The sequence below is a fragment of the Sphingomonas swuensis genome (assembly GCF_039538045.1).
GTDB classification, from domain to species: Bacteria; Pseudomonadota; Alphaproteobacteria; order Sphingomonadales; family Sphingomonadaceae; genus Sphingomicrobium; species Sphingomicrobium swuense.
The window spans coordinates 771,005-824,711 of record NZ_BAABBQ010000001.1 but is presented as its reverse complement, the minus strand read 5'-3'; the positions used below and the strand labels follow the sequence as shown (position 1 = coordinate 824,711).

Annotated in this window: 63 protein-coding genes, 1 tRNA gene and 1 pseudogene (2 of these 65 cut by a window edge); 28 read left to right on the top strand and 37 right to left on the bottom strand. The window is 66.0% G+C overall.

The window, feature by feature from the left end:
- Positions 1–202 carry the final stretch of a TonB-dependent receptor gene (locus ABD727_RS04160; RefSeq protein ID WP_344706119.1) on the top strand. It extends 2,222 nt beyond the left edge of the window, so 202 of the gene's 2,424 nt are visible here — the last part of the coding sequence; its start codon lies beyond the left edge, outside the window; the stop codon is at positions 200–202.
- Between the two features lie 60 nt (positions 203–262).
- Here ABD727_RS04160 and grpE read toward each other — a convergent pair whose 3' ends face one another.
- The gene (grpE, locus tag ABD727_RS04155; protein WP_344706118.1) at positions 263–799 is read right to left on the bottom strand and encodes a nucleotide exchange factor GrpE; all 537 of its coding nucleotides are present in this window, start codon (positions 797–799) and stop codon (positions 263–265) included.
- 2 nt (positions 800–801) lie between these two features.
- The gene (gene hrcA / locus ABD727_RS04150; RefSeq protein ID WP_344706117.1) at positions 802–1,833 is read right to left on the bottom strand and encodes a heat-inducible transcriptional repressor HrcA; all 1,032 of its coding nucleotides are present in this window, start codon (positions 1,831–1,833) and stop codon (positions 802–804) included.
- Positions 1,834–1,911: 78 nt separating this feature from the next.
- Here hrcA and rph point away from each other — a divergent pair, with 78 nt between their 5' ends.
- The 3 genes from rph to hemW are packed head-to-tail and all read left to right on the top strand — an operon-like array spanning position 1,912 to position 4,375.
- Positions 1,912–2,622 carry a ribonuclease PH gene (gene rph / locus ABD727_RS04145; RefSeq protein ID WP_344706116.1) on the top strand — a complete coding sequence of 237 codons (711 nt, stop codon included), beginning with the start codon at positions 1,912–1,914 and terminating at the stop codon, positions 2,620–2,622.
- Positions 2,619–3,227, top strand: coding sequence for an RdgB/HAM1 family non-canonical purine NTP pyrophosphatase (gene rdgB / locus ABD727_RS04140; RefSeq protein WP_344706115.1), 609 nt, complete (start codon positions 2,619–2,621; stop codon positions 3,225–3,227). Before rph ends, rdgB begins: the two co-directional genes overlap by 4 nt.
- Positions 3,212–4,375 (top strand): radical SAM family heme chaperone HemW, encoded by a 1,164-nt coding sequence (hemW, locus tag ABD727_RS04135; protein ID WP_344706114.1) that lies wholly within the window; start codon positions 3,212–3,214, stop codon positions 4,373–4,375. The genes rdgB and hemW overlap by 16 nt, the downstream gene beginning before the upstream one ends.
- On the opposite strand, the gene ABD727_RS04130 is transcribed toward hemW, so the two are convergent.
- Both ABD727_RS04130 and ABD727_RS04125 read right to left on the bottom strand, forming a co-directional pair.
- The gene (locus ABD727_RS04130) at positions 4,345–4,653 is read right to left on the bottom strand and encodes a hypothetical protein (protein WP_344706113.1); all 309 of its coding nucleotides are present in this window, start codon (positions 4,651–4,653) and stop codon (positions 4,345–4,347) included. The two genes, hemW and ABD727_RS04130, sit on opposite strands and share 31 nt — an antisense overlap.
- 65 nt (positions 4,654–4,718) lie before the next feature.
- Positions 4,719–5,831: a penicillin-binding protein activator gene (locus ABD727_RS04125; protein ID WP_344706112.1), complete on the bottom strand. Its 1,113-nt coding sequence runs from the start codon at positions 5,829–5,831 to the stop codon at positions 4,719–4,721.
- A gap of 13 nt (positions 5,832–5,844) precedes the next feature.
- Between ABD727_RS04125 and rsmI the strand changes: the two genes are divergently transcribed.
- The 5 genes and pseudogenes from rsmI (at position 5,845) to ABD727_RS04100 (ending at position 9,065) form a co-directional block, all read left to right on the top strand.
- Complete coding sequence (gene rsmI / locus ABD727_RS04120; RefSeq protein WP_344706111.1) at positions 5,845–6,678, top strand: 16S rRNA (cytidine(1402)-2'-O)-methyltransferase; 834 nt, start codon at positions 5,845–5,847, stop codon at positions 6,676–6,678.
- Positions 6,679–6,806: 128 nt separating this feature from the next.
- Positions 6,807–7,109: a hypothetical protein gene (locus ABD727_RS04115; protein WP_344706110.1), complete on the top strand. Its 303-nt coding sequence runs from the start codon at positions 6,807–6,809 to the stop codon at positions 7,107–7,109.
- A gap of 1 nt (position 7,110) precedes the next feature.
- Positions 7,111–7,455: pseudogene (locus ABD727_RS04110) on the top strand (YraN family protein); the annotation flags it as partial.
- Between the two features lie 52 nt (positions 7,456–7,507).
- Positions 7,508–8,473, top strand: coding sequence for a glutathione synthase (gshB, locus tag ABD727_RS04105; RefSeq protein ID WP_344706109.1), 966 nt, complete (start codon positions 7,508–7,510; stop codon positions 8,471–8,473).
- Complete coding sequence (locus ABD727_RS04100; protein WP_344706108.1) at positions 8,466–9,065, top strand: DedA family protein; 600 nt, start codon at positions 8,466–8,468, stop codon at positions 9,063–9,065. The genes gshB and ABD727_RS04100 overlap by 8 nt, the downstream gene beginning before the upstream one ends.
- 153 nt (positions 9,066–9,218) lie before the next feature.
- Here ABD727_RS04100 and ABD727_RS04095 read toward each other — a convergent pair whose 3' ends face one another.
- From ABD727_RS04095 to fsa, 3 genes are read right to left on the bottom strand one after another with little or no spacing between them, the layout of a single operon-like run.
- Positions 9,219–10,139, bottom strand: a complete 921-nt coding sequence (locus ABD727_RS04095; protein ID WP_344706107.1) for a tyrosine-type recombinase/integrase — start codon at positions 10,137–10,139, stop codon at positions 9,219–9,221.
- Positions 10,121–10,678, bottom strand: a complete 558-nt coding sequence (locus ABD727_RS04090; RefSeq protein ID WP_344706106.1) for a DUF484 family protein — start codon at positions 10,676–10,678, stop codon at positions 10,121–10,123. Before ABD727_RS04090 ends, ABD727_RS04095 begins: the two co-directional genes overlap by 19 nt.
- A gap of 44 nt (positions 10,679–10,722) precedes the next feature.
- Positions 10,723–11,376: a fructose-6-phosphate aldolase gene (gene fsa, locus ABD727_RS04085; protein WP_344706105.1), complete on the bottom strand. Its 654-nt coding sequence runs from the start codon at positions 11,374–11,376 to the stop codon at positions 10,723–10,725.
- Between the two features lie 60 nt (positions 11,377–11,436).
- On the opposite strand from fsa, the gene ABD727_RS04080 reads away from it, so the two are divergent.
- Entirely contained in the window at positions 11,437–12,198 is a 762-nt protein-coding gene (locus ABD727_RS04080) for an enoyl-CoA hydratase-related protein (RefSeq protein WP_344706104.1), read from the top strand.
- On the opposite strand, the gene ABD727_RS04075 is transcribed toward ABD727_RS04080, so the two are convergent.
- Genes ABD727_RS04075 through ABD727_RS04065 form a run of 3 tightly spaced genes read right to left on the bottom strand, consistent with a single transcriptional unit; the run spans position 12,195 to position 14,751 of the window.
- Positions 12,195–12,926: a TadE/TadG family type IV pilus assembly protein gene (locus ABD727_RS04075; protein ID WP_344706103.1), complete on the bottom strand. Its 732-nt coding sequence runs from the start codon at positions 12,924–12,926 to the stop codon at positions 12,195–12,197. The genes ABD727_RS04080 and ABD727_RS04075 overlap by 4 nt on opposite strands.
- Positions 12,923–13,405, bottom strand: a complete 483-nt coding sequence (locus tag ABD727_RS04070; RefSeq protein WP_344706102.1) for a TadE/TadG family type IV pilus assembly protein — start codon at positions 13,403–13,405, stop codon at positions 12,923–12,925. Before ABD727_RS04070 ends, ABD727_RS04075 begins: the two co-directional genes overlap by 4 nt.
- Positions 13,405–14,751: a pilus assembly protein TadG-related protein gene (locus ABD727_RS04065; RefSeq protein ID WP_344706101.1), complete on the bottom strand. Its 1,347-nt coding sequence runs from the start codon at positions 14,749–14,751 to the stop codon at positions 13,405–13,407. Before ABD727_RS04065 ends, ABD727_RS04070 begins: the two co-directional genes overlap by 1 nt.
- Before the next feature lie 197 nt (positions 14,752–14,948).
- Here ABD727_RS04065 and ABD727_RS04060 point away from each other — a divergent pair, with 197 nt between their 5' ends.
- The gene (locus tag ABD727_RS04060; protein WP_344706100.1) at positions 14,949–16,148 is read left to right on the top strand and encodes a toxic anion resistance protein; all 1,200 of its coding nucleotides are present in this window, start codon (positions 14,949–14,951) and stop codon (positions 16,146–16,148) included.
- Positions 16,145–16,876: a hypothetical protein gene (locus ABD727_RS04055; protein WP_344706099.1), complete on the top strand. Its 732-nt coding sequence runs from the start codon at positions 16,145–16,147 to the stop codon at positions 16,874–16,876. The genes ABD727_RS04060 and ABD727_RS04055 overlap by 4 nt, the downstream gene beginning before the upstream one ends.
- 223 nt (positions 16,877–17,099) lie before the next feature.
- Here ABD727_RS04055 and ABD727_RS04050 read toward each other — a convergent pair whose 3' ends face one another.
- From ABD727_RS04050 to ABD727_RS04040, 3 genes are all read right to left on the bottom strand, one after another.
- A complete protein-coding gene (locus tag ABD727_RS04050; RefSeq protein ID WP_344706098.1) occupies positions 17,100–17,414 on the bottom strand; it encodes a hypothetical protein in 315 nt (104 codons plus the stop codon).
- An 82-nt stretch (positions 17,415–17,496) separates the two neighbouring features.
- Entirely contained in the window at positions 17,497–17,661 is a 165-nt protein-coding gene (locus tag ABD727_RS04045) for a hypothetical protein (protein ID WP_344706097.1), read from the bottom strand.
- A gap of 68 nt (positions 17,662–17,729) precedes the next feature.
- The gene (locus ABD727_RS04040; RefSeq protein ID WP_344706096.1) at positions 17,730–18,026 is read right to left on the bottom strand and encodes a hypothetical protein; all 297 of its coding nucleotides are present in this window, start codon (positions 18,024–18,026) and stop codon (positions 17,730–17,732) included.
- 270 nt (positions 18,027–18,296) lie between these two features.
- Here ABD727_RS04040 and ABD727_RS04035 point away from each other — a divergent pair, with 270 nt between their 5' ends.
- Entirely contained in the window at positions 18,297–19,370 is a 1,074-nt protein-coding gene (locus ABD727_RS04035; protein ID WP_344706095.1) for an outer membrane protein, read from the top strand.
- 200 nt (positions 19,371–19,570) lie between these two features.
- On the opposite strand, the gene ABD727_RS04030 is transcribed toward ABD727_RS04035, so the two are convergent.
- From ABD727_RS04030 to pgi, 4 genes are read right to left on the bottom strand one after another with little or no spacing between them, the layout of a single operon-like run.
- Positions 19,571–20,725 (bottom strand): CaiB/BaiF CoA transferase family protein, encoded by a 1,155-nt coding sequence (locus ABD727_RS04030; RefSeq protein ID WP_344706094.1) that lies wholly within the window; start codon positions 20,723–20,725, stop codon positions 19,571–19,573.
- On the bottom strand, positions 20,722–22,347 hold the full coding sequence (locus tag ABD727_RS04025) for a phytoene desaturase family protein (RefSeq protein ID WP_344708023.1): 1,626 nt from the start codon (positions 22,345–22,347) through the stop codon (positions 20,722–20,724). The genes ABD727_RS04030 and ABD727_RS04025 overlap by 4 nt, the downstream gene beginning before the upstream one ends.
- Positions 22,348–22,383: 36 nt before the next feature.
- Positions 22,384–23,733 carry a glutathione-disulfide reductase gene (gene gorA, locus ABD727_RS04020; protein ID WP_344706093.1) on the bottom strand — a complete coding sequence of 450 codons (1,350 nt, stop codon included), beginning with the start codon at positions 23,731–23,733 and terminating at the stop codon, positions 22,384–22,386.
- The gene (gene pgi / locus ABD727_RS04015) at positions 23,730–25,211 is read right to left on the bottom strand and encodes a glucose-6-phosphate isomerase (RefSeq protein WP_344706092.1); all 1,482 of its coding nucleotides are present in this window, start codon (positions 25,209–25,211) and stop codon (positions 23,730–23,732) included. Before pgi ends, gorA begins: the two co-directional genes overlap by 4 nt.
- Positions 25,212–25,294: 83 nt before the next feature.
- Between pgi and lepB the strand changes: the two genes are divergently transcribed.
- The 3 genes from lepB to era are packed head-to-tail and all read left to right on the top strand — an operon-like array spanning position 25,295 to position 27,632.
- Positions 25,295–26,074, top strand: coding sequence for a signal peptidase I (gene lepB / locus ABD727_RS04010; RefSeq protein WP_344708022.1), 780 nt, complete (start codon positions 25,295–25,297; stop codon positions 26,072–26,074).
- A complete protein-coding gene (gene rnc, locus ABD727_RS04005) occupies positions 26,071–26,742 on the top strand; it encodes a ribonuclease III (protein ID WP_344706091.1) in 672 nt (223 codons plus the stop codon). The genes lepB and rnc overlap by 4 nt, the downstream gene beginning before the upstream one ends.
- The gene (era, locus tag ABD727_RS04000; RefSeq protein ID WP_344706090.1) at positions 26,739–27,632 is read left to right on the top strand and encodes a GTPase Era; all 894 of its coding nucleotides are present in this window, start codon (positions 26,739–26,741) and stop codon (positions 27,630–27,632) included. The genes rnc and era overlap by 4 nt, the downstream gene beginning before the upstream one ends.
- On the opposite strand, the gene ABD727_RS03995 is transcribed toward era, so the two are convergent.
- A complete protein-coding gene (locus ABD727_RS03995; RefSeq protein WP_344706089.1) occupies positions 27,629–28,348 on the bottom strand; it encodes an NAD-dependent deacylase in 720 nt (239 codons plus the stop codon). The two genes, era and ABD727_RS03995, sit on opposite strands and share 4 nt — an antisense overlap.
- 58 nt (positions 28,349–28,406) lie before the next feature.
- Here ABD727_RS03995 and ABD727_RS03990 point away from each other — a divergent pair, with 58 nt between their 5' ends.
- The 3 genes from ABD727_RS03990 to nth are packed head-to-tail and all read left to right on the top strand — an operon-like array spanning position 28,407 to position 30,223.
- The gene (locus tag ABD727_RS03990; protein WP_344706088.1) at positions 28,407–28,799 is read left to right on the top strand and encodes an acyl-CoA thioesterase; all 393 of its coding nucleotides are present in this window, start codon (positions 28,407–28,409) and stop codon (positions 28,797–28,799) included.
- A 39-nt stretch (positions 28,800–28,838) separates the two neighbouring features.
- Entirely contained in the window at positions 28,839–29,549 is a 711-nt protein-coding gene (gene dapB, locus ABD727_RS03985) for a 4-hydroxy-tetrahydrodipicolinate reductase (RefSeq protein WP_344706087.1), read from the top strand.
- Complete coding sequence (gene nth / locus ABD727_RS03980; RefSeq protein ID WP_344706086.1) at positions 29,546–30,223, top strand: endonuclease III; 678 nt, start codon at positions 29,546–29,548, stop codon at positions 30,221–30,223. Before dapB ends, nth begins: the two co-directional genes overlap by 4 nt.
- On the opposite strand, the gene alr is transcribed toward nth, so the two are convergent.
- From alr to ABD727_RS03965, 3 genes are all read right to left on the bottom strand, one after another.
- Complete coding sequence (alr, locus tag ABD727_RS03975; RefSeq protein ID WP_344706085.1) at positions 30,183–31,202, bottom strand: alanine racemase; 1,020 nt, start codon at positions 31,200–31,202, stop codon at positions 30,183–30,185. The two genes, nth and alr, sit on opposite strands and share 41 nt — an antisense overlap.
- 84 nt (positions 31,203–31,286) lie before the next feature.
- Positions 31,287–32,147 carry an outer membrane protein gene (locus ABD727_RS03970; RefSeq protein ID WP_344706084.1) on the bottom strand — a complete coding sequence of 287 codons (861 nt, stop codon included), beginning with the start codon at positions 32,145–32,147 and terminating at the stop codon, positions 31,287–31,289.
- Between the two features lie 111 nt (positions 32,148–32,258).
- On the bottom strand, positions 32,259–32,741 hold the full coding sequence (locus ABD727_RS03965; protein ID WP_344706083.1) for a DUF2793 domain-containing protein: 483 nt from the start codon (positions 32,739–32,741) through the stop codon (positions 32,259–32,261).
- A gap of 217 nt (positions 32,742–32,958) precedes the next feature.
- Here ABD727_RS03965 and rpsF point away from each other — a divergent pair, with 217 nt between their 5' ends.
- From rpsF to ABD727_RS03945, 4 genes are all read left to right on the top strand, one after another.
- A complete protein-coding gene (gene rpsF, locus ABD727_RS03960; RefSeq protein ID WP_344708021.1) occupies positions 32,959–33,345 on the top strand; it encodes a 30S ribosomal protein S6 in 387 nt (128 codons plus the stop codon).
- A gap of 3 nt (positions 33,346–33,348) precedes the next feature.
- Positions 33,349–33,573, top strand: coding sequence for a 30S ribosomal protein S18 (gene rpsR / locus ABD727_RS03955; protein WP_344706082.1), 225 nt, complete (start codon positions 33,349–33,351; stop codon positions 33,571–33,573).
- Positions 33,574–33,584: 11 nt separating this feature from the next.
- Positions 33,585–34,181 (top strand): 50S ribosomal protein L9, encoded by a 597-nt coding sequence (gene rplI / locus ABD727_RS03950; RefSeq protein ID WP_344706081.1) that lies wholly within the window; start codon positions 33,585–33,587, stop codon positions 34,179–34,181.
- A 157-nt stretch (positions 34,182–34,338) separates the two neighbouring features.
- Positions 34,339–34,800 (top strand): hypothetical protein, encoded by a 462-nt coding sequence (locus ABD727_RS03945; protein WP_344706080.1) that lies wholly within the window; start codon positions 34,339–34,341, stop codon positions 34,798–34,800.
- Between the two features lie 111 nt (positions 34,801–34,911).
- Here ABD727_RS03945 and ABD727_RS03940 read toward each other — a convergent pair whose 3' ends face one another.
- Positions 34,912–35,385: a DUF6456 domain-containing protein gene (locus ABD727_RS03940; protein ID WP_344708020.1), complete on the bottom strand. Its 474-nt coding sequence runs from the start codon at positions 35,383–35,385 to the stop codon at positions 34,912–34,914.
- A 112-nt stretch (positions 35,386–35,497) separates the two neighbouring features.
- Between ABD727_RS03940 and ABD727_RS03935 the strand changes: the two genes are divergently transcribed.
- Positions 35,498–36,064, top strand: coding sequence for a helix-turn-helix domain-containing protein (locus tag ABD727_RS03935; RefSeq protein ID WP_344706079.1), 567 nt, complete (start codon positions 35,498–35,500; stop codon positions 36,062–36,064).
- 72 nt (positions 36,065–36,136) lie between these two features.
- Here the strand turns inward: ABD727_RS03935 and ABD727_RS03930 are convergent.
- The 8 genes from ABD727_RS03930 to ABD727_RS03895 form a co-directional block, all read right to left on the bottom strand.
- Positions 36,137–36,212: transfer RNA gene (locus tag ABD727_RS03930), tRNA-Val, on the bottom strand.
- A 44-nt stretch (positions 36,213–36,256) separates the two neighbouring features.
- Complete coding sequence (locus ABD727_RS03925) at positions 36,257–37,180, bottom strand: MarR family winged helix-turn-helix transcriptional regulator (protein WP_344706078.1); 924 nt, start codon at positions 37,178–37,180, stop codon at positions 36,257–36,259.
- 399 nt (positions 37,181–37,579) lie between these two features.
- Positions 37,580–38,371, bottom strand: a complete 792-nt coding sequence (gene cysQ, locus ABD727_RS03920) for a 3'(2'),5'-bisphosphate nucleotidase CysQ (RefSeq protein WP_344706077.1) — start codon at positions 38,369–38,371, stop codon at positions 37,580–37,582.
- 1 nt (position 38,372) lies between these two features.
- On the bottom strand, positions 38,373–39,152 hold the full coding sequence (locus ABD727_RS03915; protein ID WP_344706076.1) for an SDR family oxidoreductase: 780 nt from the start codon (positions 39,150–39,152) through the stop codon (positions 38,373–38,375).
- A gap of 101 nt (positions 39,153–39,253) precedes the next feature.
- Positions 39,254–41,113 (bottom strand): acetyl/propionyl/methylcrotonyl-CoA carboxylase subunit alpha, encoded by a 1,860-nt coding sequence (locus ABD727_RS03910; RefSeq protein ID WP_344708019.1) that lies wholly within the window; start codon positions 41,111–41,113, stop codon positions 39,254–39,256.
- 40 nt (positions 41,114–41,153) lie between these two features.
- Entirely contained in the window at positions 41,154–42,152 is a 999-nt protein-coding gene (gene bioB, locus ABD727_RS03905) for a biotin synthase BioB (protein WP_344706075.1), read from the bottom strand.
- Between the two features lie 24 nt (positions 42,153–42,176).
- On the bottom strand, positions 42,177–42,731 hold the full coding sequence (locus ABD727_RS03900; RefSeq protein ID WP_344706074.1) for a hypothetical protein: 555 nt from the start codon (positions 42,729–42,731) through the stop codon (positions 42,177–42,179).
- A gap of 44 nt (positions 42,732–42,775) precedes the next feature.
- Positions 42,776–44,374 (bottom strand): carboxyl transferase domain-containing protein, encoded by a 1,599-nt coding sequence (locus ABD727_RS03895; protein ID WP_344706073.1) that lies wholly within the window; start codon positions 44,372–44,374, stop codon positions 42,776–42,778.
- Positions 44,375–44,499: 125 nt separating this feature from the next.
- On the opposite strand from ABD727_RS03895, the gene ABD727_RS03890 reads away from it, so the two are divergent.
- The 3 genes from ABD727_RS03890 (at position 44,500) to ABD727_RS03880 (ending at position 47,340) form a co-directional block, all read left to right on the top strand.
- Positions 44,500–46,587 carry a M13 family metallopeptidase gene (locus ABD727_RS03890; RefSeq protein ID WP_344706072.1) on the top strand — a complete coding sequence of 696 codons (2,088 nt, stop codon included), beginning with the start codon at positions 44,500–44,502 and terminating at the stop codon, positions 46,585–46,587.
- 40 nt (positions 46,588–46,627) lie between these two features.
- Positions 46,628–46,963 carry a DMT family protein gene (locus ABD727_RS03885; RefSeq protein WP_344706071.1) on the top strand — a complete coding sequence of 112 codons (336 nt, stop codon included), beginning with the start codon at positions 46,628–46,630 and terminating at the stop codon, positions 46,961–46,963.
- Between the two features lie 62 nt (positions 46,964–47,025).
- On the top strand, positions 47,026–47,340 hold the full coding sequence (locus ABD727_RS03880; protein WP_344706070.1) for a hypothetical protein: 315 nt from the start codon (positions 47,026–47,028) through the stop codon (positions 47,338–47,340).
- A 104-nt stretch (positions 47,341–47,444) separates the two neighbouring features.
- Here ABD727_RS03880 and ABD727_RS03875 read toward each other — a convergent pair whose 3' ends face one another.
- On the bottom strand, positions 47,445–48,602 hold the full coding sequence (locus ABD727_RS03875) for an acyl-CoA dehydrogenase family protein (RefSeq protein ID WP_344706069.1): 1,158 nt from the start codon (positions 48,600–48,602) through the stop codon (positions 47,445–47,447).
- An 88-nt stretch (positions 48,603–48,690) separates the two neighbouring features.
- On the opposite strand from ABD727_RS03875, the gene ABD727_RS03870 reads away from it, so the two are divergent.
- Complete coding sequence (locus ABD727_RS03870) at positions 48,691–49,878, top strand: thiolase family protein (protein ID WP_344706068.1); 1,188 nt, start codon at positions 48,691–48,693, stop codon at positions 49,876–49,878.
- Here ABD727_RS03870 and ABD727_RS03865 read toward each other — a convergent pair.
- The 6 genes from ABD727_RS03865 to nadC all read right to left on the bottom strand — a co-directional run.
- Positions 49,875–50,540 (bottom strand): hypothetical protein, encoded by a 666-nt coding sequence (locus tag ABD727_RS03865; RefSeq protein ID WP_344706067.1) that lies wholly within the window; start codon positions 50,538–50,540, stop codon positions 49,875–49,877. The genes ABD727_RS03870 and ABD727_RS03865 overlap by 4 nt on opposite strands.
- The gene (locus tag ABD727_RS03860; RefSeq protein WP_344706066.1) at positions 50,537–50,743 is read right to left on the bottom strand and encodes a helix-turn-helix transcriptional regulator; all 207 of its coding nucleotides are present in this window, start codon (positions 50,741–50,743) and stop codon (positions 50,537–50,539) included. The genes ABD727_RS03865 and ABD727_RS03860 overlap by 4 nt, the downstream gene beginning before the upstream one ends.
- Before the next feature lie 50 nt (positions 50,744–50,793).
- Entirely contained in the window at positions 50,794–51,267 is a 474-nt protein-coding gene (locus tag ABD727_RS03855) for an SH3 domain-containing protein (RefSeq protein WP_344706065.1), read from the bottom strand.
- Positions 51,267–52,673: an NAD(P)H-dependent flavin oxidoreductase gene (locus ABD727_RS03850; protein ID WP_344706064.1), complete on the bottom strand. Its 1,407-nt coding sequence runs from the start codon at positions 52,671–52,673 to the stop codon at positions 51,267–51,269. The genes ABD727_RS03855 and ABD727_RS03850 overlap by 1 nt, the downstream gene beginning before the upstream one ends.
- A 114-nt stretch (positions 52,674–52,787) precedes the next feature.
- Positions 52,788–53,162: a glycine zipper 2TM domain-containing protein gene (locus tag ABD727_RS03845; protein ID WP_344706063.1), complete on the bottom strand. Its 375-nt coding sequence runs from the start codon at positions 53,160–53,162 to the stop codon at positions 52,788–52,790.
- Between the two features lie 83 nt (positions 53,163–53,245).
- A protein-coding gene (nadC, locus tag ABD727_RS03840; RefSeq protein WP_344706062.1) for a carboxylating nicotinate-nucleotide diphosphorylase crosses the window boundary here: on the bottom strand, positions 53,246–53,707 show its 3' portion. It continues 378 nt past the right edge of the window; the window shows 462 of its 840 coding nt (coding positions 379–840); the start codon falls outside the window, past its right edge; its stop codon occupies positions 53,246–53,248.

The following is a 53,707-nucleotide window of genomic DNA, read 5'->3' as shown; positions in this document are numbered from 1 at the left end:
GCCGGCCTACGATCTGGTGAACCTCTCGGCCGGCATCGACTTCGACAGCGGGCTTGGCGTGCAGGTCTACGCCAACAACCTGTTCGATGAGAATGCGCTGCTGTCCTTCGATCGTGAACGTGGCGGGCGGGCTCGCCTCGGCTACAACATCGGGCGACCGCGGGAAGTCGGCATTACCCTGCGGCAGAAGTTCGGCCGCTAACGAGAAGGGCGGCGTGCTCGGGTGAGTGCGCCGCCCCTCTGAAGGTCTGCCTGGAGGGGATCAGCCCGCCTTGGCGACACCGACAAGGGCCGGCCGGAGCAGGCGATCCTTGAGCATGTAGCCGGCCTGCATCTCCTCGATGATCGTGCCGGCTTCCGCATCGGACGGAATCTCGATCATCGCCTGATGCTTGTTGGGATCCAGCGCCTGCCCCTTGGCCTCGATCCGGGTCACGCCGTTGCGCGCGAACACCGAGTCGAGCTCGCGCGAGGTCGCCTCGATGCCCTCGATGAAGGCCTTGAACCGCTCGTCCTCGCGCGCACCCTCGGGCACATGCGACAAGGCGCGATCGAGATTGTCCTTCACGCTCAGGATGTCGCGGGCAAAGCCGGTGTTGGCGTAGGCGACCGCCTGCAGTCGCTCCTGGTCAGAGCGGCGGCGCACGTTCTGGATCTCCGCCGCGGCATAAAGTGCCTTGGCCTGAGCCTCCTCCAGCTCCTTCTGAAGCTGGGCGAGCTGGTCATGCTCCTGCAATTCGGGAGCATCCTCCGCGGTCTCCGCACGGATTTCCTCGGCCTCTTCGTGAAGCTTGTTCATTCCTATCCCATCAATCTGGTGAGTGCCTGCGCTGTATAGTCCACCATGGGAACGATCCGCGCATAGTTCAACCGAGTCGGCCCGATGACTCCCACCACTCCGACCACCCGGCCCTCCGCTCCCCGATAGGGTGCGGCGATGACGCTTGAACCCGACAAGGCGAACATCCGGTTTTCCGATCCGATGAAGATACGGCAGCCCTCCCCCTCCCGGGCGCTTTCGAGCAGGCGGACAATTTCCTGCCGGTCTTCCAGTTCGTCAAGCAGCTTGCGCACCCGCTCGAGGTCGAGTGCGGCGACCTCGTCGAGGAGATTTGCCTGCCCGCGCACGATCAAAACGGGCCTCGCCGGACCATCGTCACGCCACTCGGCAAGGCCGGTCGCAACCAGTTCTGCAGCAGCGGCATCGAGCGCCTCGCGCCGCTCCTTGATCTCCAGCCGGAGCCGACCCTCGGCTTCGCCGAGGGTCATGCCGGTCAGGCGAGCGGAAACGAATTGGCCGACCTCGGCCAGCGCGGGCGCCGACATTCCGGGAGGAAGATCGACCACCCGGTTCTCGACACTGCCATCCTCGGCGACCAGCACCGCGAGCGCCTGTCCCGGGCCGAGCGGCACGAAGGCAAGCTGGCGAAGGCGCCGCTCGAACTTTGGGGCGACCACCACGCCTGCGCAAGCCGACAGGCCCGACAGCGCTGCGGTGGCGTTAGCGAGCGCTTCCTCGATCGGCCGATCGCGCATCTGATGCTCGATCGCGGCGCGTTCCTCCGCGCTCGGCAGATGCGCCTGCATGATCCCGTCGACGAACAGTCGAAGCCCGCTTTCCGTCGGGATGCGACCGGCGGACGTGTGCGGATGGGTGAGCAGCCCGCGATCCTCGAGCTCGGCCAGGACCGAGCGGATCGAGGCGGGCGAAAGGTTCACCGAGCCGGTAAGCGCCTTCGACCCGATCGGTAGTCCGCGATCGAGATAGGCCTCGACCACCAGCCCGAAGATGTCGCGCATGCGGGTCGTCAGTTCGGGCAGCGGCGGCGTCATGGGCAGCATGTAGGAGGTGTGACACGGCCCCTCAATCCGGTAAGGGCGCTCGCGAACCATCATCAGGAGAATGACCCCATGCGCCCATCCGGCCGCGCCCCCGACCAGATGCGGACCCTGAGCTTCGAGCCCGGCTTCACCAAGCATGCCGAGGGGAGCTGTCTCGTAAGCTTCGGCGAGACCCGGGTGCTGGTCACCGCCAGCCTCGAGGAGAAGGTGCCGCCGTTCCTTCGCGGCAAGGGCCAGGGCTGGGTCACCGCCGAATATGGGATGCTGCCGAGGGCCACCCACACCCGCGGCGCGCGCGAGGCTGCCAAGGGCAAGCAGTCGGGCCGCACGCAGGAGATCCAGCGGCTGATCGGTCGCAGCTTGCGCGCGGTCACCGACCTGTCGCTGCTCGGCGAGCGCCAGATCGTGCTCGACTGCGACGTCATCCAGGCGGACGGCGGGACCCGGACGGCGGCCATCTCGGGTGCCTGGGTCGCGCTTCGCCTTGCAGTCGACGGGATCATGGGCAAGCTCAGCGCCGACCCGATCCGCACCCAGGTCGCAGCGGTGAGCTGCGGCTTCCACAATGACACGGCGGTGCTCGACCTCGACTATATCGAGGATTCGAACGCCGGCAGCGACGGCAATTTCGTGCTCACCGCCGACGGCGCGATCGTCGAGGCGCAGCTGACGGCTGAAGGCGCGACCTTCGACGAGGAGGGGCTCCTTCGCCTTCTCCGCCTGGCTCGCATCGGCTGCGGCGAGATCTTCGAGGCGCAGCGCAGGGCCTGCGGCCGGTGACCCCCGTCGGCCCGAAGCTGGTCATCGCGACCCACAATGAGGGCAAGCTGCGCGAGATCCGCGCGCTGGTGGCGCCGTTCGGGATCGAGTGTGTCGGCGCGGCCGAACTGGACCTCCCCGAGCCCGAGGAGACCGGGACGAGCTTCGTCGCCAATGCCGAGCTCAAGGCGCGGGCCGCGGCCGATCTCAGCGGCCTTCCCGCTTTGTCCGACGACAGCGGGCTGAGCGTCGACGCGCTGAACGGCCAGCCGGGGATCCACTCGGCGCGCTGGGCCGAGGACGAGAGCGGACGACGCGACTTCGGTCACGCGATGGAAAAGGTCGAAGCGGCGCTTCGGGCGGCCGGCGAGGAAGCGGGACGCGACGCGCACTTCACCTGCGCCCTCTCGCTCGCCTGGCCCGACGGGCGGATCGAGAGCTTCGAGGGCAAGGTCTTCGGTCACCTCGTCTGGCCGCCGCGCGGCGACAACGGGTTCGGCTACGATCCGGTCTTCGTTCCTCACGGCCACGAACTGACCTTCGGCGAGATGGCGCCCGAGGCCAAGCATGCGATGAGCCATCGCGCCCAGGCGTTCGAGCAACTGGTGGCATGGCTTCGGACCTAGCGCTCTACATCCACTGGCCGTTCTGCGTCAGCAAATGCCCCTATTGCGACTTCAACAGCCACGTTCGCGACAGCATCGACCAGAATGCGTGGCGCGATGCGCTGCTCGCCGACCTTGCTCATGAGGCGGCTCTGCTGCCCGGACGGCGGCTGACCAGCATCTTCTTTGGCGGCGGCACGCCCTCGCTGATGCACCCGGTCACCGCCGAAGCACTGATCGCTTCGGCGAAGAAGCACTGGGAGGTGGACGACGAGCTCGAAGTCACGCTCGAAGCCAACCCGTCCTCCGTCGAGGCCGAGCGATTTGCCGACCTCGCTGCTGCGGGAGTCAACCGGGTGAGCCTCGGCCTCCAGTCGCTCGACGACAATGCACTGCGCTTCCTCGGCCGTGCCCATTCTGCCCGCGAAGGATTGGCAGCACTCGACGTCGCGCAGCGGCACTTCGCCCGCGTCAGCTTCGACCTCATCTATGCCTTGCCGGGGCAAAGCGCCGAGGAATGGCGCTCGATGCTCGGCCGGGCGCTTTCGCTCGGGACCGGCCATCTCTCGCTTTATCAGCTGACGATCGAACCGGGCACGCGCTTCGCCGCGCTTCATGCCGCGGGCAAGCTCGCTCCGCTCGACAGCGACGCTGCCGCGGACCTGTTCGAGCTGACCGCCGCGCTGACTCAAGCCCAGGGTCTGCCTGCCTACGAGATCAGCAATCACGCGCGGCCGGGTGAGGAGAGCCGCCACAACCTCACCTACTGGCGCTACGGCGACTATGTCGGCGTGGGTCCAGGCGCGCACGGCCGACGCCTCGGCGAGCGAACCGTTCGCCATCGCAAGCCCGAGAACTTTCTTTCGGGCATGGCGCGCAATGGCCACGGCATGGTCGAGGAAGCGCCCCTGTCGCCGATCGAGGCCGCCGACGAGGCACTGGTCATGGGCCTGCGGCTCGCCGAAGGCATCGATCCGGAAGCGATCGCCGACCGCTTCGGCCTGTCACAACTGCTCGATCGTGCGGCAGTCGAACGGCTGGTCGCGAGCGGTCACCTGGAGTGGGCCGGCGCACGGCTCCGCACGACGCCGGCTGGCCGACTGCTGCTCGACACCATCCTCGGGCTGGTCGCGGATCCTCAGCTCGGCGGCGTGACGCGTTCCGAATAGCTGCTGATATAGTCGCCGATCTGGCTGTCGGCGTCAGTCTCCGCGGGCTTGCGCGGACGACCGTTGCGAATATCGAAGCTGACCAGCGCCCCCCGGAAGGCGCTGAGCTGGGCACCGCACTCGGCGCGGGCCATGCCTTCGAAGTCGGCGGCGGTCTTCTTCTCGTCCTGTGCCTTGGTCACCGCTGTCCGCAGGCAGGCGATGAACGCCTTGCGCTGCACCGATCCATCCGCCTGAGCCGCGGCGGCGGCCATCACCATCAACGCTCCCGTGAACATCTTTCGGCCCCCCGTAAGTTGTTGCCGGGGAAGAATGACTCACGTTTTTGCGCTTGGCTAGTCCCTCAAGGGAAGGAGGTGGGCGCCGGAGAGACGAGGGTTGATCCGGTCGCGGTCACGCTGCGCACCTCGAAGGCGCGCTGGGCGACATTGTCGGACCGGAAGCGGAAGATCCCGTCGACTCCGGCAAAACCCTCGCGGTCGGCGATGGCACCCACCGGAAAGCGGCGCCCGACCGGCCAGTTGCGCGAGGCGCGGACCGCGAGGAGCACCGAATCATAGCCGAGGCTTGCGATCCGTGGCGGCGCCGCGCTCGAGTAGCGCGCCCGGTAGCGCTGCACGAACTGGCTCCAGCGGCCCTGAGTCGGAGCGGCATACCAGGAGCCGCGCAGGCGAGCGGTGCTGCCGGGGTTGCCCGAGGCCCACAATTCGGTGCCGAGGATGCGCGCACCCGAGCGAATGGCGGGAGCGGCAAGCGCCGCCGAACGAGGCGAGTCGGCAACGAGAACCGCGTCATAGGGTCGCGAGCCGAGACGACGGGCCGCGCCGCGGGCGTCCTCGGACCTCGCGTAGGTCTCGATACCGACGACCTGTCCTCCCGCCCGCTGGACCGCCACCGCGAAGGCCTGCGCCGAGCGCTGGCCGTAGGTGCTGGTCGGAACAAGCGCGGCGAAGCGCCGTGCGCCGGACGAGGCAGCCTGAGCGACTACGCGCTCGATCGCCTGATTGGGGGTGAAGCCGAGGATATGGGTGCCAGGCGCCGCGGCGCTCGCATCGTTGCTGAAGGCGATCACCGGGACTCGGGCACGCTGGGCAATCGGCGTGACCTGGCGCACGTCCTCCGACAGCAACGGGCCGAGAATGAGGTCGTTGCCGCCGGCGATGGCCCGCGACGCCGCGACGGCCGCTCCCGCCTCCGCAGTATCGAACAAGCTCAGCTCGAATGCCGTGCTCTTGCTGTCGAACAAGGCCAGTCTGGCGGCATTGCCGAGCGCCTGGCCGACGACCGCGTCACCCCCGCTCATCGGAACCAGCACCGCGACCCGGTTGACCTTGGGAGCGCCGGGCGCGACGGGTCGTCCACCAGGACGGGTCGCGCAGCCGGCAAGCAGGCTGGCGGCGAGCGTCGCGACAAGAAGGTGGCGCCTGCCCAGCGCCGCTGAGAAAGAGATTGCCATGACGCCTCCACGCATGTCCGAGCCCCTGCGCCCTGGCCTCTACATCGTTGCCACCCCGATCGGCAACTTGGGCGATCTGTCGCCACGTGCAGCCGACACGCTTGCGCGCGCCAGCCTGATCCTGGCGGAGGACAAAAGGGTCTCGGCGCGGCTGGTCGCGGGGGTTGAGCCGCGACCGCCGATGCGGACCTACAACGATCACAGCGACGAGGCCGACCGGGCGGCGATCGTCGCGCGCCTCGGCGAGGAAGCAATCGCTCTCGTCAGCGACGCAGGCACGCCCCTCATCAGCGATCCGGGCTACAAGCTCGTGCGCGATGCCCGGGCAGCCGGACACGAGGTCGTCACCATTCCCGGTCCCTGCGCCGCCGTCGCCGCTCTGACGCTCGCGGGTCTTCCGACCGATCGCTTCCTCTTCCTGGGCTTTCTCCCACCCAAGGAGAAGGCACGGGCCGACGCGATCGCAGAGGTGGCGGCGGTCAGGGCCACCCTCGTGCTCTACGAGAGCGGCCCACGCCTCGCGGCTTCGCTCAAGGCGCTTGCCGACGGTCTCGGCGACCGCGACGCGGCGGTCGCCCGCGAGCTGACCAAGATGCACGAGGAATGCCGCACCGGCAGTTTAGGCCAATTGGCGGCGCGCTATGGGGAGGCCCCGCCCCGGGGAGAGATCGTGATCGTGATCGCTCCGCCGGCGCCGCCCGAGGCAGCGAGTGCCGACCAGCTCGACGAAGCCCTCAGGCAGGCGATGCTCACGGAGAGCCCCAGCCGCGCCGCTGCAACAGTGGCGCAGCAGCTTGGGATCAAACGGAAACTCGTTTACGAGCGTGCGTTACAGCTTGCGAAATGATCCTCACCGCACTCCTCCTTGCCGCCGCGCCGCCTGCAACCCGTCCGCGGACCGCATCCTCACCCCGTCGAGCCGCAGCAAGCGCTACGGTCAAAGCCCCGTCGGCAGACTGGCTCAAGGGCCTGTGGGTGGCCGACACCGACAAGGGCGAGCAGATGGAAGGCTGCGCGAGCTGGCAGGCGCTCTTCTACCAGGCCGACGGCCAGTATCTGCAGGGCGAGGTGACCGGCCGCTGGTCGCTCGACGGAACGACCCTCGAACGGCACCAGATCGCCTACGCCGAGGGTGGCGGCGACGAGGAGCAGGTGACCGGAGAGGAAGTGCGCCGGGTGGAGCGAGTCTCGGCGGACCGGATGCGCGAAGTCGGACCCGACAAGAAGTCGACCCTCTACCTGCGCTGCCCTCTTCCGGAGACGCCCGTCGCGCCCTGACCGCGCCCAGGCCGAACAACGTGGACGGCGGGCGGAGACGCTCGCCGCATGGTATCTGCGGCTCAAGGGTTGGACGATCCTCGGGCGACGGGTGAAGACCAGGCTTGGCGAAGTGGACCTGATCGCCCGGCGCGGCTCGGTCCTTGCCTTCGTCGAGGTCAAGGCCCGCAGCAGCATGGCGCAGGCCGAGATCGCGCTCGATCGGCAGCGGCTCCGCCGCGTTGCCGATGCCGCCAATCTCCTGTTGCCGCGATTCCTCGGCAAGGCGGACAGCGTCCGGATCGACGTCGTCCTGATGGTCCCGCGCCGCTGGCCGCGGCATCTGGTCGACGTGTGGAACGGATGACAGGAGCCGAGCATCCCACTAAGGGGCGGGCCAGCCATCCCTGGGAGCAATCATGACCCTGCGCGTCGCGGTCCAGATGGATCCGCTCGAATCCATCAACATTGCCGGCGACTCAACCTTCGCGCTGATGCTTGCCGCGCAGGCACGGGGAGCAAGCCTGTTCCATTACTCCGCCGACGCCCTCACCTACGAGGATGGGCGGGTGCGGGTGCTTGCGACTCCGATCCGGGTGCAGCGGGTGGACGGTGGCCACTTCACCGCCGAGCCGCCGGTCGTCATCGATTTGGTCGAAGACATCGACGTCGTTCTCATGCGCCAGGATCCTCCGTTCGACATCGCTTATATTACCGCGGCGCATTTGCTCGAGCGGCTGGAGGGCAGGACGCTGGTGGTGAACGATCCCGCCAACGTCCGGAGCGCGCCCGAAAAGCTGTTCGTGCTCGACTTCGCGCGCTTCATGCCGTCGACGCTGATCACACGCAGCCTCGACGAACTGACCGCTTTCCATGCGCGCCACGGCGAGATCGTCCTCAAGCCCCTGCATGGCAATGCCGGCGCGGCGGTGTTCCGGATCGGCCGCGACGGCAGCAATCTCAAGGCGCTCGCCGAACTCTTCTCGGATGTATGGAAAGAGCCCTTCATCGCGCAGGCCTTCCTTCCGGCAGTCAGCGAGGGCGACAAGCGGATCATCCTCGTCGACGGCGAGCCGATCGGCGCCATCAACCGGGTGCCCGGCGACGGCGAGATCCGATCGAACCTCGCGGCGGGCGGGACCGCTCACCGCACCGAGCTCAGCGCCCGCGAGCGCGAGATCTGCGCCGCGCTCGGCCCCGAGCTCAAGGCGCGCGGCCTGCTATTCGTCGGGATCGACGTGATCGGCGGCATGCTGACCGAGATCAACGTGACCTCGCCGACCGGGCTGGTGGCGCTCGACCGCTTCGACGGGATCGACAGCGCCTCGCTCATCTGGGACGCGATCGAGGCCAAGCTCGCCAGGGAAGCTAACACCCGTGGGTGACTGGGTCATCCGCATGATCGAGCAGTCCGGCTACCTTGCGGTCGGGTTCCTGATGTTCCTCGAAACGGTCTTCCCGCCGATCCCCTCGGAGGTGATCATGCCGGTTGCGGGCGTTGCCGCGGCCAAGGGCAGCATGAGCCTTGGCGGCGTGATCGCCAGCGGGACTGCCGGCGCGATGCTCGGCAACATCGTCTGGTACCTTGCCGCCCGCGCCCTCGGGATCATTCGCCTGAAGCCGCTGATCGACCGCTACGGTCGCTGGGTCACCATGAACTGGGAGGAGGTCGAGCGAGCCGAGCGCTGGTTCAAGGCGAACGGCACCTTCTTCGTCTTTCTCGGGCGCATGCTCCCGACGGTTCGGAGCCTCGTCTCGGTTCCGGCCGGGCTGCTCAAGATGCGGTTCAAGACCTTCTGCATCGCCTCGACCATCGGCACGGCCGGCTGGACCGCCGCCCTCGCCTTTGCGGGCTACGAACTGCGCGGTCAGTTCACCGAGGTCGACGAGTGGCTCGGGCCCGTCAGCAACGCCATCCTGGTCGTGCTGCTGGTCGGCTATGTCTGGCGGGTGATCCGCTTCCAGCCGGATGAGTGATCCGAAATGGATGAGCTTTCGGCCGTTTGGCTGAGGGCCATTCGGACCAATTCGGCTGTTTAGCGCCCCGTTAAGCCCCTCCCCTTCAGTCCGGGACTGTCGAGGCGGCTGGTCCTGAATCCCCACACAGTGTCGCCGTCTCGACGACCCCGATCACGCTCGCGGATGCGCGGTCCGGTAGACGTCGAGCAGATGCGCGGCGTCCACCGCCGTGTAGATCTGGGTCGATGACAGGCTCGCATGCCCGAGCAATTCCTGAAGCGTGCGCAGGTCGGCGCCCCCGGCGAGCAGATGAGTCGCGAAGCTGTGGCGAAGCGCATGTGGCGTCAGCCGGTCGTCAAGCCCGAGCTGGCGCCGCGCCAGCGCCACCGCCCGGCGGACCACGTCGGCGCTGAGCGGTCCGCCCTTGGCGCCGCGGAACAGCGGCAGGTCGCGCTCCAGCGGCCACGGACAGAGCCGGACATAATCGGTGACGGCCGCGGCGACGAGCGGAAGGACCGGCACCACGCGCGTCTTGCCGCGCTTGCCCAGAACGCGAACGGTCCCGCCGAGCGGATGGACGCTGGCGGGCAGGGCCAAGGCTTCGGAAATCCGCAGGCCCGATCCGTAGAGTAGGAGCAGCAGCGCGGTATCGCGAGCGGCGATCCACTCTGACCGTGCCATCGCCCCGGTCTCCTCGGCGAGTGCGACCGCGTCGGCGGGCGCCGCGGGACGTGGGAGGGTTCGTGGGCGCTTGGGAGCCCGGACCTTGGGCAGGGCCGGAATCTCCCCCTGCTGCTCGGCGGCAAAGCGCAGGAAGGCACGGGCGGCGGACATCTCGCGCGCTGCGGCCGCGGGACCGAGCCCCTCGCCTCTCCGGGCTGCCAGGAAGGCCCGAAGATCGGCGGGCGGCAGGGCGAGCAGCGAAGACGGGCTCGGCGGTTCGCCATGGTAGCCGGAAAGGAAGTCGATCAGGCGATGCGCGGTGGCGACGTAGGCGCGTGCGGTGTGCGGGCTGCGCCGCCGATCGAGCCGAAGCACTTGGTCGAAGCGGACGGCAAGCGCCCGCGTCTCGGTCAGTCGATCAGCGTCCACCGGCGGAGCATAGCGCCAAGCGCCGCGCCGAGGAACAGCAGCAGTTCGGACCCGTGACGCGCGTCGAGTGGCTGCTCCTCGCGCTGGCCGAGCAGGAGCAGGGTCTCGGGCAGCGCATCGGGCAGGCGTACCAGGGCTTCCGCGCGAATGAGGTCGCAGGCCGGTCCGAACAGGGCATGACCGCGGATCACGGTGCGAAGCTCGACGGGCTCTGCAGCGGCGAGCCACTGCCGGAGCAGCGCCGCCTCGGTATGCTGCACCCCGCTGCTGTCGACCCGGAAGCCGCGCTTGCCGACGATCAGCCCGAGCGCGACCGCATCAAGCCCGAGAATCAGCGGCCATTCCTGCACCACGATGTGCAGCAGATGCTCGAAGCTGGATGCCTCCATCCCGGCCAATACCGCCTGGTGGATGGCCGCGACGGCCCCGCTCTGCCCGCGAGCAAAGGCGAGCAGGTCCTCGCGCGCTTCCTCGGCCGCCTCGGCGCGCGCGCGGAGGCGGGCGAGTGCATGATCCTCGAAGGAGAGGAGTTGTCCCATGCCGCAAGTCTAGGCGCGGGAAGGTTAACGTCCAGTGCCCTTGATCAGCCGATCTTCTGCCCGGTCGCTTCCCAGTCCTTGAGGAAGCCGGCGATGCCCTTGTCGGTCAGCGGATGGTTGAAAAGCGCCTTGATGACCGAGGGCGGCGCGGTCATCACGTCGGCGCCGAGCTTGGCGCTCTCGTGGACGTGGATCGGATTACGGACGCTGGCGACCAGGATTTCGGTGCCGAAATCGTAATTGTCGTAGATCATCCGGATGTCGGCGATGAGCTCCATGCCCGGATAGCCGACGTCGTCGTGACGACCGACGAACGGCGAAACGAAGGTCGCTCCCGCCTTGGCGGCGAGCAATGCCTGGTTGGCCGAGAAGCACAAAGTCACATTGACCATCGTCCCCTCGCCGCTCAGCGCCTTGCAGGTCTTGAGCCCGTCGAGGGTCAGCGGGACCTTGATGGTGATGTTCTCGGCGATTTTCCGAAGCACCTCGGCTTCGCGCATCATTTCGGCATGATTGAGTGCGACCACCTCGGCGGAGACCGGGCCGGGGCAGATGCGCGCGATCTCGGTCACCGTCTCGATGAAGTCGCCGCCCGACTTCATGATCAGGCTCGGGTTGGTGGTCACGCCATCGAGGAGACCGCTGTCCATCAGCTCCCGGATGTCGGCGAGATCGGCGGTATCGGCGAAGAACTTCATGGCTTCTATGATCCTCGAGTGCGGTTGCCCTGCGCTTAGCGGGGCGGCACAACAGCGTCCATGACCGAACATGTCCTCATCGAACGTCGCGGACCTCACCTGCGAATCGCGCTGAACCGGCCCGAGCGCCGCAATGCCATTACCGTGGCAATGTATGCCGCTCTCGCCGACGCCATCTCCAGCGCACAGGACGATCCGGAGTTGCGGGTCATTACCCTCGAGGGCGAAGGCGTCGACTTCACCGGCGGCAACGACCTTGCCGACTTCATGAAGGAGATGCCGCAGGACGGGCAGACCGACATTCCGGTGTGGCGTCTGCTGCGTGCACTCGCGACCAACAAGGTGCCGCTGATCGCCGCCGTTCACGGCAATGCGGTCGGGATCGGCACCACCATGCTGTTCCACTGCGACCTGGTCGTCGCGGAGGAAGGCACCCGCTTCAAGATGCCCTTCACCGAGCTTGGCCTGGTGCCCGAGGCTGCCAGCTCCTTGATCCTCCCGCGCCTTGCCGGGCGTCAGCTCGCGGCGAAGTACCTCCTGCTCGGCGAGGCCTTCGGCGTCGACGAGGCCGAACGCTTCGGCCTCGTCACCCATCGCGCGGCCGGAGGAACGTTGGGCGAGACCCTCGACCGAGTGGTCGCCATGCTTCTGTCCCGCCCGACCGAGGCGGTACGCCTTACCCAGCGGCTGCTACGCGGCCAGGCACACGACGAGATCCTCGAGCGGATGGAGTGGGAGAATGGTCACTTCTCGGAGCGCCTGACCTCCGACGAGGTCAGGCACGCCATCACCAGCTTCTTCGCGGCGCGGTCAGCCCGCTAGCACGCCTTTCCGTTCGACTTGGTGCAATTGACGTTCCCATTGTTTCCGTTGTTGCCCTGTCCGTTGCTGTTCCCGCTGTTGCCGGGCGACGGTGCCGGAGCTGGCGCTGGTGCTGGCGCAGGTGCTGGCGTCGGAGTGACAGTCGGCGTTGGAGTGGGAGTCGGCGTCGGGGTGGGTGTCGGCAATGGGGCCGGAGCCGGAGCCGGCGTGGGTGACGGAACCGGCGTCGTCGGAGTCGTCGGAGTCGTCGGCGTGGTGGGCGTCGTCGGCGAAGTCGGCGACGGCGCAGGGGTGCCTGGCGACAGTTCGCTTCCAGCCCCGCTGCCTGACGCCGTCCTCAGCCCGCCAGCAATCCACACCCGCTTCGACTTGGTGACGGTGATCGTCGGCCCCTTGAAGAGCAGGAGGTCGGTCGGCTGGGTGTAGGTAACCCGAAGGTCCTTGTAGCCGTCGGCGGGAACATCGGTGACGGTGGTGGCGAATACGCCCGGGCCAATGCCGTAAACCGCGGCGTTCATCGCCTCGTCGATCTTGGTGTCAGCAGGGGTGGGGTAAAGCGTCGCGAAGCGTGCGCCCTGCCCGAGCGCATGCTGGATGCCCGAATTCGCGCGGAACACCAGCCCGGCCTGGACCATCATCCAGACCATGACGATGAATACGGGAAAGGCGAACGCCATTTCCACGGTCGTTGCACCACTGTTATCGCGAATGACGGAGGGCTTGCTCATTTCGTCCTCATTCCTGCCGACGCGGTGACCAGATAGTTCCCGTTGGCGAGCTTGACCCCGATCGGGATGGTCGGAAACAGGGGGTCATATTCTTCGTGCACGTCGACCTGGATGTAGTGCGATGCTTTCTCGCCGGCTTCGCAGGAGCCGATGGCGAAGCCGTCGGCGTCACGGCCTTTGTCGGGCAATCTGCGACCATCGCAATATTTTGGGAAAGTGACGGTGACCTGGCTGGCATTCACGCCGGCCTGAAGCGCGACCTCGTCGGCAATGGTCGTCTGCACCGTCGCCAGCTGGGTCGTCTGCATGACCTTTTCGACCGCACGCTGCGCGCCCTGCTCGAGCGCAAGCTTGCGGCTGTAGGCAAGGCCGAGGTCGGAGGCGCCCATGACGAGTGCGGCCAGGATCGGTGCGCAGAGTGCGAGCTCGATGATCGCGGCACCTTGCTCGTCGCGGCCAAGATGACGTAGCGGGCGCATCACGCGACCAGCCTGACGAGCCAGCCGCCACCGGTCTGGCCGGTGATCCCGGCCCCGCCACAGGTGCTGCCCATCTTGAAGCCGCTGTTGCCGGTGAAGTCGACCCGGCGCGCGACGATCTGCATGCACTTCTGCTGCGCGACGCCGCCGCCGCCGTTATAGAGCAGGGAGCGATTGGGCATGTACATCACGCCCTGAATGCCGGACGTATTGTTGCCGTTGACGTGGTTCGTCCCGCGCTTGCCATCATCGGTGGCCATACGGTCCTGGTAGAGCGCGACACCTTTGTAAGGCTCGCCGTCTCCCGTCGGAGCCTTGACGTTGAGGGTTCCACCGGTGAACCGGAAGTTGCCGGTCTGGGCCCGGTTGGTGAAGTTGGTCATGATGATGGTGCAGCCGTCACAGGTGATGCTGGCACCCGTCGTGTTCATCGTCAGGTCGTCTTTGTCGCTGCTCGTGTTGATGACGTAGGTACCGGCGCCAAGCGTCAGCGCCCCTTTCACGTCGAACCCGCCATTGATGCAGATGATCTTGCCGGTGTCCTCACCGGAAGCCGCCCGGTCGATCGGGTAATCCGCCTGCTTGGACGAGATGGTGATCGGGGAGCCGTCGCAATTCGCGCTCGTCGGCGTTGGAAGATTGGCATAGGGATCCGCCGCCGGCTCGCTGTACGGATAGTAGTTCTTCACCTTCCAGTTGGCCGACTTGGAATATTCGACGCCGCCAACGGCCGCGATGCAGCCCGCCGTGACGGTCGAGCCGTCGCCGGTGTTCTTGAAGGCCTGGTTGCTGTGCGTGCTGTTGGCGATCAGGCAGCAGTTGCCCAGATCGACTGTCGTGCTGCCGCCGATGTCGGCGCCGACCACGTCGCGGCTGTCGAGCGCGATCACGCAATATTCGCCGGCCCCCGGCACGCTCGCCGCGCGGGCCCTGACGGTGATCACCGGCGCCGCGCTCATGAAGAAGGAGCTGAACGGCAGCGCCTTCTGCAACTTGAGAGTCACTTCGACCTGGTTGGTCCGCCGATCGGGTGCCGGCGTATCCTCGATCGAGGTGTCGACTTCAGGCGATCCGAGCAGGATTCCGGCATGCTGGTTGAGGGCGAGGTCGCGATTGACCGCGGCGACGACGCCCGTATCCGCGCCCATTGCTGTAGCGTTGCGCTCGTAGACTCCGGCGATGGCGGCGGAGTCGGCGGCACGCTGGAGCTGGCGCTTCCACAGCGCCCATTGGATCGTGTCGGTGGCGAGCCCGGCCCCTGCCAGCAGCAGCGGCATGGCCGCCGCAGTGATGATCAGGATGTTGCCCCGCTCGTCGCGCCGGAGCTTCTTAAGCAGTCGCAGCATTCGGTTCCTCGCGGAAAAGTGGGAACGGTTGCGTCCGCTCTACGACCAACAAGGTGAGCGAAGTCCTTGAAGATGCGGTTAACGTGCCGTTGACGCGCTGCCGTCTTGAAGCGTCACTGTGCTAGACCTACAATACAGTGAGCTTCTTGCGCCGTGGCGGGTCCACCGCCATGACGGTGCTCGAGAAGGGGAGAATGATGGCGACGACCGCAGCCGAGACCACCACCGCGACCAAGCTCAAGCTGGAGCCGCCCGAAGTGCTGCAGCCCGTGGTGGCGCAGGAGGCCGCTGGCCTCGTGCCGCTCAAGGATGGCGAGCGGACCGAACTCGAGAGCAAGGTCGACAGCTTCGTGTCGGAACTGGTCGCGCTGGATGCAAACAGCCCTGAGTTCGGCAAGAAAGTCGACCAGCTGACCGCGATGGGCCGGAAGGAGATCGCCGAGGCGGCGGGCGCCTCCAACCGTTTCCTCGACCGGCCGGTGAAGGCGATCGACAAGGACACGGGCATCGGCGCCGATCTCACCGAGCTTCGGCGGACGGTTGAGGCACTCGATCCCAAGGGCGCGAGCGTGCCCCGCAAGTTCCTCGGGATCATCCCGATGGGCAACCGGATCGACCGCTACTTCGACAAGTATCGCAGCTCGCAGACCCACATCCAGCAGATCCTCGGAAGCCTGGCCAACGGCAAGGACGAGCTGCTGATGGACAATGCGGCGATCGACACCGAGCGCGCCAACCTGTGGAAGACGATGCATCGGCTCGAGCAGATGATCCACATCTCCAAGGCGCTCGATGCCAAGCTCGAGGACAAGGCCAACGAACTCGACGCGACCGAACCGGCCAAGGCGAAGGCGATCCGCGAGACCGCGCTCTTCTACACCCGCCAGCGGACCACCGATCTCCTCACCCAGATGGCGGTCACGGTGCAGGGCTATCTCGCGCTCGACATCGTCAAGAAGAACAATGTCGAGCTGGTGAAGGGCGTCGACCGCGCCTCGACCACCACGGTGGCGGCGCTTCGCACCGCTGTGACCGTCGCGCAGGCACTGACCAACCAGAAACTGGTGCTCGAGCAGATCGGCGCGCTCAACACGACTACCGCCAACATGATCGACTCGACCGGCTCGATGCTGAAGACCCAGTCGGCGGCGATCCACGAGCAGGCGGCGAGCTCGACCATCCCGCTTGAGACGCTGCAGCGGGCGTTCCAGAACATCTACGACACGATGGATTCGATCGACACCTTCAAGCTGAAGGCGCTCGAGAACATGAAGCAGACGGTCAACACGCTCGGCAACGAGGTCGAGAAGAGCCGCGGCTACATCGCCCGGGCTGAGGGAGCGAGCCAGGGCCGGCTCGAGGCGGCACCCGCCTTCACCGCGCTCGACGCCAAGTGAGCGAGAGCGAGGACAAGGTCGGACGCGCGCTCGCCCGCTTCGAGCGGGTGATGACGGTCATCGACGAGAAGGAAGGGCCGCTCGCCCTGCAGGCCGGGCGCGAACGGCGGCTGAAGCTCGAGCGGACCGGCCGCGCGCTGAGCAAGGCGGCGATGATCGTGCTGGTGATCAGCGTGCTGACCATCATCGTCGGCCTGTTCATGCCGATCGGCATGTTCGGCTTCCTCGCCGCGGTCGGCCTCGCGGGCGCGCTGGCGATGGCGATCTTCTTCCACGATGTGCTGAAGGACGCGACCGCGCCGACCGTCCCCGCCGACCTGCCCAACGACGCGATGGTGCAGCGGTTCGGAAGCTACCTCTACCAGAACCGCCGTGCCCTCCCCGCTCCGGCGCAGAACGTTGTCGATTCGATCAGCGCCGAGCTCGGCACGCTCCGCCAGACCCTCGCCCGGACCGACGTCCACGACCCCGACGCGCAGGAAGCGCGGCGGCTGATGAGCGTGCACCTGCCTGGCCTCATCGACCGCTACGCCAACGTGCCCCCCGCCTACCGTGCCGAAGCCGATGCCGAGGGCAAGACGATCGACCAGCGGCTGGTCGAGGGACTGACGGCGAGCCGGTCGGCACTCGGCGACGTCAGCGCGCGGCTCGCCAAGCGCGACCTCGACGCCTTCCAGACCCAGGGCCGCTTCATCGAGAGCAAATACGGCTCGGGCGGGAACGCCTGATCGCGGCGAAGTTCACGAAGTTCACGAAGTTCATAGGTGGCGGGGGTGTCGCGCCGTCGCCCCGCCCTCGTTTTGCAGAACCCCAATGCAGCCGCCTGCTCCGAGGCTGGATAAACGGAAAGCAATTCAGACGAACCCCTTGGGTTAGCCAATCATGCGAAGTCCTACTTCGCAAGTAATTTGCCGGAGCGGGCGCATGTGCCCGCCCGCCCCGGCATCCGCCTCAGTCCAGCGCCACATCCCACAGCAGGACGACGAAGAGGATGAAGGCGATGGTGAGCGCGAACCACAGCAAGCGAAGCTTCCAACTGGCGCGGAAGATGGCGGGATGGTCGCTGCGAAAGCGCTCCGCCTTAGCCCAGGCGGCGGCATTCGCCGAGAGCAGCCCCGTATCGAGCGGACCGAGGCCCTTGAGCAGAATTCCGACCTCCTGCGTCGTCGAAGGCGGAAGGTCGGGGTAGGCAGTCAGCAATTCGTCGAGACGCGCGAGAGCGTCGGGGTCGTCCGCCACTCTGGCGCGCCCGGTTTCGGTGGTCATGAACATACTCGTGGCTTGGGCGCGAGCGGGTCCGTGCCCGCTCGCGCCTGATTGATTCAGCTGGTTGCGGAAGGTCCCGCGCTCAGGCGCGGCGGATCAGCCGCCTGAAGCGATCCTTGAGCAGGCCCTTGGTCCGGCGGAGCCGGAACAGCCGAAGTGCATTGGGACGCGACTTGGAGAGTTCGCGCGAGATGGCGCGCTCCACATCATAGTGGAGGGCGGTCAGCCGGATGGCTTGCGTGGACATGATAGTTTCCCTTGCTGCCGTGGGCACAGCGGCCCCGGCGTGTCTGATCGTGTTCGGGTCGGGGACGATCAGACGGCGGGAGGGGCCCGCGCACGATAGGGAAGGGAGATCCGTGCCGTTCCGCGGGCCGACGGTTCGCGGCCCTCAGTAAGGTGCGGGCGAAGATCGCAGAGGACGGTCGGCGTGGTGGTCGAGGGAGTAAGGAACGGCTCGGGCGCCGGGCGCTTGGCCTTGGCAACCTGCTTGCCGCCGCTGGTCGCAATGGCGAGCGCGGGCTGGCGGCCGAGGATCTCGAAGGCAGTCGTTCCGCGCGCCTCCGCGGCCGCCGGAATGACGCTGAACCCTGCAAGGACCCCGTAAAGCATTGCGAGAAGCGCAGCGATGGCGCGGCTTCTTGCCCGGGGTTGAGTGCCAAGTCCTTGCATCGTCTTGCTTCTCAAATGGGAAGACCATCGATGTGCGCAAGACAGGCGGCGCGTGGCGTTCCTGCCAGCAGCAGAATCTGGTCCTGAAAAGCGTTGCAGAAATGCATCACTCTCCGGCTTTCCTGAGTTTAGACCCACAGCAATCGGGAGCCATTTTCCGCCAGACCAGTTGGCCGGTCGCATCTTCGCAATAAAGAGAGAGATCAAACGATGCGCATGTACCTACTTGCGGCTGGAGCGGCGATTGTCGTCGCTTCGCCCGCCGCCGCCCAGACCGGCGGCTACTTCGGAATCGAGGGCGGCGTCCTCTTCCCGAAGAAGCAGAACGACAACGTCACCACGGTCTTCACCCAGACCGTTCAGACACCCGCTGCCGGCACCGCCGTCACGGCTCCGAACGTGGGCGTCGTTGGCACCCTGCCGACCACGCTGACCACCGTGCCGACTGCCATCAACGGCAACACCCGCACCAAGTTCAAGCGCGGCTATGACGTCGACGCCGTCGCCGGCTACGACTTCGGTGGCTTCCGCCTCGAAGGTGAGCTCGGCTACAAGCGTTCGCGCATCAAGTCGTTCGAGGCCGACTCGGCCTTCACCACCGGCGTCGCCACGGGCCTGAACCCGACCGGCACCACCGGCACCACCTTCGTCTTCCCGGTCGACAACAGCGACGCCTTCGATCTCAGCAACCGCGTGAGCGTGCTTTCGGGCATGGTCAACGCGCTGCTCGATCTCGGCGGCAACGGCGGCCCGGGCTTCTACGCTGGTGGCGGTATCGGCCGCGCTCGCGTCAAGATGTTCGGCGACCGTGACAACGCCTGGGCCTACCAGGGCATCGCCGGCGTCCGTTTCCCGGTCAGCGACAATGTCGATATCGGCCTGAAGTATCGCTACTTCCGCACCGGCCGCCTCGACTTCGATCCGGGCTCGGTTGCCTTCAGCTCGACCCGCACCGCGGTCGTGCCGAACGTCGCCGTTCCGGGCGGTCCGGCTGCCGTTGGTTCGACCAACGTCAACTTCACCCGCACGGCCACTGCGAGCGGCGATTTCGACAACCGCTTCTCGTCGCACAGCCTGCTTCTGAGCCTGGCGTTCAACTTCGGTGGCGCTCGCGAGGAAGTCCTTCCGCCGCCGCCGCCGCCGGTGGTCGAGGCTGCGCCTCCGCCCCCGCCGCCGCCGCAGACCCAGACCTGCCCGGACGGGTCGGTGGTTCTCGCGACCGACGTGTGCCCGGTTCCCCCGCCCCCGCCGCCCCCGCCGCCGCCCGCTCCGGTGCGTGGCTAAGCGAACGCGGCTCATCGGAAAGGCAGCTTCGGCAGCCTTTCCGAGGGTTGGAAGAGAGGTCGGCGATCTTCGGATCGCCGGCCTTTTCTTATGGGCGAGAGGGCTCAGTCGAACCCCGGGCATCGAAGAAGGGTATCCGCCGCTACACCACCGCCTTCGGCAGCGGTTCCGATTCCCATGGCTGCGCCACGGGGTGGTTCCTAGGCGTCGAGCTCGGCGAGGATCTCGGCGGTGTGCTGGCCCAAGCGCGGCGGCGGGCGGTCGGAGTCCAACCGCTCGCCGTCGAGGCGAAGCGGGCCGCCGAGGAGGCGCATTCCTTCCATCTCGCGGAGCATGGCGCGGTGGGTAGCCTGCGGGTCGGCGAGCGCCTCGGCGATGCCGTTGATCGGGCCGGCAGGAATCCCCGCACGCTCGCAGGCCTCGTACCAGAAGGCCGCCGGCCGGGTGCGGGTGATCGCTTCGATCGCGGCGACCAGCTCGGCGCGGTTGGCGATGCGAGCCGCGTTGGTGGCGAAACGGGGGTCGCTGCCCCACTCGGCTCGCCCGAGCAGCGCGGCGAGCGCGGCAAACTGGCGATCGTTGCCGACAGCGATGATCAGCGGCAGGTCGGCGCAAGCGAAGGGCTGGTAGGGAACGAGGTTGGGGTGCGTGTTTCCCTGACGCGAGGGTTCCTTGCCGCCGACGAGATAGTTGGAGGCCTGATTGGCGAGGAGCGCGAGACCGCAGTCGAACAGGGCGCTGTCGATGGTCGCTCCCTCACCCGTCGTCCCGCGACGGACCAGCGCGGCGAGAATGGCGTTGGCGGTGTACATTCCGGTGAACAGGTCGACGATGGCGACCCCGGCGCGGAGCGGACCGCCATTGGCGACCTCGTCGGGAAGACCGGTAATGCTCATCAGCCCGGCCTGGCCCTGGATCATGAAGTCGTAGCCGGCCTGCGCGGCGCGAGGACCATCCTGGCCGAAACCGGTGATCGAGGCATAGACGAGGCGCGGGTCCCGGGCGCGGAGGGTGGCCGCATCGAGCCCATATTTGGCAAGCGCGCCGACCTTGAAGTTCTCCACCACGACGTCGCTTCGTTCGGCCAGCGCCCGGACCTGCTCGGCACCCTGCGGGGAAGCAAGGTCGATCGCGGCACTGCGCTTGCCGCGATTGGCGGCGAGAAAGTAGGCGGCGACGCGCTCGTCCCCCTCGCCATGCCACGGCGGACCCCAGTGGCGAGTGTCGTCCCCCTGCCCCGGCCGTTCGATCTTCACGACGTCGGCGCCGAGGTCGGCGAGGAGCTGGGTGCACCAGGGACCGGCGAGGACTCGGCTGAGATCGAGGACCCGGATGCCGTCGAGCGGTCTGGTCATGCGCGGCGGCGCCACGGCTTGCGATCGGCGAGGACGGCGCGGGCGGCATTGTGGCCGGGCGCGCCGGTGACGCCGCCACCCGGATGCGCGCCCGAACCGCACAGGTAGAGGCCGGGCAAGGGCATGCGGTAGTCGGCCGCGCCGATCATCGGGCGGGCGCTGAACAGCTGGTCGAGGCCCATCTTGCCGTGGAAGATGTCGCCGCCGATCAGCCCGAAGCGGCGCTCGAGATCGAGCGGGCTGTGGATCTGGCGGCCGATGATGCTGGCGGCGAAGCCGGGAGCATGGCTGTCGACGGTGGCGATGATGTGATCGGCGACCTTGTCGCGGACCTTGTCCCAGCTCTTGTTGCCGGGCAGCTCGAAGCGGAAATGCTGGCAGAACAGGCTGGCGACATGCCTGCCCTTGGGGGCGAGACCGTCGTCGAGCGAGGTCGGGATCAGCATCTCGATGATCGGCGCGCGCGACCAGCCCTGCTGCTTCGCGTCGGTGAAGGCGCGGTCCATGTAGCCGAGGCTCGGCGCCATGATGATCCCGGCGGTGAGATGGTCGCCGGCCTCGGGCTTGACGGTGAAGCGCGGGAGTTCGGACAGGGCGACGTTCATCCGGAAGGTCGCGCTTTCGCAGCTCCAGTTGGTCATGTGGCGGTCGACGCTCTCGGGCACCGCGCCGGCGGGAAGCAGGCGCTGGAAGAGCAGGCGCGGGTTGACCCCGGCAACGACCTGGCCCGCGCGCCATGCCTTGCCCGAGGCGACCACGCCGACCGCCCTGCCCTTCTCGACGATGATCTCCTCGGCAGGAGCGTTGAGGACGATGTCGACTCCGGCCTCGCGCGCGGCGCGGGCCATCGCCTGGGTGATCGCCCCCATCCCGCCGATCGCATGGCCCCAGGCACCGGGCACGCCGGCGGCCTCGCCGAACAGGTGATGGAGGAGGACGTAGGCGGTGCCGGGCGTGTAGGGCGAGGCGAAGTTGCCGACCACGCCGTCGAAGCCGAACAGCGCCTTGGCGAGATCGCCCTTGAAGTGGCGGTCGAGGATGTCGCCAGCCGACTTGGTGGCATAGTCGTGGACGGTGCGGATCTCGTCGGTCGTAAGGCCGACGAGATCGCGGCCGAGGCTGAGCATGGTCGGAAGCCCGCCGATGCCCCCGCCCGCCTGCGGAGGGGCCTTGAGCAGCCACTTCTGGATGAGCGGGACGACGGTCTCGAGCTCGGCCATGTAGCGGTCGTAGCCGACGCCGTCCTCGGGGTGGTGCCGGACGATCTCCGAGCGGGTCAGGCCATTGCGGCCGCCGAGAAGATAGTCGCCGTCGCCCGGCAGGAAGTTGTCCTGCTTGCGAAGCACGACCTTGAGCCCGTGCCGGGCAAGGTCGAGATCCCGGATGACCTTGGGATTGAGAAGGCTGACCGTGTAGCTGGCGGCGCTGTTGCGGAAGCCGGGGAGGAACTCGTCGGTGACCGCGGCGCCGCCGACGTTGGGCTGCGCCTCGAGGATCAGGACCTTGAGGCCCTTCTTCGCGAGATAGTAGCTGCAGACGAGGCCGTTGTGGCCGGCACCGATGATGATCGCGTCGTAGGTCACGAACGCCACGTAGCCGGTCGCATCGCGCTTCGTCGAGATGCCCGCCGCCGAGGTTCGGGACGGCGGGCACTCGGCTCAGCGCATCAGGACGAGTTCCTCGGCCATGCTCGGGTGCAGCGCTAGCGTCGAATCGAAGTCGGCCTTGGTCAGTCCGGCCTTCACCGCGATGGCGGCGGCCTGGAGGATCTCGGGCGCGTCGGGGCCAATCATGTGCAGCCCGACGACCTTGTCCGAGCCCTCATCGACGATCATCTTGTAGAGCGCGCGCTCGTTGCGTCCGGCGAGCACGTTCTTCATCGGGCGGAAGTCCGAAGTGTAGGTGCGGATGACTCCGAGCTGGTTCTTTGCCTCTCCCTCGGTCAGCCCGACCGCGCCGATCGGCGGGTGCGAGAAGACCGCGCTCGGGATGGCGTGATAGTCGACGACGCAGGGCTTGCCGCCGAACTGGGTGTCGGCGAAGGCATGGCCCTCGCGGATGGCGACGGGGGTCAGCTGGATCCGGTCGGTGACATCGCCGACCGCGAAGACTGAGGGCACCGACGAGCGATACTGGTCGTCGACCTTGACCGCGCCGCGATCGCTCAGCGCGACGCCGAGTTCCTCGAGGCCAAGGCCTTCGGTGTTGGGCTGACGGCCGATCGCGAACAGCACCTCGTCGGCCTCGATGTCGTCGCATCCTTTCATCCGGCAGAGCAGGCTTCCGTCCTCCTGCTTCTCAATCGCCGAGAAGCCCGCGTTGAAGCGGAAGTCGATGCCCTTGGCGAGGCTGATCTTGACCAGCCGGTCGACGATCTGCTCGTCATAGCCGCGCAGGATCGTGTCGGAGCGATTGACGATCGTCACATGCGCACCGAACTGGTGGAAGATGCCGGCGAATTCATTGGCGATGTAGCCGCCGCCGACGATCACGATCCGTCTGGGCATCTGCTCGAGATGGAAGACCTCGTTCGAGGTGATCGCATGCTCGACGCCCGGGATCTCGGGCAGCACCGGACGCGCGCCGGGAGCGAGCAGGATCTTGCCCGCGGTGACAGTGCGGCCATCGTCCAGCCGGAGTGAATTGGGGCCCGTCAGCACCGCGCGGGTCTTGAGGATGGTCACCTTGTGGTTCGACAGCGTCTCGCCATAGGCGCCCTCGATCCGGCTGACCTCGGCCAGCACATTGTCGCGTAGCACCGGCCAGTCGAAGCGCTTCTGCGGGACGTCCCAGCCGAACATGGCGGCATCGTCGAGGTCCTCGGCGAAGTGCGAGCCGTAGACGAGCAGCTTCTTGGGGACACAGCCGCGAATGACGCAGGTCCCGCCGACGCGATGTTCCTCGGCGATCGCGACCCGGGCACCATGGCCGGCGGCGATGCGCGCGGCACGAACCCCGCCCGAACCGGCTCCGACGACGAACAGGTCAAAGTCGAACGTGTCGGTCACAAGCCGGCCCTTTCGATGAGTGCGCGGGTGGAGGGATCGAAGCGGCTCCGGGTCTCGGGATCGTCGATGGCGCGGGCCATTTCCTTGCCGAGCTCGACCCCGAACTGGTCGAAGGGATTGATCCCCAGCAAGGCCGCCTCGGCAAAGGTGCGGTGCTCGTAGAAGGCGATGAGCGCGCCCAAAGTCAGCGGATCGAGATCGTCGAGGAGGATGGTGGTCGAGGGCCGGTCGCCGGCATAGCTGCGGTGCGGATCGTCCGAGGAGCGCCCGGTCATCAGCGCCGCGCCCTGGGCGAAGCAGTTGAGCAGAAGTTCGCGGTGGTGGTCCGGATCCTGCTCATCGGATTGCGCGGAGACGGCGACGAATTCGACGGGCAAGAGGTGGGTGCCCTGGTGGAGCAGCTGGAAGACCGCGTGCTGCGCGTCGGTGCCAGTGCCGCCCCACAGGATGGCCGAGGTCGGGCCATCGACCGGCTGGCCGGCAAGGGTCGCCGACTTGCCGTTCGATTCCATCACCAGCTGCTGGAGGTAGGAGGGAAGCAGCCGAAGTCGCTCGTCATAGGCGAAGATGGCGCGGGTCTCGGCACCGAGGCCGCGCGCGTAGAGGATATCGGAGACGGCCGCGATCAGCGGCACGTTCGCTTGCGGCGCGGCCTCGGCGACATGCGCGTCGACCAGAGCGGCGCCCTCGAGCAGTTGGTCGAAGGCTTCGACGCCAAGCGCAAGGGCAGCCGGAAAGCCGATTGCCGACCACAACGAGTAGCGGCCGCCGACCGACTCGGCGAAGGGAAGGACCCGGGTTTCGTCGATCCCGAAGGCGACCGCGCGCTCGGGCGCGGCGGTGATTGCGATCAGCCGTCCGTAGGGATCCTCGACCCCGGCCTCCTCGAGCCAGCCAAGCGCGGCGTCGGCGTTGCGGAGAGTCTCCGCCGTGGTGAAGGTCTTGGAGGCGATGGCGACGAGCGTGGTCGCGGGATCGAGCCGGGCAAACGCCTCGTCGACCGCCTGCCCGTCGATGTTCGACAGGATCTCGACCTTATACTGCCGCTCGGTGCGGCCAAGCGCGTCGACCAGCAGTGCCGGGCCGAGTGCCGAGCCGCCGATGCCGATGTGGAGGATGCCGGTGATGTCGCCGAAGGCTCCCACTTCGATCGCGTCGACGAGCGCGCGCATCCGGGCATGACGCGAGCGGGCAAGCGCCACGCTGTCGGCCGAGCCCGTCCCCCGCTCGGCAAGATGCTCGGCGGCGCGGCCCTCGGTGGGGTTAACCACCTCGCCCGCGAGCAGGCGGGACAGCGCCTCGGAGTAAGGCGTGGCATCGACCCTGCCGAGCAGCTCGGGGGTCAGGTGGGTCTTGGCGAAGTCGAAGCGGATGTCGGCAAGATCGAAGGCGAGGTGCTCGGCCCGCGCGGGATCAGCTGCGAAGAGGTCGGCCAGCGGCTCGCGGCGGAAATCGGCGAGAAAGGATGGTGAGGACATGGGCGGGACATAGCGAGCGGCCACCCGATTACCACCCTGCCGGGTTGACCGATCGCACTGCCGAGCGGCAAGGCCTGACCCCGATGAGCGACGCAAGCGACAAGAAGAAGAAAGAAGGCAGCCTGTGGCGATTGCTGCTCGGGCTGCTGCTGTTCGCCTGGGTGCTTCGAAGCCTGATCATCGCGCCATTCAGCATTCCCTCGGGATCGATGCTCCCCGGCCTCTACATCGGCGACTATCTGCTCGTGGCCAAATGGCCCTACGGCTACAGCCGGGCGAGCTTCCTGTTCGGCTTTCCGCCGATCAGCGGCCGGCTGTTTGCAAGCCTGCCCGAGCGCGGCGACGTGGTGGTGTTCCGCGGCCCCGAGGGGCAGGACGTGATCAAGCGGGTCATCGGCCTTCCGGGCGACACGATCGCCACCCGTGGCGGCGCGCTGGTGCTGAACGGCACGCCCGTGCCGCGCGCCCGCTTGGCCGATCAGGCGGTCACGATCAGCCCCAACTCTCCCTGCCGCGCGGTCGTGCCGAAGGAAGTGGACGGCCGGTGCCTCTACGATGCCTGGCGTGAGACGCTTCCGGGCGGAAAGAGCTATGTGGTTCTCGACCAGACCCAAAACCCGATCGTCGACGAGTTCGGTCCGGTCACGGTGCCTGCCGGCAACCTCTTCATGATGGGCGACAATCGCGACGACAGTGCCGACAGCCGGATCGCGCCGGCGATCGGCGGAATGGGGTTCGTCCCGCTCGAGGCGGTGGTCGGTCGGGCGATGACGACCTTCTGGTCGACCGACGGGAGCGCCGGACTGTGGCCCTGGACCTGGTTCAGCGCGGCGCGCGGCGAGCGCATCGGAGACAGGCATTGAGCGGGGCCAATGTGAAGGCGTTCGTCGCCGAGCGGCTGGGGCATGCGCCCAAGGAGTTGAGCCTGTTCGAGCGGGCACTGACCCACCCGAGCCACGGCAAGCAGCATTATCAGCGGCTCGAATTCCTTGGCGACCGGGTGCTCGGCCTGGTCATCGCCGAATGGCTGGAAGAGCGTTTTCCGCGAGATCCCGAAGGACAGCTGTCGCACCGGCTGACCAGCCTCGTGTCGCGCGCGACCTGCGCCGAGGTCGGCCAAGCGATCGGGGTCCCGGCGACGATGCGCCTAGGCCGCCAGGCCCGCGAGGACGGTGCGGCGCGGAGCGAGAATGTGGTCGGCGACGTGGTCGAGGCGCTGATCGCGGCTCTCTACCTCGATGGCGGGCTGGAAAAGGCGCGTCAGTTCATCCGGGTGCATTGGGAGCCGCACCTTGCGGTGCTCGGCGGCGAAGCGCCGCGCCATCCCAAGTCGCTGCTCCACGAACTGGCCGAAGCGCGCAAGCGACGTTCGCCCGCCTATGAGGTGGTGCACACAAGCGGACCGAGCCATGCGCCGAAATTCACCGTCAAGGTGAGCCTCGGAAGTCTCGGCGAGGCGGAAGGCGTCGGATCGAGCAAGCAGGAAGCCGAAACGGCCGCCGCGGCGGCGATGCTGGAGAAGTTGAAGTGAGCGACCGTTGCGGACTGGTGGCGGTGCTCGGCGCGCCGAACGCGGGCAAGTCGACCCTCGTCAATGCGCTGGTCGGGCAGAAGGTGGCGATCGTCAGCCCCAAGGCGCAGACGACCCGCGCGCGTCTGATGGGGATCGCGATCGAGGATCGGTCGCAGATCCTGCTGGTCGACACTCCCGGCATCTTCGCGCCGCGCCGGCGGCTCGACCGGGCGATGGTCAAGGCAGCCTGGGAGGGCGCCGAGTCGGCCGACCGGGTGCTGCTGGTGGTCGATGCCGCCGCCAAGCTCGGCGCTCGGGCGGAGATGGTGCTGGAGGGTGTCGAGAATCGCCCCGAGCCGCGAATATTGGTGCTCAACAAGGTCGACATCGCCAACAAGGGCGACCTCCTGAAGCTCGCGACCGAGCTGTCGGCACGGCTCAGCCCCGAGCAGGTGTTCATGGTCGCCGCGACCAGCGGCGACGGGGTGGCGGACTTGAAGCGGCACCTTGCTGGGGTGATGCCGGACGGGCCGTGGCATTATCCCGAGGACCAGCTCAGCGACGCCACCGACCGGATGGTCGCGGCCGAGTTGACCCGCGAGCAGCTTTATCTCCAGCTCCACGCCGAACTGCCCTATTCCTCGGCGGTCGAGACGGAGAAGTGGGAAGAGCGCAAGGACGGTTCGACGGTCATCCACCAACAGATATTGATCGAGCGCGACAGCCAGAAGGCGATCGTCCTCGGCAAGGGCGGGAGCCGGCTGAAGGAGATCGGTGCCCGGGCGCGCGAGGCGATCGGCGAGCATCTCGGGCGCAAGGTGCACCTGTTCCTGCACGTGAAGGTGGCGCCGCGCTGGAGCGAGGACCGCAGCCTGTACCAGGACATCGGGCTGGAGTGGTCGAACTAGCCCGCGAGCAGTTCGTCGACGAAGGCGGGCACGATCTCGGCGGCGCGGCCTAGGCGGGTCTCGTGGAAGAAGATGCTTCCCTGGCTTGGGTCGAGATTGAGCTCGACGCAGTGGGCACCGACGTAGCGGGCGGTCTGGACGAGGCCTGCAGCGGGGTAGACCGCGCCCGACGTGCCGATCGAGACGAACAGGTCGCAGGCCCGCACCGCCTCGTCGATCCGCTCCATTTCGTAAGGCATCTCGCCGAACCAGACGATGTCGGGACGGACCTTGCCGACCGTGCCGCAGCGCGGGCAGCGGGCGCCCTCCCCCATCGCTCCGGACCAGGCGAAGCGCGCGTTGCAGGCGAGGCACCAGCCGCTGTTCAGCGCGCCGTGCATGTGGACGAGGGCCGCCGAGCCGCTCCGCTCGTGCAGGTCGTCGACATTCTGGGTGACGACGAGCACCGAACCGGCCCATTGATGCTCGAGCCGGGCGAGCGCGAAGTGGGCGGCATTGGGTGCCACCTCCAGAAGCCGTGCCCGCCGCTGGTCGTAGAAATGGTGTACGAGGACGGGGTCGCTGGCGAACGCCTCGGGAGTCGCGACATCCTCGACTCGGTGGCCTTCCCATAAGCCGTCAGGACCGCGGAAGGTCGCGACCCCGCTGTCGGCGGAGATGCCAGCCCCGGTCAGGACGACAATAGCCGCATCTTTCCGCACGTTCGTCGCAATCATCTCCAAAGCCGCTGTTTACACCATTGTCAGTTAAGCATTGCCGCACGATAAAGGATGCATGTACCGCCACAGCATCGGAATCGAGCCAGCCGACATCGACCATATGGGGCACGTGAACAACAGCGTGTACCTCAAGTGGGTGCAGGAAGCGGTCGTCCGTTACTGGGAGAAAGTGGCCCCGTCCGACGCGGTGGCGCGGCACCTGTGGGTCGCGCTCAAGCATGAGATCGAATTCCGGCGTCCGACCTTCCTCGAGGACGTGGTGGTCGCCGACGTCATCGCCGAGCGGGTGCTGGGCGCCAAGGCGCTGTTCACGACGGTAATCCGCCGGGGCGAGGATGTCCTTGCGGAGGTGAAAAGCACCTGGTGCTGCCTCGACGCGACCTCGATGCGTCCGGCCCGCCTTGCCAAGGAAGTGGTCAGCCGCTTCGTGCCGCTCGCCCAGGGCTGAGCCATTGCCTCGGACGAGCCGGAACGCCAAGACGGGGCGATGCGGACCGACCAGCAGCCCCTACGCCTCACCCTGATCGCTCCGAACGGTCGGATGGGCCGGGCGATCGCCCTCGCCGCCGAGGAGGCGGGCGACATCCAGTTCGATCCGGATCGTGGCGACGTTATCGTCGACTTCTCGGTTCCGGAGGCCCTTTCCACGTCGCTCGACCGGGCGACCCGCAGCGGAACGCCGATCCTCATCGGGACGACCGGCCTCGACGACTTCGCGGATCGGCGGATCGCCGAGGCAGGCCGGCATGTGGCGGTATTGCGCGCTGCCAACACCTCGCTCGGAGTAGCGCTCCTGTCTGAACTCGTCGAACGGGCAGCCCGGGTGCTGGGATCGGAGTGGGACATCGAAGTGCTGGAAATGCATCACCGGCTGAAGCGCGATGCGCCATCGGGGACAGCCTTGCTGCTTGGCGACGCCGCCGCGCAGGGGCGCGGACATGCACTCGAGCGCGAGGAAGCTCGGAGCGGCCGCAACCTGCAAAGGGAGGAAGGCGCGATCGGCTTTGCGGCCCTGCGCGGCGGGACCGTGGTCGGCGATCACGACGTCATCTTCGCTGGCCGGCAGGAGCGCCTCGTCCTGTCCCACCGCGCCGAGGACCGGATGCTCTTCGCACGGGGCGCACTTGCGGCGGCGCGCTTCCTGCGCGGCAGGGACGCCGGGCTCTATTCCATGCGCGACGTGGTCGAGGCGATGTGAAGAAGGCCGACGTCGCCGAGCTCTACCTGCGACTTGCCGAGCTCAATCCGGAGCCCGAGGGCGAGCTGGAGTGGGTTAATCCCTATACGCTGCTGGTGGCGGTCGCGCTGTCGGCGCAGGCCACGGACGTGAGCGTCAATCTCGCGACCAGGCGGCTATTCGCGCTTGCCGACACGCCAACGAAGATGCTGGCGCTCGGCGAGGATGCCGTTCGTGAGCAGATCAAGACGATCGGCCTGTTCAACACCAAGGCCAAGAACGTCATGCTGATGGCCCGGCAGCTTGTCGACCTGCATGGCGGCGAGGTCCCGCAGGACCGGGCGGCGCTGGAACAGCTTGCCGGGGTTGGGCGGAAAACGGCCAATGTGGTGCTCAACATCGCTTTCGGTCAGCCGACGATTGCGGTCGATACGCACGTGTTCCGCGTGTCGAACCGGACCGGCCTTGCGCCGGGCAAGACGCCGCTGGACGTCGAGCTCAAGCTGGCCAAGGTCACGCCGGCTCCGTTCCTGCTCCATGCGCACCATTGGCTGATTTTGCACGGACGCTACATCTGCAAGGCTCGAGCGCCCGAATGCTGGAGATGTCCGATCGTCGACCTCTGTCGCTATCGCGAAAAGAAGCTGGCGCCTCCTAAGACCAGATCCTCTGGTACCGCCGACCAAGCCCAGTAAGCAGCTCATATTGCGACTGGCCGGTCAGCGCCGCGCTGCGCTCGAGATCGAAGTCGAGCGTTACCCAGTCACCCTCTCCAATCTCGGACGCAACACCCGCGTCGAGAGCGACAAGGTCCATGGAGACCCGGCCAATCACGGGCAGCTCGGCGCCTCCGAAGGTGGCTTTGCCAAGCGAGGAGAAATGTCGTCGGTACCCATCCGCATAGCCGACATTGATGATTGCGACGGACATGTCGGACGGTGCGACAAAGGTGGCGTTGTAGCCGACGCTCTCGCCTGAACGAACCCGGCGAACCTGGACGACCTGCGCTTCGAGCGAAAGTACGGGCTTGATGGTGGAACGCGCCTCGCTCCGCGGAATCCCGCCGTAAAGAGCCAGGCCTGGCCGGACCAGATCAAAGGCATAGTCTCGGCCTAGAAATATGCCCGCACTGTTGGCCAGGCTGTAGCGCTGCGCGGGTATGGAGTCGCTTGCGGCGCGGAAGCGGCTCAGCTGCGCAGCGTTGAGCGGATGCTCTTCGTCAGCGCAGGCAAGATGGCTGTGAAGGGTGTGGATGGTCAGCCCGTCGAGCGCGCCAATCTCTTCGCGAGTGATGCCGAGCCGGTTCATGCCGGTGTCGATCATCACGTCGCAGGGCTGCGCGGGACCTCCCCGGCTCTTCCAGCGCGCAATCTGTTCAACGCTGATGAGGACGGGCCGGACGCCCGGGAGTGGCTCGTCGGTCGGACCAATGCCGTGAAGCACGGAAATCGATCCGGTTGGCAGAAAGGCGAGTTCTGCGGCTTCCCAATAGGTCGAGACGAAGAAGTCACGACATCCTTCGTTCCAGAGGGCTCGGGCGGCTCCCGCTGCACCAAGACCATAGGCATTCGCCTTGATCGCGGCACCGGCTTGCGCGCCAGCGCGTGTCTGCAGGGAGCGATAATTGGCGGCAAGCGCCGCTTCGTCGCAGCGAAGCCGAAGAGGCTGGTGCATGCTCGCGCCACTAAGGCGCTCGTGCGACTTGGTCGAGAAAAATGGCTCCCGAGCGGTCTGCTCGGGAGCCATTTTTGTTGATCGTTAGCCGCGGACCGGTGCGGGCGGCGGCGGAGGGGGAGGAGGCGGCGGCACCGGGCAGGCGTCGGTCGCCAGGATGACCGATCCGTCGGGACAAGTCTGGGTGGCCGGAGGAGGAGGCGGAGGAGGCGGCGGCGGCGGCGGAGGAGGCGCAACCTCGACCGGTGCGGCGCGAGCGCCCAGGTTGAGGATCAGGCTGGCAAGCAGCGAGTGCGACCGGAACTTGCCGTCGACGCTCTCGTCGGCCGCGGCTCCATTCGGATCGGTGAGGTCGAGCTTGGCGTTGAAGTAGCGGTACTTCAGGCCAAGATCGACGACATCGCTAACCGGCATGCGCATGCCGGCAAGCAGCTGCCAGGCAAAGGAGCGATCGTCGCCGTTGATCCCGGCACCGGTCGGCACTCCCGGGCCGGTGATCGCGCTCTCGACGTCGACCTTGGCTCCGCCAACACCACCGCCTGCGTACACCTGAAGGCCGTCGTTCGAGCCGAAGTCGAAGAGGAGGTTCGCCATGGCCGAAAAGACACGCGTGCGACCGGAGACCGCCGGGCGGGTGGTCGTCGCAAAGACGGCTGGCGCGACGCGGACGTCCTCAATCCCCGCGCGCTTCCAGCCAAGCTCGGCTTCAGCACGCAGGAGACCGAAATCGTGGCCAACAATCACGTCGGCATCAAAACCGCTCTCGTGTTCCAGACGGAAGCCATTGTCGACCGACAAGGTCCCGAGCTGATAATCGAGGCTAAGGTTCTTGGGCTTCATCACGCCGGCCTCGATGCCGACATAGGAAACGCCATCGCGTGCCAAGGCGTTGGACGACACCGCGGCGAGGGCCGCAGCAGCAAGTAAGTGTAGCTTCGAAGGCATTGATCCCCTCCCTCTTATGGTGGGTGTCTTAATATGGCCTAGGTCGCAATGTTCCTCAGCTTCTTTGCTTACTGCTCACGAAAGTCGCATCCTGTTGCCTCTAAGCCTCAGTCATGATGCTATAAGGCCATGGGTGCGAAGCGCGGCGATCACCGCCGTGAGTTGAGCCCTGCACTCGACGTCGATTGTCGCCCCTCCACTGGGCGCCGAGATCGCCGGCAGCTGACCACCAAGGACCTTTTTGCCGTCGACAAGGATGGCCTCTGCGCAGAGTTCTCCTCGTACCCACTGGCCGGCGGTGAAGCGCCAGGGACATCCGGTAAGCATTTCGCTGGCTTGCATACCTTCGAAGGCTTGTACGAACCTCCAGCCCCCCTCGGTCCAAATGGCAAAAGCATTTGCCTGCCCTTCCCAATCTCCCATCGGCGACAATCCGCAAATGAAGGCTTGACCTGCTTGCGGCGAAACGGGTGGTTCGTTCGCGGGACCACCGCTTGCGCAGGTGGCTTGGGCAAGCCCATCGAGGAGCAACAAGCTTTCGTTGTGGGTCAGCTCCTTCTGCCCCTGGCCGCCGATTCGTCCTAGCGTGCCCACTTGTGCCAGAACAACGTCACGATGTCAACCGTTTTGTGCGTATTTGGTTAGTTGTGTGAGCGGCTTCAGGCCTTTGGCTTGTAATCTTCATCCACCTGTGCCAGTGGCCCGCGTCCGCTGTTCGGCTCGTCTGGATGGTGGACCATCAATTGAGAAGAAAGCCGGAGGGGCGTCTGCATGGGGCGGGCGTCAGCGATCGGCCAACATGAGAGAAACCATGCCGCTTTACGAGCATGTCTTTCTCGCAAGGCAGGACTTGGCGCAGGCCCAGGTCGATGCTCTTGCTGAGAATGCGACCAACATCATCAAGGAATTTGGCGGGAACATCGTCAAGGCCGAGACCTGGGGTCTTCGCGGCCTTGCCTATCGCATCGCCAAGAATCGCAAGGCTCATTACGTGATGCTCGACATCGACGCTCCGGCTGCGGCCGTGGCCGAACTCGAGCGCCAGACGAGCATCAACGAAGACGTGATCCGCTACATGACCGTCCGCGTCGACGATCATGAGAAGGGCCCGTCGGCCATGATGCGCCGTCAGGAGCGCGATCGCAGCAGCCGCTCGGACCGCCCTGAGCGTGGTCCTCGCGAAGACATGGGAGCCTGATCAATGGCCCGTGCATTTTTCCGCCGCCGCAAGTCCTGTCCCTTTTCCGGCAAGGACGCTCCCACGATCGACTACAAGGACGTGCGCCTGCTTCAGGGCTTCGTGTCCGAGCGTGGTAAGATCGTTCCGAGCCGCATCACTGCGGTGAGCACCAAGAAGCAGCGCGAGCTGGCCAAGGCGATCAAGCGCGCCCGCCACATCGGCTTGCTGCCCTACGTCGTCAAGTAAGGAGCGCCACCATGGAAGTCATCCTGCTTGAACGCGTCGAGAAGCTCGGCGCCATCGGCGACGTCGTCACCGTCAAGAACGGTTTCGCTCGCAACTACCTGCTTCCGAACAAGAAGGCGCTTCGTGCGAACGACGCCAACCGGAAGCTGTTCGAAACCAATCGTGCCAAGATTGAGTCGGATAACGCCGAGCGTCGCTCGGTTGCGGAAGAGTCGGCCAAGGGCGTGGACGGCAAGACGGTCCAGCTTATCCGCCAGGCCTCCAACACCGGCCAGCTCTACGGCTCGGTGAGTGCCCGCGACATCGTCGATGCCCTTGAGGCCGACGGTGCGAAGGTGGCCAAGAGCCAGATCGTTCTTGATCGACCGATCAAGGCGATCGGCCTTCACGAAGTCCGCGTCGCGCTTCACCCGGAAGTGGCCGTGACCGTCAAGGTCAACGTCGCCCGCTCGCCGGAAGAGGCCGACCTGCAGGCTCAGGGCGTGGACGTCATGGCTCAGATGTTCGAACGTGATGCCACTGGCTTCACTGAGGACTATGATCCGAACGCGGAGCCGGGTGCAACTGCCGAGGTCTCTGCTGATGAGGGTCCGGCCGAAGCCGCCTGATCTTCCGTCAGATCGATACGGGATAAGGGCCGTCCGGGCAGACCGGGCGGCCCTTTTCTTTTGACGCACCTGAACCCTTTCGACCGCAGAACCCGGAACGCTCTGACTTCCCCAGGCTTTTTGGTCGCAAGAGCACGGGACAACGGAGGATTAGATCATGAATGCCGATGAACGCACGCCAGACCATTCGCAAGATCGTGAGCCCGCCGGAGAACGTGACCAGCGGCCAACCGGACAGCAGCAGCAGAACAGCACTGAAGCCCAGGATGGCAGCATGGTGACCGGCCAGGCTTCCTACGGCAACAGCGGCGATTTCGACACGCTGAGCCAGAATAGCAGTAAACTCGGGCAGGAAAGCGACATGGGCCAGACGGCCCGCCAGTCCCAGCAGGAGGGATCCGGCAACGGGCTCTTCAGCGGCTCGGGTGACATGGGCTCAACCGGCGCTCAGTCTGACCGCTCGCAGGCTCGCGACGAAGACTCTCAGAACTTCGCCGACCAAGGCCAGGGTGCCCTGAACGAAGATTTGATGGGTTCTGATGAGGGCAGCAGAACCACTGATATCGAGGTCGAGCGATCACAAGGTCGCGAGAGCGATGTTGAAGGCAGCAATCTGTGACGATGATGGGGGGCGCCCTGACCGGGTGCTCCCAACCTCTCATTGCGTCACCCAGCCGAGCATGCGAGTGATTACTCCTCGGGATGCTTGGGCGCTGTTCCCCAGCGAGGCCTAGCCACTCCTCCCGCTGAGGTGATAATAGTCGGCCACCCGATCGAGTGCCATTGAGAGGACGAGCTTGCCAGCCCTGGCAGGCCATCCGAGCGCCGTCTCCGCCTCTCGCATGCCCTCACCCGCGCACACCACCCGCCAGAGTATGTCCGACATCCCCGGACCCGCAGCCTGCAACGCTGCGTCAAATCGCGCTCGTGCACCGAGTTGTCGCTCGCTCGGGTGCAGCGTGTCAGCCGGGCCCCGACGACCCCGTGCGATCGGTGACGGATCCCAGCCCATCGTCACCCTCGGAGAGAGTTGGGCCCGTTCCCAGTCGCTGCGGAGCTGCTCCCCGGCATCGAATTGCCGCTCGGTCAGATGGCCGCGAGAGCGAAGCCAGCCAAGCGGCGACTCGACTTCGTTCACCGTGACGGACCTGCGAGGTGTCCTGCCTCCAGGCCGCGCGTCGTTGATCGGACGTTCGACTAGCATTCGCTTCATTCCATCACACTCCCCAGTTCCGACTTCCGAGTCGAAGTGGGACTTGCCAGATTGGAAATGATGTAGGACAGAATAAATTACCGGTCTGGTTCGGAGAGTCGCAATGATCACGCGCATTAGGGAAGTGCGGAAGGCAAAGCGGATGACGCTGGACGACGTCGCTCGCGCATGTTCGCCGCCCACGACGCCGCAAACGATCGGCCGGCTCGAAACAGGAATGCGCACCGTCTCGATCGGCTGGTTGAACCGCATCGCTGCCGCCCTCGGAGTTTCGGCAACCGACCTTGTCGATCATCCTGCGAGCGAACAGCTCGAGGTGCTTGCGCTTCTCGCCAGCGACTCCGCGAGCGCACCGCGCAAGGCACAGGTGGTTCTCCCGCCTCGTCCTGAGCCGAAGCAGGTTGCCTTGCTGGTCATCTCCAGCATCGGCGATTACCGCAGCGGTGACGAAATCTGGTGCGACCGGCTTGACCCCGACGCCTTCGGCCGAGCGCTCAACCGCGATGTCCTCGTGCCTCGCCCTGGAGGGCGCTTCCACTTTGGACGACTGCTCGCCCGCGACGGCGGCAAGCTCCATATCCTGCCGTCGGGGACAGGAGCGCGTCAGATCGTCGTCAGCGATCCGCCGTGGCTCGCATTGCCGATCAAGCTGGTGCGCTCGATCGGCTAAGCACGACGAGCTCAGTCAAAGTGGCGGTCCGACTTCAGGGCAGCTTGGCCGGTCCCGGGTCGTGAGAGGTGATGGTGGGCGCTGACGGGTTCGAACCGCCGACCTACTCGGTGTAAACGAGCCGCTCTACCAGCTGAGCTAAGCGCCCTCTCGGCGTCCGTGCCCCGCAACTGTCTAAGGATCAAGTCCCCGTTAGACGACGGCCATGCCGCTTTCGGCGAAGTAGCGGCGAAGCGCGGCACTGGTACTCGGCGCCATCTCGATGAAGACGCGTCGGCCATCGTGCGGGTCGTCGCGGCGGACGAGCAGGCTGCGGTCGGTCATCGACTTGATCCAGCGTAGCGCTGTGGTGGCCGGGACCGCCGCGGCGATGCAGAGGCTCGAAACGGGCACGCGATGCTGGACGAGTTCGGCCTGAAGCAGGTCCAGCAGCATGTCCCACGCCGGATCCGCGAACAGGTCGGCGGGCAGGAAATTGGACCGAAGACGGCGCGCCTTGATGATCCCTCTGATCGCCTCGGGAGAGACGTTTGGAACATCGCTGCGTGGCGGTGCGAAGGTAGCGCTCGACAGTGGCGGCTGCGCCGACGTGGCGCTCAGGCGAGCAAGGGCCGATGCGATGCGGCTGACTTCCTCGCTGAGTTGTCGAAGCCGCGCAGTGCTCGCCTCATTAGCTCCCTCTGCGGCCCGGGATCCCGTGTTGAAGCTGCTCGCAGCAAGGCTGAGCGCGCTCAGCCGCTCCATTTCCTCGGCGTCGACTAACAGCTCGGCATTCACGGACCCCAGGCAAAGCAGAACCTCATCGAGGTATTGAAGCCTGGTCGACACGATGACCCCGGTGCCAAGACGAGCGGCATCGATCCCGATCCGTTCGAGCAGCCGCGTGGCAGTCTTGGAAGGACCTTCGTCAAGCTCAATCCAGATCGCCGACACCGCTCCTGCCCGGCCAAGGTCCTCGGCAGCCTCGTTCATCGTCAGAATGGACGAGGCACCATATTCGCTCGAATCCACGGTAAAGCGGGCCCGCTCGCGAGCATTAGGCGTGTCACCGACAACCAGCACCGGTGGGGGCGCCGGTTCCTGAGCATAGGTCGGCTGGGCAAAAGCTCGGGACATGACAGCATCCTTGGCACATCAATCAACCGAGCCCGGGCAAGTTACACGTCTTCGCCCCTGCTGTAAGCCTCAATTTTGGTCCGGCTTCGAGGGAGCACAAGGACCCGGGAAAGCATTGGCGCTGCAAAGCAACCCGGAGAAAGGGCGAGCGATGGCGACCGATGACCCAACAACCGACGAGCGAAAGATGCTGCTCGCTACACTCGACCATGCCATTGGGCGGTCAACAGAGCTCGCCCAGAAGCTTGCAGGCGACCCAGACGTAGGTGGCGAAGCCCGAGCGCTGCTCGGCAGGCTCGACTGCGTGAGGGCAGAGGTCGAAGTGATTGCTGCGGTCCGCTCGCGATTGGCGGTGGTCCGCACTGATGAACCAGCTAGTCCCTCACCGCGGCTGTGGCATTAGGCTTCCAGGAAGCGGCCTACCGGCTCCGCCTTCCACCCGCTTGTCGCCGCAAAGCCCGCATTGATGAAGTTCGTCTTGCCATATTCCAACGGCGTGCCGTCGGGGCCGTCAACTAGTCCTCCTGCTGCGAGCAGCACGGCATGCCCAGCAGCCGTATCCCACTCGCTCGTGGGCGAGAGCCGCGGATAAAAGTCGGCCCCTCCTTCTGCAACGATGCAGAACTTAAGGCTCGAGCCCACCCCGACGAACCGGCAATCGGGCACGACGCTTTCGAGGTAGGATAAAGTGGCACGATTGAAGTGGGACTTCGAGCCCACGACTGACAAGGTGGTAGGACGCTCGCGGACCCGGATCGAACGCCGCCTTCCTTGCTCTTCGACGAACGCCCCTTCCCCGACATTGCCGGCGAACAGCCGCTGCTGTTCAGGCGCCAGCACAATGCCGAGGATCGGTCCATTGCGTGTGACCAAGCCGACGTTGACCGTGTAATCGTCACCACCTCGGACGAACTCCTTGGTGCCGTCGAGGGGGTCGACGAGGAAGAAGCAATCGCCGAGCGCGGGCACTCGGCCGGCGGCCACTTCTTCCTCGGCAACCACGGCAATCTCCGGTGCTGCTGCGGCAAGCGCACGGAGCAGGATGGCCTCGGCCGCATGGTCGGCCTCGGTGACCGGGGACAAGTCGCTCTTCAGCGAATGTTCGAAGCCGCGCCGCCGGATGTCGCGGATCGCCGCGCCAGCCTCCCAGCAGGCAGGGATGATCGCCTCGAGCAGCGCCGCCCAGTTCACCTTACTTGGGCGCCATCCGAATCCCCCCGTCGAGGCGGACATGCTCGGCATTCATGTAGCCACTCTCGATCATGAAGACCGCAAGATTGGCATATTCCTCCGGTCGCCCGAGCCGCTTGGGAAACGGTACCTGAGCACCGAGCGCGTCCTGCACCTGCGGCGGCATCATGGCGACCATCGGCGTTTTGAAGACGCCCGGAAGGATGGTGTTGACCCTCACCCCCTCGTTCATCAGGTCGCGCGCGATCGGCAGCGTCATGGCCAGCACGCCGCCCTTCGACGCCGAATAGGCTGCCTGGCCGATCTGACCATCCTCCGCCGCGACCGAGGCGGTGTTGATGATCACGCCCTTCTCACCGTCCTCGCCCGGCTCGGCATCGACCATCCCGGCGGCAGAGTGGGCGATGCAGCGGAAGGTGCCAACCAGATTGATCCCGATCACCAATTCGAATTGGTGGATCGGATACTTCTTCACGGCCTTGGTCTCGCGATCGCGGCCGACGGTCTTCACCGCATTGGCGACTCCGGCGCAGTTGACCAGCACCCGCTCCTGCCCGTGGGCGGCACGAGCCTTCTCGAAGCCGGCGGCGACGGTGTCGTCATTGGTCACATCCACTTCGCAGAAGATGCCGCCGATCTCGGCCGCGACCTTTTCACCCTGCTCCTGGTTGCGGTCGAAGATGGCGACCTTCGCACCCTTGGCCGCAAGGGCCCGGGCGGTCGCCTCGCCGAGACCCGAGGCACCACCGGTGACCACTGCTGCAACGCCATTGATGTTCATGCGATACTTCTCCTCGTGAGGCCGTTCCCGCCCGCAATCGCTTCTGTACTCGTGCCGCCTAGAGAACTGCGGGTCTGTCGATCAAGTCCGTGGTTCAACGGTCACGCGGCTGCCTCGACTCTCGCCAGCACGGCTTCAACCTGCACCTGCGCACCACCCTCGACGTTGAGCTCTGCAACGGTGCCATCGAAGGGCGCCACAATCGCATGCTCCATCTTCATGGCTTCAAGAGTGAGCAGCCGCTGGCCCCTGGAAACCTTATCCCCGGCCGCTACGTCGACGCTGGTCACCTTGCCAGGCATGGGCGCGACAAGCGCTCCATCGCCGGCCACCGCGCCCACCCTGCCGCGCGATGCGAGAGAGAATTCGTAGGCTTGCCCTTCGTAGAATGCGACGACCCGCTCCTCGTCACGGAAGCCCGACGCTGCCGCGAATGGTTCCTTGTCGGCAAGCACCAGTCGCCGACGCTCCCCCCGGTGGCTGAGAGTGACCGACGGCTGCGCAAGGGCGTTGAGCCGGAAGCCGGCAAGCTCGTCACCGTTCTCGCTGGCAAGCGCGATCACTGCCGCGGCGCGCCACAGCTCCTCGTCGACGTCGGCCGTGGGTACCAGCTCCTCAAGCTTGCGGGCGATGAAGCCAGTATCGAGTTCGCCGGCGGCGAAATCCTCGTCGAGCAGGCAATTGAACAGGAAGCCGGCATTCGTCCTGACCGGCCAGACTTCGACCTCGTCGAGCGCCGAAGCAAGCCCGGTGATCGCGGCATCGCGATCCTCGCCATGTACGACCAGCTTGGCGATCATCGGATCGTAGAAGGGCGAGATGGAATCGCCTTCCTCGACGCCCGTTTCGATCCGACCGACCTCGCCAAGGTCGAAATGATCGAGCTTGCCGACACTGGGAAGGAACCCGCTGCCCGGATCCTCGGCATAGAGCCTCGCCTCGATCGCATGACCTCCGATCATCAGCTCGTCTTGGCGCAGCGGCAGCGGTTCCCCACTCGCGACACGCAACTGCCATTCGACCAGATCCTGGCCGGTGATCTCCTCGGTAACCGGATGTTCGACCTGCAGCCGCGTATTCATTTCCATGAACCAGATGCGGTCGGCGCGGAGCCCCTCGCTGGCATCGGCGATGAACTCGATGGTGCCGGCCCCTTCGTAGTCGACCGCCTGCGCGGCACGGACGGCGGCCCCGCAAACGGCGTCGCGGGTTACCTCGTCCATGCCCGGGGCGGGCGCCTCCTCGATCACCTTCTGATGGCGGCGCTGGAGCGAGCAGTCACGTTCGAACAGATGAACGACATTGCCGTGAGCATCGCCGAAGATCTGCACCTCGATGTGTCGCGGTGACAGGATGTACTTCTCAATGAGAACGACGTCGTTGCCGAAGCTGGAGGCCGCCTCGCGCCGGCAGCTGTCGAGCGCATCCATGAAGTCGGTGGCCTCATCCACCTTGCGCATGCCTTTGCCGCCGCCGCCCGCGACGGCCTTGATCAGCACCGGGTAGCCGATCCCATCGGCTTCGCTCTTGAGCCTTTCGGCGCTTTGGTCATCGCCCATATAGCCGGGGGTCACGGGGACGCCGGCCTTCGACATCAAAGACTTGGCAGCATCCTTGAGGCCCATCGCACGGATGCTGTCTGGCTTGGGTCCGACCCAGACCAGCCCGGCATCCAGGACCGCCTGTGCAAAGTCGGCATTTTCGGAAAGGAAGCCGTAGCCGGGGTGAATCGCCTCCGCGCCTTTCTCCCTTGCGGCGGCAATGATCTTCTCGCCCACCAGATAGCTCTCGCGTGCCGGCGAGGGGCCGATGAGGACCGCCTCGTCGGCCAACCGAACGTGGAGCGCACCGGCGTCGGCATCGGAATAGACCGCTACAGTGCGAATGCCGAGCTTCTGCGCGGTGCGGATCACCCGGCAGGCGATCTCGCCGCGGTTGGCGATAAGGAGGCTCTGGATCATGGCCATGCGCATAGCCGGGCCCGGCGCTGCATAACAGGGTCTACTCGGCCGCCTCCAGAGCCCGCATCGGCTCCTCGGCCTGCATCGGAACAAGCCCGAGCTTCGCAAAGAGGGCTGCGTCCTTGCTGTCGCCTGCGTTGGCCGTGGTGAGCAACTTGTCGCCGGTGAAGATGCTGTTCCCGCCCGCGAGGAAGCAGAGCGCCTGGGTCGCCTCGCTCATGCTCTCGCGGCCCGCCGACAACCGCACCATCGAGAGCGGCATGGTGATGCGCGCGACTGCCACGGTCCGCACGAACTCGATGTCGTCGATCAGCCGCTCGCCGGCATACATGTCGCCCAACACCGTGCCCTCGACCGGCACCAGCGCATTCACCGGAACGCTCTCCGGATGGCGCGGCAGGGTGGCGAGCGCGTGGATAAAACCGACCCGGTCTTCACGGCTTTCGCCCATGCCGACGATGCCGCCGCAGCAGACGCTGATCCCTGCTCCGCGGACCTCCTCCAGCGTGTCGAGCCGCTCCTGAAAAGTCCGGGTCGAGATGATCTCGCCATAGTGCTCGGGTGAGGTGTCGATGTTGTGATTGTAGTAGTCGAGGCCCGCGGCCTTGAGCTGCCTCGCCTGCTCACCGCTCAGCATGCCGAGCGTCATGCAGGTCTCGAGACCCATTGCCTTGACGCCTTCGACCATGCGGCAGACCGCCTCCATGTCGCGGTCCTTTGGGCTGCGCCACGCTGCGCCCATGCAGAAGCGCTGCGAACCGGCGGCCTTGGCCTCGGCGGCGGACGCGAGCACGGCGCCGACGTCCATCAACTTCTCGGCCTTGAGGCCGCTGTCGGCATAGGCCGATTGCGAGCAGTAGCCGCAATCCTCAGGGCAGCCGCCGGTCTTGATCGACAGCAGGGTGCAGAGCTGCACCTCGCCCGCCGCATGGTGCGCACGGTGCGTTTCGGCGGCTCGGAACAGGAGGTCGGTAAAGGGCAGGTCGAACAGCGCGGCGATTTGCGCGCGGGTCCAGTCCTGACGAACGTGGTCAAGCACGGTACGATGGTCTCCAAATGAGTGTCAGAAGCGAAGGGCGGGGAACCAGCTTTCACCCAGCACCACCAAGGCCGTGCCGAGCGACGTGCCGATGTAGGCGCCAAGAAACCAGCGCCAGCCGAGGCGCTTACCGCGCAGGGACAGAGCGGCAAGCAGGCTGAGCAGCAGGATCACGATTCCGAATAGGGTCCACTGGCCGAGGCCAAGCGCGGTCGAGATCCGGGCCTCGTCATTGGGGTAGTTGAGGCTGACCACCGCCGCGATCAGCCGCGAGACTAATGCAGCGAGAACCACGCCCGCGGCCAGCACCGAACCGCGGCGGGCATAGAGCGCGGCAATGAGGGCGATGGCGACGGTCACCAGCGGTCCCGCGGCCGACATGATCAGGGCGTCCGTGGCCGAACGGAATTCGCCCGTCGCGACGGCGGCGTGGTTGGTGCGCACGATGACGTCATAGCCCATTGCCTTGCCGGCAAGGCCATGCCCCGCCTCGTGGACGAGGTTCATCACGACGACGACGGCGAAGGCGGCGAGCGCGGTGGGCACGATGGCCGCGCGACGGGCAGGCGATGACGCCACGAAAATGTCCTCGATTAATCGGGAAGGGAGAACGGTGACCCGGCCTACATCCGGAACACGCCGAACCGCGGATAATCCGGGATTCGCGCGTTGAGGCAGGCGGCAAGCGAGAGGCCAAGGACGTCACGAGTCTGCGTCGGATCGATGATCCCGTCGTCCCACAATCGCGCAGTGGCGTGCCAGGGATTCCCCTGTTCCTCGTAATCCTCGCGGATCGGCTGCTTGAAGGCTTCGGCCTCTTCCGGGCTCCACTTGTCGGCGTCGCGGTGAACTGTGGCGAGCACGCTGGCCGCCTGCTCGCCGCCCATGACGCTGATCCGGCTGTTGGGCCAGGAGAAGAGGAAGCGCGGAGAATAAGCCCGTCCGCACATGCCGTAATTACCCGCGCCGAAGCTGCCGCCGATCAGGACGGTGATCTTGGGCACCTGCGCAGTGGCGACGGCGGTGACGAGCTTGGCGCCATGCTTGGCGATGCCCTCGGCCTCGTACTTCCCGCCAACCATGAAGCCCGAGATGTTCTGCAGGAACAGCAGGGGCACGCGGCGCTGGCAAGCGAGCTCGATGAAGTGCGCGCCCTTGACCGCGCTCTCGCTGAAGAGGACGCCATTGTTGGCGAGGATCGCGACCGGCATTCCGTGGATGTGCGCAAAGCCAGTAACGAGTGTCGTGCCATAGAGCGGCTTAAATTCGTGGAAGCTCGAACCGTCGACGAGCCTCGCAATCACCTCGTGCACGTCGTAGGGCGCGCGCACATCCTCGGGGATGATGCCGTAAAGCTCGGCCGGGTCCAGCGCCGGCGGAAGCGTCTCCCGCGGCTCGATCGCCGGCCGCTGCTCGGGCAGCGTACTTATGATGTCGCGAACGATGGCCAGCGCATGTTCGTCATTCTCGGCGAGGTGATCGACGACGCCCGACATGCGCGCATGGAGGTCGCCTCCCCCCAGATCCTCGGCACTGATCTCCTCGCCCGTCGCCGCCTTCACCAACGGCGGCCCGGCGAGGAAGATGGTCCCTTGGTTAGCGACGATCACGCTCTCGTCGCTCATCGCGGGCACATAGGCGCCGCCCGCGGTGCAGCTTCCCATCACGCAGGCAATCTGCGGGATGCCCAGCGCGCTCATATTGGCCTGATTGAAGAAGATCCGCCCGAAGTGATCACGGTCGGGAAAGACTTCAGCCTGGTGCGGCAGGTTGGCGCCGCCCGAGTCCACGAGGTAGATGCACGGCAACAGGTTGGCCTCTGCGATCTCTTGCGCGCGCAGGTGCTTCTTGACGGTCAGCGGATAGTAGGTGCCGCCCTTCACCGTCGCGTCATTGCAGACGATCATCACCTGCCGGCCAGACACACGCCCGATCCCGCAGATGATCCCAGCGCCTGGAACCTCGCCGTCATAGAGGTCATTGGCGGCGAGCTGACCGATCTCGAGAAAGGGAGAACCCGGGTCGAGCAACCGCTCCACGCGTTCGCGCGGAAGGAGCTTGCCGCGGGCAACATGGCGCTCGCGGCTCTTCTCGTTTCCGCCGAGCGCCGCGCGTGCGACGTCAGCCCGCAGCCGCTCGACCAGCGAGCGGTTGTGGTCAGCGCGGGCGCGGAACTCTGCGCTGTCGGGCTGGACCTTCGTGTCGAGGCGCGGCGCGCTCATGCTTCTCCTGATCCCGTTCGTCGAAAATGCTGGTTCACCCAGCGCCTAGCCGGGCCGCCGACGCTTGCAAAGCGGTGCCGGTGGTCGCAGCGACGAGGCTCGGTCTTTTGTCGACGAGGTTGTCCATGATCCGCTCGCCCCTGCTGCTTGCTGCCTCTGCCCTCACCCTTTCGCTTCCGCTCGGCGCCTGCCGGGGCGAAGGTGACGATGCTCGTGTCGAAGCGAGCGCGGCGGGGACAAGTCTCGGTATCGACGCCACGGCGTTGGACAAGAGCGTCAAGCCTGGCGACGACTTCTTCGCGTACGCCAATGGCAACTGGGTCAAGCGGACCGAGATTCCCGCCGATCGCAGCTCGATCGGCGCCTTCCTCATCGCCGATCAGGAGCGAGAGCGGAACAGTGTGCAGCTGTTCGACAAGCTCCTCAAGGCCAATCCTGCGGCGGATACGAACGAAGGCCGGATCGCCAACTACTACCGTGCCTATCTCGATACGGCGGCGATCGACCGCGCCGGAATGGCGCCGGCCAAGGCCGATCTCGATGCCATCTCCGCCATTGCCGACAAGCGCGCGCTTAGCGCCGCCATCGGCCGCAGCATTCGGGCCGACGTCGATCCTCTGAACAGCACCAACTTCAATACCGACCACCTGTTTGGGCTCTTCGTCACTCAAGGCCTTGCCACACCGGGTGAGACCCTCCCCTACATTCTCCAGGGCGGGCTCGGCATGCCTGACCGCGAGTACTATCTTTCGGCCGACGCCAAGATGGCCGGCCTTCGCGACAAGTATCGCACTTACATCGAGACCGTACTCCGCGCCGCGGGCAATCCCGATCCATCCGCGGCCGCAAGCCGGGTGATGGCGCTGGAGACGCAGATCGCGCGCGCTCATTCAACAATTGCGGAAAGCAACGACTTCACCAAGGGTGCGACCGTCTGGAGCCGGGCAGAGCTGGAGAAGAACGCGCCCGGTATCGACTGGCCGGCACTGCTCGACGCCGCTCAGCTTGGCGGGGTGCCGCGCTTCGAGGCCTACCACAATGCCGCCATTCCGCGCCTCGCTGCGCTGGTAGGAAGTCAGCCGCTCGATGCCTGGAAGGACTGGCTCGCCTTCCACACGCTCAACGAACATGGCGCGGTGCTGCCGGCTCCCATCCGCGACGCGCGCTTCGCCTTCTTCGGCACGGCGCTCGCCGGCACTCCTCAGCAGCGCAGCCGCGACCTGCTGGCGCTGAACGCCACGAGCAACGCGCTTCAGGACGCGGTCGGCAAGGCCTATGTCGCGCAATATTTCCCGGCTGAGAACAAGGCCGCAATTCAGTCCATGGTTAGCGGGATCAAGTCCGCCTTCGCCAAGCGCGTGGAAGCGCTCGACTGGATGGCACCGACAACCAAGGCGGAAGCACTGAAGAAGGTCGAGACGATCGTCGTCGGCGTCGGCTATCCCGACAGTTGGCGCGACTATTCGGCCGTGCAGATTAGTCCGACCAATGCCTACGCCAATCAGTCGGCAGCCGATGCGGCGGAGTATCGCCACCAGCTCGCCAAGCTCGGCAAGCCGATGAACCGGGCCGAGTGGTGGATGCCCCCGCAGCTGGTGAACGCGGTCAACCTGCCGGTGCAGAATGCATTGAACTTCCCTGCTGCGATCCTTGTCCGGCCGTTCTACGATCCAAAGGCAGACGCGGCCTACAACTATGGCGCAATCGGAGCGGTCATCGGCCACGAGATCAGCCACAGCTTCGACAACAACGGTGCGATGTTCGACAGCACGGGCCGCCTGCGCAACTGGTGGACCCCTGCGGATCTCAGCCGCTTTCAGCAGTCGGGCAAGGCTCTCGCCGCCCAGTTCGACGCCTACAGTCCCTTCCCTGGCGTCAACGTGAAGGGCGAACAGACCCTCGGCGAGAACATCGCCGATGTCGCCGGTCTCTCGGCCGCCTATGACGCCTATCGCGCCAGCCTTGGCGGCAAGGAAGCGCCGGTGATCGACGGCTTCACCGGCGACCAGCGCTTCTTCATCGCCTATGCTCAAGCCTGGGCGGATAAGAGCCGTGAGGAAGCGTTGCGCAGCCAGATCGCGACAAATGGCCACGCGCCCGACGAATATCGTGCGCTGACCGTCCGCAACCTCGATGCCTGGTACAAGGCCTTCGACGTCAAACCGGGCGACAAGCTTTACCTCGCCCCAGAGCAGCGCGTGAAGGTCTGGTAGGCCTCTCCCCTGACCCAAGCGGATGAGCTAGCAGGTCGCCATGCCGACGATCCTGCTGCTCATCTGCTCGAACATCTTCATGACCGCCGCCTGGTACTGGCACCTGAAAGGCGGGATGAGCAAACCGCTGCTGCTGGTGATCTTCATTAGCTGGAGCATCGCGCTCGTCGAATACTGCTTTGCTGTTCCGGCAAACCGGATCGGCTACGCCAACGGCTGGACCGGTGCGCAGCTCAAGATTGCGCAGGAGGCGATCACGCTGATCGTCTTTGGCGGTTTCATGGTAACCGTGCTCGGAGAGCCGTTGCACTGGAGGCACCTGGCTGCGTTCGCCTGCATCATGGCTGCGGTGGGCTTCCTCTTCGCCGGCAAGTGAGGCGCAACTGGCGAGTCCGCGCGGACGTTCTCTCCTTGAATGTAGCAACCAAGGAGACGAGCGTGTTCATCGACTTCAACCGCGACAACCAGGTCGCGGAAAATGAAGCCAGCCAGGAGCAGGTGGAAGGCATCGTCAGTCATCGGCTCGGCCGACTCGACGGCAAGGTCACCAGCGCTCAGGTTCACATCGCGCATGTCCGCGAGAGTCGCTCGAGCAATCCCGAATATCGCTGCTCGATCGAGGTCAGGCCGGAAAACCTCGGACCGGTCGCCGCATCTGCGGAGGGTGCCGGGGTGGACGCCGTGGTTCGCTCCGCCTGCGACAAGGTCCTGCACGCCTACGAGAAGGCCGTAGGCAAGCAGGGCGCGCGCTAGGCGCCACCCTCCCCCAAATTCACATCAGCGGCCACCTCTTCACCATGACATGTTCTTCGTGAAAGGTGGACGCTGATGTGAGTTCGGCTTGAGGACAAGCGGGGTCAGGCGCCGATCAGCTCGCGCCCGATCAGCATTCGGCGAATTTCATTGGTGCCCGCGCCGATATCGAGCAGCTTGGCATCGCGCATGAAGCGCTCGACTGGCCAGTCCTTCGTGTACCCCGCGCCGCCGAGCGCCTGCACCGCCTCGCCTGCGACCTTGAACGCGCTTTCGCTCGCAAGCAAAATCGCACCGGCCGCATCGAACCGGGTGGTCTTGCCGGAGTCACACGCCTTGGCGACCTGATAGACATAGGCGCGGGCGGAGTTGAGCGCGACATACATGTCGGCGATCTTGGCCTGCATCAGCTGCTGGGCTCCGATCGGCTTTCCGAACTGCTTGCGCTCACGGACGTAGGGAATGACCACGTCGAGGCAAGCCTGCATGATGCCGAGCTGGATTCCGGCAAGCACCGTGCGCTCATAGTCGAGGCCGCTCATCAGCACGCCGACGCCGCCATTCTCCGGACCCATGATATTCTCGGCGGGAACGAAGCAGTCGTCGAATACCAGCTCGCTGGTCGGCGAACCGCGCATGCCGACCTTGTCGATCTTCTGGCCGATGGAGAAACCCTCCATGCCCTTCTCGATCAGGAAGGTCGTGATCCCGCGGCTGCCAGCATCGGGTGCGGTCTTGGCATAGACCACCAGTACGTCGGCATAGGCACCGTTGGTGATCCAGAACTTGGTTCCGTTGAGGCGGTAGCCGTTGCCGCTCTTTTCGGCCTTGAGCTTCATCGACACGACGTCGGAGCCCGCTCCGACCTCGCTCATCGCCAGCGCGCCAACCTGGCTTCCATCGATCAGCCCGGGAAGATATTTGCGCTTCTGTTCGTCATTCGCCCATCGACGGATCTGATTGACGCAGAGATTGGAGTGAGCGCCATAGCTGAGGCCTACCGAGGCCGAGGCGCGGGCGACTTCCTCCTGCGCGACGACATGCTCGAGATATCCAAGACCGAGCCCGCCCCACTCCTCTTCCACAGTGATCCCGTGGAGGCCGAGCGCCCCCATCTCTGGCCACAGCTCGATCGGGAAGCGATCGCTTTGGTCGATCTCCGCCGCGAGCGGCTGGATGCGGTCCGTCGCGAAGCGCTGGGTGGAGTCGCGGATGGTGTCGGCCATCTCGCCGAGGTCGAAGTCGAGCGTGGGTAAGGACATGACATCGCGCTAGCAGAGCGGCCGAGACTTGGACAAGGCGGGCGGAATGCTTATTGCAGTGCAACATTCTTCCACCGGAGCCCGTCTCATGGCCACTGCCGATCCCGTCGTCATCCTTTCCTATGCCCGTACGCCGATGGGTGCGATGCAAGGCGCCCTCGCCGATGCCAGCGCGACCGATCTCGGCGCGACAGCGGTCAAGGCGGCGGTGGAGCGGGCTGGCGTCTCTGGCGAGGACATCGACCGCATCTACATGGGCTGCGTGCTTCCGGCTGGTCTCGGCCAGGCGCCCGCACGTCAGGCGGCGATCAAGGCGGGACTTCCGACCAGCGTCCAAGCGACCACCGTCAACAAGGTCTGCGGTTCGGGCATGCAGACGGTGATCATGGGCGCCGAGGCGATCCTCACCGGCAACGCCGACGTCATCGTCGCGGGCGGGATGGAGAGCATGACCAACGCGCCCTATCTGCTCAAGAAGCACCGCAGCGGCGCGCGGATCGGCCACGACAAGATCTACGATCACATGTTCCTCGACGGGCTTGAAGACGCCTATGAGGAGGGCCGCGCGATGGGCAGCTTCGCCCAGTCGACTGCCAACGACTATCAGCTCACGCGCCAGTCGATGGACGACTATGCGATCGAGAGTCTCAATCGCGCCAAGGCTGCAATCGACGGCGGCGGTTTCGCCGACGAGATCGTGCCGGTCACGATCAAGGGCCGGAGTGGCGAAACCCTGGTGGACACCGACGAGGCACCGGGCCGTGGTCGCCCCGACAAGATTCCGCAGCTCAAGCCTGCCTTCGACAAGGAAGGCACGATCACCGCGGCGACTAGCTCTTCCATTTCGGATGGCGCTGCCGCCGTGGTCCTTGCCCGCGAGTCGGATGCGATAGCCAAGGGCGTGAATCCGGTCGCCCGGATCGTCGCCACCGCCGCCCATGCGCAGGCTCCGGCCGAGTTCACGATCGCTCCGGTCGGCGCGATCCACAAGGTCCTCGACAAGGCCGGCTGGAGCATCGGCGAGGTCGACCTGTTCGAAGTGAATGAGGCCTTCGCCTGTGTCGCCATGTTCGCGATGAAGGACCTTGGTATCGGCCACGACAAGATCAACGTGCACGGCGGGGCCACCGCGCTGGGCCATCCGATCGGCGCCAGCGGTACCCGCATCATCGTCACCCTGCTGAACGCACTGAAGCAGAAGGGCCTCAAGCGCGGTGTCGCCTCGCTCTGCATCGGGGGCGGCGAGGCGACGGCGGTCGCGGTCGAGCTGGTCTAGCGCGGCTTCATCATGCCGCGCAGGCCTGCCGCCACGAAGACGGCGAGCAGGTAGAGGGCGAAGACCCCGGCAACAAACAGCAAAGGCGAGAATGGTGCGGCGAGGCCCAAGTGGGCGAGCGTCGCCCAGCCGCCGAACAGCAGGCAGACGAAGGCCAGGGCCCAGCTTCCTGCCTCGAGTGACACGCGGCGCATGAGCTCGTCGCCGCGATTGCGGTATGCGACGGTCATGATCGTGAGTGAGATCGCGCAGATTGCGGCAATGAGGCCAGCCGTCTTGGGAGCGAGGATCCCGACCACGCCGCCGCCATCGGCCAATGCGAGCGCACCGAGAAGGACGGCGACAAGGAGGAAGCTCGCGGCTCCGATCAGGAGATCGGGACGCTGCTCGATCAATTCGTCGGCGTCCTCGACGTTGAGCGCCTGCGCGCCAACCCGCGGCGCCGCCGAGCCCAGACCAACCACAAGGGCCATCAACCCGTAGATCATGGCAGTGCCGAGCGCCGCCATTCGCGCGGGATCGTCTAGCAAGCCTTCCTGGTCGTGCAGCCCCCAGAGGATGGCACTCATCGCGAGGCCACCGGTCACGGCACCGAGCAGCGTCTGCAGAACGACCTTGCCGGTCTTGCGCGGGGCAGCGGCGGTATCAGTGTGCGCAATCATTCCTGAGGCTCCCATGGATCGAGAAAGAGCTGGTCAACCTGAACGGCGAACAGCTTGGCCAGGCGCAGTGCCAGCGGGAGGCTCGGGTCATATTTGTCGGTCTCGACCGCGTTCACGGTCTGGCGCGAAACGCCAAGTCTGCGGGCAAGCTCGCCCTGCGACCATCCGACCTGTTCACGCCAATGTTTGACCCGGTTCTCCATGAACCATGGGTATGTCAAACACTCTTTACATGTCAAGCGTTCTTGACAGGCTAGTCGTCGAAGCTCTCGCCCGGGGCGACGCCCCACAGATCGCTGATCTTGATGTGGCCATCGCGGTCGCCGAAGCTGATATGGCACCAGCCCGACCCGCAGTCGTCGACCCGTCCAACGGCACCCGGCTCGACGAGATAGCGGACCCGGCTGCCCTCCTCGGCCTTGGCCCGGACCTCACGCGGCGAGCCCGCGGCGACAAGAGCAGTGCGACGATCGCTCAGCATCGTGCTCAGCATCCAGCCGCGCGCGCCTTCGCTGTCCTCGATCAGGCGCCAGCTTTCGAACCGCTTGAGCACGCGCACCGGAAGATCGCGCCGCTTGTAGAGCCACACACCCGGATAGCTCCGCGCCGGACCAGTGCGCATCATCGCTTCGCCGCTGGCGAGCGATGCCCAGTAGGGCACCGGACGGTCCTGCGCAGTCGCAACCGACGCCGCGCCAAGAAACAGGAAGCCGAGCAGCCGCTTCATCAGGCCCCCGTCCGAATCCGGTCCACGAGCTGCTTCACCGTCGGAACGAAGCCGTTCGAGTAGAAGGGATCGGTCTTGAAGCGGAAAGCGGCGTGCCCGGCGAACATCAGGTTCTGCTCGACTGGTCCACCATGCGCGATGTCCTGGAGCGTCTTCTGAATGCAGAAGCTGCGCGGATCGGCGAGGCGGCCCGACGAATTCTTCTCATTGTCCGCCCAGCTCGAGAAGCTGCACTGAGAAAGGCAGCCCATGCAGTCGGCCTGATCCTTGCGGATGATCTTCTCGTCCTCGGGGGTGACGAACACCAGCGTGTCGTCGGGTGTCTTCATCGCCTGTGTGAAACCCGCGCCATACCACTCGCGCGCGTGCTGGAGGTCGCCCTTGGTGACCCAGTAATTCTTCTTGGTGCCGATCCCCACGTCGAGTTCGAAGGCGTGATCGCCGATTTGCTCCTTGGTGAAGGCGATCTGGCGCTGCGAGCGGGCTTCGAGCCAGCGCAGGAAAGGATTGCGCACCGCCGAAGAGTAGAAGCCGGTGGGGCTGAACTTGTGGAGCAGGACGTCGCCCTCCTCCAGTGTCATCAGCCGGGCCTTCCATTCGGCCGGAATCGGGCTCTCCTGGGTCAGCAGCGGACGAGTTCCGAACTGGAACATGATCGCGCCGAGCTCGGGATTGTCGATCCACTCTTCCCATTCGTCGAGCCGCCACACGCCGCCGGCCATGACGATCGGCACGTCGTCGCTGATCCCGCCCTCGCGCATCACCGCGCGCAATTCCTTCACCCTCGGATAGGGATCCTGCGGCGCGCGGGGATCTTCGGCATTGGAGAGGCCGTTGTGCCCTCCCGCGAGCCAGGGGTCCTCGTAGACCACCGCGCTGAGCAGCTCCGAAACCTTGCTGTAGGCGCGCTTCCAGAGGGCGCGAAATGCGCGCCCCGAGCTGACGATCGGAAGGTAGGAAACGTTGTACTGAGCGGCGATCTCGGACAGCTTGTAGGGCATGCCCGCACCGCAGGTGACTCCGGCAACCAGCCCCTTGGTGCGCTCGAGCACGCCGTGCAGGATGGTCGGAGCACCGCCCATCTCCCACAACACGTTGATATTGATCGCGCCGCGTCCGCTGGCGACCTCGTAGGCCTTCTTGACCTGGGTCACCGCACCTTCGATCGCATAACGGATCAGTTCGTCATGCCGTTCGCGGCGGGTCATGCCATTGTAGACCTGCGGGATGATCCGTCCTTCTGGATCGTAGCTGTCGGCGTTGACCGCACTTACAGTGCCGATCCCGCCCGCAGCAGCCCAGGCGCCCGAGCTCATGTGATTGGTCGCGGACACACCCTTGCCGCCCTCGACCAGCGGCCAGACCTCGCGGCCGCGATACATGACTGGCGACAGACCCTTGAACACTCTTCGACACTCCCAGTGAGGAACAGCAGCGGCCTATACCGCCGCTTGGTCCCACCCCAAACGAAAAAGGGCCGCCGAGTGGTCCCGGCGGCCCTGAGCGTGGCTGGTCAGCGCTTAGTAGCGATAACCGTAGTTGTTGTAGCCATTGTAGCGGTTGCGGCTCTTGCACGAGTCCTTGTCGACCTTGCGGCCGAGAAGCGCACCGACCGCGCCGCCGATGATCGCGCCGGTCGCATTGCTGCCGCCGCGGCGATTGCCGTAATAGTCATAGCGCTGGCGGCTGCCCGCGATCTTGCTTCCGACGACCGCGCCGGCGACACCGCCAATGACGGTCCCGGTCGTGCCCGAGCAGCGGTTCTGACCGTAATAGGCCTGACCATTGTACCCGCCGCCATAATAAGGCTGGCTGGGATAATATTGGGCGCTCGCTGCGCCCGGGATCGCGGCCAGCGAGAGAGCGGTTGCGGCGATGATGGACTTATTGAACATGAGCCTGGCTCCTTTGTCGTTGGAGCCCTTGTCGGCCATGTGCACTGTCGCCGTCCTGAACCGCCCCGTTCGCTCCCGTTCAGCTAAGTCAGGGAGAAATCGAGACCGATGTCGACGGCTGGAGCCGACTGCGTGATCCGCCCGACCGAGATGAAGTCGACCCCCGTCTCTGCAATCGGCCGGATCGTCTCGAGATTGACCCCGCCCGAGGCTTCGAGAGGAACGCGGCCAGCTACCCGCCTCACGGCCTCGCGCAGCATTGGCGGCGCCATGTTGTCGAGCAACAGACGCTCTGCGCCGGCCATCAGCGCCGGTTCGATCTGGTCGAGACTGTCGACCTCGACCTGTACCTGAAGCCCGCTCGCCGCCGCCTTGGCACGTGCCACGGCGGCCCCCACCGATCCGTTCACGGCCACGTGATTGTCCTTGATCAGAAGACCGTCGTCGAGCCGCAGCCGATGGTTCATCGCACCGCCCATCCGCGCGGCATATTTCTCTAGCAGCCTAAGCCCTGGGATAGTCTTTCGGGTATCGAGCAGGGTCGC

Excerpts from the sequence above, each read along its gene's own strand:
- grpE (WP_344706118.1), bottom strand. The coding sequence starts at position 799 with ATGAACAAGCTTCACGAAGAGGCCGAGGAAATCCGTGCGGAGACCGCG.
- hrcA (WP_344706117.1), bottom strand. The coding sequence starts at position 1,833 with ATGACGCCGCCGCTGCCCGAACTGACGACCCGCATGCGCGACATCTTC.
- rph (WP_344706116.1), top strand. The coding sequence starts at position 1,912 with ATGCGCCCATCCGGCCGCGCCCCCGACCAGATGCGGACCCTGAGCTTC.
- hemW (WP_344706114.1), top strand. The coding sequence starts at position 3,212 with ATGGCTTCGGACCTAGCGCTCTACATCCACTGGCCGTTCTGCGTCAGC.
- ABD727_RS04130 (WP_344706113.1), bottom strand. The coding sequence starts at position 4,653 with ATGTTCACGGGAGCGTTGATGGTGATGGCCGCCGCCGCGGCTCAGGCG.
- ABD727_RS04125 (WP_344706112.1), bottom strand. The coding sequence starts at position 5,831 with ATGGCAATCTCTTTCTCAGCGGCGCTGGGCAGGCGCCACCTTCTTGTC.
- rsmI (WP_344706111.1), top strand. The coding sequence starts at position 5,845 with ATGTCCGAGCCCCTGCGCCCTGGCCTCTACATCGTTGCCACCCCGATC.
- gshB (WP_344706109.1), top strand. The coding sequence starts at position 7,508 with ATGACCCTGCGCGTCGCGGTCCAGATGGATCCGCTCGAATCCATCAAC.
- ABD727_RS04090 (WP_344706106.1), bottom strand. The coding sequence starts at position 10,678 with ATGGGACAACTCCTCTCCTTCGAGGATCATGCACTCGCCCGCCTCCGC.
- fsa (WP_344706105.1), bottom strand. The coding sequence starts at position 11,376 with ATGAAGTTCTTCGCCGATACCGCCGATCTCGCCGACATCCGGGAGCTG.
- ABD727_RS04080 (WP_344706104.1), top strand. The coding sequence starts at position 11,437 with ATGACCGAACATGTCCTCATCGAACGTCGCGGACCTCACCTGCGAATC.
- ABD727_RS04075 (WP_344706103.1), bottom strand. The coding sequence starts at position 12,926 with ATGAGCAAGCCCTCCGTCATTCGCGATAACAGTGGTGCAACGACCGTG.
- ABD727_RS04070 (WP_344706102.1), bottom strand. The coding sequence starts at position 13,405 with ATGCGCCCGCTACGTCATCTTGGCCGCGACGAGCAAGGTGCCGCGATC.
- ABD727_RS04065 (WP_344706101.1), bottom strand. The coding sequence starts at position 14,751 with ATGCTGCGACTGCTTAAGAAGCTCCGGCGCGACGAGCGGGGCAACATC.
- ABD727_RS04060 (WP_344706100.1), top strand. The coding sequence starts at position 14,949 with ATGGCGACGACCGCAGCCGAGACCACCACCGCGACCAAGCTCAAGCTG.
- ABD727_RS04050 (WP_344706098.1), bottom strand. The coding sequence starts at position 17,414 with ATGACCACCGAAACCGGGCGCGCCAGAGTGGCGGACGACCCCGACGCT.
- ABD727_RS04045 (WP_344706097.1), bottom strand. The coding sequence starts at position 17,661 with ATGTCCACGCAAGCCATCCGGCTGACCGCCCTCCACTATGATGTGGAG.
- ABD727_RS04040 (WP_344706096.1), bottom strand. The coding sequence starts at position 18,026 with ATGCTTTACGGGGTCCTTGCAGGGTTCAGCGTCATTCCGGCGGCCGCG.
- ABD727_RS04035 (WP_344706095.1), top strand. The coding sequence starts at position 18,297 with ATGCGCATGTACCTACTTGCGGCTGGAGCGGCGATTGTCGTCGCTTCG.
- ABD727_RS04030 (WP_344706094.1), bottom strand. The coding sequence starts at position 20,725 with ATGACCAGACCGCTCGACGGCATCCGGGTCCTCGATCTCAGCCGAGTC.
- pgi (WP_344706092.1), bottom strand. The coding sequence starts at position 25,211 with ATGTCCTCACCATCCTTTCTCGCCGATTTCCGCCGCGAGCCGCTGGCC.
- lepB (WP_344708022.1), top strand. The coding sequence starts at position 25,295 with ATGAGCGACGCAAGCGACAAGAAGAAGAAAGAAGGCAGCCTGTGGCGA.
- ABD727_RS03995 (WP_344706089.1), bottom strand. The coding sequence starts at position 28,348 with ATGATTGCGACGAACGTGCGGAAAGATGCGGCTATTGTCGTCCTGACC.
- ABD727_RS03990 (WP_344706088.1), top strand. The coding sequence starts at position 28,407 with ATGTACCGCCACAGCATCGGAATCGAGCCAGCCGACATCGACCATATG.
- dapB (WP_344706087.1), top strand. The coding sequence starts at position 28,839 with ATGCGGACCGACCAGCAGCCCCTACGCCTCACCCTGATCGCTCCGAAC.
- alr (WP_344706085.1), bottom strand. The coding sequence starts at position 31,202 with ATGCACCAGCCTCTTCGGCTTCGCTGCGACGAAGCGGCGCTTGCCGCC.
- ABD727_RS03970 (WP_344706084.1), bottom strand. The coding sequence starts at position 32,147 with ATGCCTTCGAAGCTACACTTACTTGCTGCTGCGGCCCTCGCCGCGGTG.
- rpsF (WP_344708021.1), top strand. The coding sequence starts at position 32,959 with ATGCCGCTTTACGAGCATGTCTTTCTCGCAAGGCAGGACTTGGCGCAG.
- rpsR (WP_344706082.1), top strand. The coding sequence starts at position 33,349 with ATGGCCCGTGCATTTTTCCGCCGCCGCAAGTCCTGTCCCTTTTCCGGC.
- rplI (WP_344706081.1), top strand. The coding sequence starts at position 33,585 with ATGGAAGTCATCCTGCTTGAACGCGTCGAGAAGCTCGGCGCCATCGGC.
- ABD727_RS03945 (WP_344706080.1), top strand. The coding sequence starts at position 34,339 with ATGAATGCCGATGAACGCACGCCAGACCATTCGCAAGATCGTGAGCCC.
- ABD727_RS03940 (WP_344708020.1), bottom strand. The coding sequence starts at position 35,385 with ATGCTAGTCGAACGTCCGATCAACGACGCGCGGCCTGGAGGCAGGACA.
- ABD727_RS03935 (WP_344706079.1), top strand. The coding sequence starts at position 35,498 with ATGATCACGCGCATTAGGGAAGTGCGGAAGGCAAAGCGGATGACGCTG.
- ABD727_RS03925 (WP_344706078.1), bottom strand. The coding sequence starts at position 37,180 with ATGTCCCGAGCTTTTGCCCAGCCGACCTATGCTCAGGAACCGGCGCCC.
- ABD727_RS03915 (WP_344706076.1), bottom strand. The coding sequence starts at position 39,152 with ATGAACATCAATGGCGTTGCAGCAGTGGTCACCGGTGGTGCCTCGGGT.
- ABD727_RS03910 (WP_344708019.1), bottom strand. The coding sequence starts at position 41,113 with ATGATCCAGAGCCTCCTTATCGCCAACCGCGGCGAGATCGCCTGCCGG.
- ABD727_RS03895 (WP_344706073.1), bottom strand. The coding sequence starts at position 44,374 with ATGAGCGCGCCGCGCCTCGACACGAAGGTCCAGCCCGACAGCGCAGAG.
- ABD727_RS03890 (WP_344706072.1), top strand. The coding sequence starts at position 44,500 with ATGATCCGCTCGCCCCTGCTGCTTGCTGCCTCTGCCCTCACCCTTTCG.
- ABD727_RS03885 (WP_344706071.1), top strand. The coding sequence starts at position 46,628 with ATGCCGACGATCCTGCTGCTCATCTGCTCGAACATCTTCATGACCGCC.
- ABD727_RS03875 (WP_344706069.1), bottom strand. The coding sequence starts at position 48,602 with ATGTCCTTACCCACGCTCGACTTCGACCTCGGCGAGATGGCCGACACC.
- ABD727_RS03870 (WP_344706068.1), top strand. The coding sequence starts at position 48,691 with ATGGCCACTGCCGATCCCGTCGTCATCCTTTCCTATGCCCGTACGCCG.
- ABD727_RS03865 (WP_344706067.1), bottom strand. The coding sequence starts at position 50,540 with ATGATTGCGCACACTGATACCGCCGCTGCCCCGCGCAAGACCGGCAAG.
- ABD727_RS03860 (WP_344706066.1), bottom strand. The coding sequence starts at position 50,743 with ATGGAGAACCGGGTCAAACATTGGCGTGAACAGGTCGGATGGTCGCAG.
- ABD727_RS03855 (WP_344706065.1), bottom strand. The coding sequence starts at position 51,267 with ATGAAGCGGCTGCTCGGCTTCCTGTTTCTTGGCGCGGCGTCGGTTGCG.
- ABD727_RS03845 (WP_344706063.1), bottom strand. The coding sequence starts at position 53,162 with ATGTTCAATAAGTCCATCATCGCCGCAACCGCTCTCTCGCTGGCCGCG.